At 62.1% G+C, this 57,671-nt stretch carries 48 protein-coding genes (2 of these 48 cut by a window edge); 17 read left to right on the forward strand and 31 right to left on the reverse strand.

What is annotated here, in order from left to right:
- The 4 genes in view from AC07VF_RS20420 to AC07VF_RS20435 are tightly spaced (at most 50 nt apart) and all read left to right on the forward strand, a layout consistent with a single transcriptional unit that may run on beyond the window.
- Positions 1-590 carry the final stretch of a phospholipase D-like domain-containing protein gene (locus tag AC07VF_RS20420; protein WP_495009903.1) on the forward strand. 1,375 nt of this gene lie to the left of the window's left edge, so the window shows 590 of its 1,965 coding nt (coding positions 1,376-1,965); its start codon lies beyond the left edge, outside the window; its stop codon occupies positions 588-590.
- 1 nt (position 591) lies between these two features.
- Positions 592-1,632, forward strand: coding sequence for an SEL1-like repeat protein (locus AC07VF_RS20425; RefSeq protein ID WP_495009904.1), 1,041 nt, complete (start codon positions 592-594; stop codon positions 1,630-1,632).
- A gap of 50 nt (positions 1,633-1,682) precedes the next feature.
- Positions 1,683-2,771, forward strand: a complete 1,089-nt coding sequence (locus AC07VF_RS20430) for an SEL1-like repeat protein (RefSeq protein WP_495009905.1) — start codon at positions 1,683-1,685, stop codon at positions 2,769-2,771.
- A 5-nt stretch (positions 2,772-2,776) separates the two neighbouring features.
- On the forward strand, positions 2,777-3,571 hold the full coding sequence (locus AC07VF_RS20435; RefSeq protein ID WP_495009906.1) for a hypothetical protein: 795 nt from the start codon (positions 2,777-2,779) through the stop codon (positions 3,569-3,571).
- A 260-nt stretch (positions 3,572-3,831) separates the two neighbouring features.
- Here the strand turns inward: AC07VF_RS20435 and AC07VF_RS20440 are convergent, their stop codons facing one another.
- Together AC07VF_RS20440 and AC07VF_RS20445 are read right to left on the reverse strand one after the other, a co-directional pair.
- Complete coding sequence (locus AC07VF_RS20440) at positions 3,832-5,304, reverse strand: MFS transporter (protein WP_192172664.1); 1,473 nt, start codon at positions 5,302-5,304, stop codon at positions 3,832-3,834.
- Between the two features lie 54 nt (positions 5,305-5,358).
- Positions 5,359-6,600, reverse strand: coding sequence for a glutamine synthetase family protein (locus AC07VF_RS20445; protein WP_495009935.1), 1,242 nt, complete (start codon positions 6,598-6,600; stop codon positions 5,359-5,361).
- 353 nt (positions 6,601-6,953) lie between these two features.
- Here AC07VF_RS20445 and vioA point away from each other — a divergent pair, with 353 nt between their 5' ends.
- A complete protein-coding gene (gene vioA, locus AC07VF_RS20450; protein ID WP_192172665.1) occupies positions 6,954-8,072 on the forward strand; it encodes a dTDP-4-amino-4,6-dideoxy-D-glucose aminotransferase VioA in 1,119 nt (372 codons plus the stop codon).
- A gap of 77 nt (positions 8,073-8,149) precedes the next feature.
- The gene (locus tag AC07VF_RS20455) at positions 8,150-11,665 is read left to right on the forward strand and encodes a glycosyltransferase (protein WP_495009907.1); all 3,516 of its coding nucleotides are present in this window, start codon (positions 8,150-8,152) and stop codon (positions 11,663-11,665) included.
- 80 nt (positions 11,666-11,745) lie between these two features.
- Here AC07VF_RS20455 and AC07VF_RS20460 read toward each other — a convergent pair whose 3' ends face one another.
- The 9 genes from AC07VF_RS20460 to AC07VF_RS20500 form a co-directional block, all read right to left on the reverse strand.
- Positions 11,746-12,765: a ketoacyl-ACP synthase III gene (locus tag AC07VF_RS20460; RefSeq protein WP_495009908.1), complete on the reverse strand. Its 1,020-nt coding sequence runs from the start codon at positions 12,763-12,765 to the stop codon at positions 11,746-11,748.
- 7 nt (positions 12,766-12,772) lie between these two features.
- Complete coding sequence (locus tag AC07VF_RS20465; RefSeq protein WP_495009909.1) at positions 12,773-13,414, reverse strand: acetyltransferase; 642 nt, start codon at positions 13,412-13,414, stop codon at positions 12,773-12,775.
- On the reverse strand, positions 13,411-14,172 hold the full coding sequence (locus tag AC07VF_RS20470) for an SDR family NAD(P)-dependent oxidoreductase (protein ID WP_346628730.1): 762 nt from the start codon (positions 14,170-14,172) through the stop codon (positions 13,411-13,413). Before AC07VF_RS20470 ends, AC07VF_RS20465 begins: the two co-directional genes overlap by 4 nt.
- A complete protein-coding gene (locus AC07VF_RS20475) occupies positions 14,173-15,276 on the reverse strand; it encodes a 3-oxoacyl-ACP synthase III family protein (RefSeq protein WP_495009910.1) in 1,104 nt (367 codons plus the stop codon). It abuts the gene before it with no gap.
- Positions 15,273-16,343 (reverse strand): aromatic ring-hydroxylating oxygenase subunit alpha, encoded by a 1,071-nt coding sequence (locus AC07VF_RS20480; RefSeq protein ID WP_495009911.1) that lies wholly within the window; start codon positions 16,341-16,343, stop codon positions 15,273-15,275. The genes AC07VF_RS20475 and AC07VF_RS20480 overlap by 4 nt, the downstream gene beginning before the upstream one ends.
- Positions 16,344-16,454: 111 nt before the next feature.
- Positions 16,455-16,682, reverse strand: a complete 228-nt coding sequence (locus AC07VF_RS20485) for an acyl carrier protein (RefSeq protein ID WP_237254702.1) — start codon at positions 16,680-16,682, stop codon at positions 16,455-16,457.
- Between the two features lie 356 nt (positions 16,683-17,038).
- Positions 17,039-17,749: a class I SAM-dependent methyltransferase gene (locus tag AC07VF_RS20490; protein WP_495009912.1), complete on the reverse strand. Its 711-nt coding sequence runs from the start codon at positions 17,747-17,749 to the stop codon at positions 17,039-17,041.
- Positions 17,750-17,877: 128 nt separating this feature from the next.
- Entirely contained in the window at positions 17,878-18,714 is an 837-nt protein-coding gene (locus tag AC07VF_RS20495) for a phytanoyl-CoA dioxygenase family protein (RefSeq protein ID WP_495009913.1), read from the reverse strand.
- Positions 18,715-18,722: 8 nt separating this feature from the next.
- Positions 18,723-19,301: a class I SAM-dependent methyltransferase gene (locus tag AC07VF_RS20500; RefSeq protein ID WP_192172673.1), complete on the reverse strand. Its 579-nt coding sequence runs from the start codon at positions 19,299-19,301 to the stop codon at positions 18,723-18,725.
- Positions 19,302-19,654: 353 nt separating this feature from the next.
- On the opposite strand from AC07VF_RS20500, the gene AC07VF_RS20505 reads away from it, so the two are divergent.
- On the forward strand, positions 19,655-23,209 hold the full coding sequence (locus tag AC07VF_RS20505; protein WP_495009914.1) for a glycosyltransferase family 2 protein: 3,555 nt from the start codon (positions 19,655-19,657) through the stop codon (positions 23,207-23,209).
- Positions 23,210-23,225: 16 nt separating this feature from the next.
- Here the strand turns inward: AC07VF_RS20505 and AC07VF_RS20510 are convergent, their stop codons facing one another.
- Complete coding sequence (locus AC07VF_RS20510; protein WP_495009915.1) at positions 23,226-24,251, reverse strand: AraC family transcriptional regulator; 1,026 nt, start codon at positions 24,249-24,251, stop codon at positions 23,226-23,228.
- A gap of 188 nt (positions 24,252-24,439) precedes the next feature.
- Here AC07VF_RS20510 and AC07VF_RS20515 point away from each other — a divergent pair, with 188 nt between their 5' ends.
- Positions 24,440-25,624: an acetyl-CoA C-acyltransferase family protein gene (locus tag AC07VF_RS20515; protein ID WP_495009916.1), complete on the forward strand. Its 1,185-nt coding sequence runs from the start codon at positions 24,440-24,442 to the stop codon at positions 25,622-25,624.
- Positions 25,625-25,636: 12 nt separating this feature from the next.
- Positions 25,637-26,488 carry a 3-hydroxybutyryl-CoA dehydrogenase gene (locus AC07VF_RS20520; protein WP_495009917.1) on the forward strand — a complete coding sequence of 284 codons (852 nt, stop codon included), beginning with the start codon at positions 25,637-25,639 and terminating at the stop codon, positions 26,486-26,488.
- 172 nt (positions 26,489-26,660) lie between these two features.
- Here AC07VF_RS20520 and AC07VF_RS20525 read toward each other — a convergent pair whose 3' ends face one another.
- The 6 genes from AC07VF_RS20525 to gabT all read right to left on the reverse strand — a co-directional run bounded on the left by AC07VF_RS20525 (position 26,661) and on the right by gabT (position 34,169).
- Positions 26,661-29,042: an efflux RND transporter permease subunit gene (locus AC07VF_RS20525; protein WP_495009918.1), complete on the reverse strand. Its 2,382-nt coding sequence runs from the start codon at positions 29,040-29,042 to the stop codon at positions 26,661-26,663.
- Between the two features lie 26 nt (positions 29,043-29,068).
- Entirely contained in the window at positions 29,069-30,181 is a 1,113-nt protein-coding gene (locus tag AC07VF_RS20530) for a WD40/YVTN/BNR-like repeat-containing protein (RefSeq protein ID WP_495009919.1), read from the reverse strand.
- Positions 30,182-30,477: 296 nt separating this feature from the next.
- Positions 30,478-31,437, reverse strand: a complete 960-nt coding sequence (locus tag AC07VF_RS20535; protein WP_495009920.1) for an omptin family outer membrane protease — start codon at positions 31,435-31,437, stop codon at positions 30,478-30,480.
- 174 nt (positions 31,438-31,611) lie between these two features.
- On the reverse strand, positions 31,612-32,100 hold the full coding sequence (locus tag AC07VF_RS20540; RefSeq protein ID WP_003174918.1) for an Lrp/AsnC family transcriptional regulator: 489 nt from the start codon (positions 32,098-32,100) through the stop codon (positions 31,612-31,614).
- Between the two features lie 44 nt (positions 32,101-32,144).
- The gene (locus tag AC07VF_RS20545) at positions 32,145-32,819 is read right to left on the reverse strand and encodes a tautomerase family protein (RefSeq protein WP_282371123.1); all 675 of its coding nucleotides are present in this window, start codon (positions 32,817-32,819) and stop codon (positions 32,145-32,147) included.
- A 51-nt stretch (positions 32,820-32,870) separates the two neighbouring features.
- The gene (gabT, locus tag AC07VF_RS20550; protein WP_495009921.1) at positions 32,871-34,169 is read right to left on the reverse strand and encodes a 4-aminobutyrate--2-oxoglutarate transaminase; all 1,299 of its coding nucleotides are present in this window, start codon (positions 34,167-34,169) and stop codon (positions 32,871-32,873) included.
- Between the two features lie 214 nt (positions 34,170-34,383).
- Here gabT and AC07VF_RS20555 point away from each other — a divergent pair, with 214 nt between their 5' ends.
- From AC07VF_RS20555 to AC07VF_RS20565, 3 genes are all read left to right on the forward strand, one after another.
- Positions 34,384-35,310, forward strand: coding sequence for a 2-hydroxyacid dehydrogenase (locus tag AC07VF_RS20555; RefSeq protein WP_495009922.1), 927 nt, complete (start codon positions 34,384-34,386; stop codon positions 35,308-35,310).
- A 528-nt stretch (positions 35,311-35,838) separates the two neighbouring features.
- On the forward strand, positions 35,839-37,035 hold the full coding sequence (locus AC07VF_RS20560; protein ID WP_495009923.1) for a colicin E3/pyocin S6 family cytotoxin: 1,197 nt from the start codon (positions 35,839-35,841) through the stop codon (positions 37,033-37,035).
- 7 nt (positions 37,036-37,042) lie between these two features.
- Positions 37,043-37,282 (forward strand): pyocin S6 family toxin immunity protein, encoded by a 240-nt coding sequence (locus AC07VF_RS20565; protein ID WP_423574919.1) that lies wholly within the window; start codon positions 37,043-37,045, stop codon positions 37,280-37,282.
- 339 nt (positions 37,283-37,621) lie between these two features.
- Here the strand turns inward: AC07VF_RS20565 and AC07VF_RS20570 are convergent, their stop codons facing one another.
- The 12 genes from AC07VF_RS20570 to AC07VF_RS20625 form a co-directional block, all read right to left on the reverse strand.
- The gene (locus AC07VF_RS20570; RefSeq protein WP_495009924.1) at positions 37,622-38,704 is read right to left on the reverse strand and encodes a tartrate dehydrogenase; all 1,083 of its coding nucleotides are present in this window, start codon (positions 38,702-38,704) and stop codon (positions 37,622-37,624) included.
- 20 nt (positions 38,705-38,724) lie between these two features.
- Positions 38,725-40,185, reverse strand: a complete 1,461-nt coding sequence (locus AC07VF_RS20575) for an NAD-dependent succinate-semialdehyde dehydrogenase (protein WP_495009925.1) — start codon at positions 40,183-40,185, stop codon at positions 38,725-38,727.
- Positions 40,186-40,302: 117 nt separating this feature from the next.
- Positions 40,303-41,460 carry an acetylornithine deacetylase gene (gene argE, locus AC07VF_RS20580; protein WP_495009926.1) on the reverse strand — a complete coding sequence of 386 codons (1,158 nt, stop codon included), beginning with the start codon at positions 41,458-41,460 and terminating at the stop codon, positions 40,303-40,305.
- Complete coding sequence (locus AC07VF_RS20585; RefSeq protein WP_495009927.1) at positions 41,457-42,611, reverse strand: NAD(P)/FAD-dependent oxidoreductase; 1,155 nt, start codon at positions 42,609-42,611, stop codon at positions 41,457-41,459. Before AC07VF_RS20585 ends, argE begins: the two co-directional genes overlap by 4 nt.
- A complete protein-coding gene (locus tag AC07VF_RS20590; protein WP_495009928.1) occupies positions 42,608-43,999 on the reverse strand; it encodes an FAD/NAD(P)-dependent oxidoreductase in 1,392 nt (463 codons plus the stop codon). The genes AC07VF_RS20585 and AC07VF_RS20590 overlap by 4 nt, the downstream gene beginning before the upstream one ends.
- Positions 43,981-44,289: a (2Fe-2S)-binding protein gene (locus AC07VF_RS20595; protein ID WP_192172689.1), complete on the reverse strand. Its 309-nt coding sequence runs from the start codon at positions 44,287-44,289 to the stop codon at positions 43,981-43,983. The genes AC07VF_RS20590 and AC07VF_RS20595 overlap by 19 nt, the downstream gene beginning before the upstream one ends.
- On the reverse strand, positions 44,286-46,127 hold the full coding sequence (locus AC07VF_RS20600) for an ABC transporter ATP-binding protein (RefSeq protein WP_495009929.1): 1,842 nt from the start codon (positions 46,125-46,127) through the stop codon (positions 44,286-44,288). Before AC07VF_RS20600 ends, AC07VF_RS20595 begins: the two co-directional genes overlap by 4 nt.
- Before the next feature lies 1 nt (position 46,128).
- Complete coding sequence (locus AC07VF_RS20605; protein ID WP_495009930.1) at positions 46,129-47,004, reverse strand: ABC transporter permease; 876 nt, start codon at positions 47,002-47,004, stop codon at positions 46,129-46,131.
- Positions 47,001-47,957 (reverse strand): ABC transporter permease, encoded by a 957-nt coding sequence (locus tag AC07VF_RS20610; protein WP_172612910.1) that lies wholly within the window; start codon positions 47,955-47,957, stop codon positions 47,001-47,003. Before AC07VF_RS20610 ends, AC07VF_RS20605 begins: the two co-directional genes overlap by 4 nt.
- Positions 47,958-47,969: 12 nt before the next feature.
- The gene (locus AC07VF_RS20615) at positions 47,970-49,607 is read right to left on the reverse strand and encodes an ABC transporter substrate-binding protein (RefSeq protein WP_495009931.1); all 1,638 of its coding nucleotides are present in this window, start codon (positions 49,605-49,607) and stop codon (positions 47,970-47,972) included.
- Between the two features lie 108 nt (positions 49,608-49,715).
- Entirely contained in the window at positions 49,716-50,990 is a 1,275-nt protein-coding gene (locus AC07VF_RS20620) for an NAD(P)/FAD-dependent oxidoreductase (protein WP_346630520.1), read from the reverse strand.
- Between the two features lie 58 nt (positions 50,991-51,048).
- Positions 51,049-51,717 (reverse strand): haloacid dehalogenase type II, encoded by a 669-nt coding sequence (locus AC07VF_RS20625; protein WP_074887989.1) that lies wholly within the window; start codon positions 51,715-51,717, stop codon positions 51,049-51,051.
- 535 nt (positions 51,718-52,252) lie between these two features.
- On the opposite strand from AC07VF_RS20625, the gene AC07VF_RS20630 reads away from it, so the two are divergent.
- From AC07VF_RS20630 to AC07VF_RS20645, 4 genes are all read left to right on the forward strand, one after another.
- Positions 52,253-52,981: an AraC family transcriptional regulator gene (locus tag AC07VF_RS20630; RefSeq protein ID WP_495009932.1), complete on the forward strand. Its 729-nt coding sequence runs from the start codon at positions 52,253-52,255 to the stop codon at positions 52,979-52,981.
- Between the two features lie 77 nt (positions 52,982-53,058).
- Positions 53,059-54,015, forward strand: coding sequence for a DMT family transporter (locus tag AC07VF_RS20635; RefSeq protein WP_495009933.1), 957 nt, complete (start codon positions 53,059-53,061; stop codon positions 54,013-54,015).
- 255 nt (positions 54,016-54,270) lie between these two features.
- On the forward strand, positions 54,271-55,122 hold the full coding sequence (locus AC07VF_RS20640; protein ID WP_495009934.1) for a GNAT family N-acetyltransferase: 852 nt from the start codon (positions 54,271-54,273) through the stop codon (positions 55,120-55,122).
- 21 nt (positions 55,123-55,143) lie between these two features.
- A complete protein-coding gene (locus AC07VF_RS20645) occupies positions 55,144-55,857 on the forward strand; it encodes a cupin domain-containing protein (RefSeq protein ID WP_192172696.1) in 714 nt (237 codons plus the stop codon).
- Between the two features lie 530 nt (positions 55,858-56,387).
- On the opposite strand, the gene AC07VF_RS20650 is transcribed toward AC07VF_RS20645, so the two are convergent.
- On the reverse strand, positions 56,388-57,272 hold the full coding sequence (locus AC07VF_RS20650) for a LysR family transcriptional regulator (protein ID WP_495010092.1): 885 nt from the start codon (positions 57,270-57,272) through the stop codon (positions 56,388-56,390).
- Positions 57,273-57,367: 95 nt separating this feature from the next.
- On the opposite strand from AC07VF_RS20650, the gene AC07VF_RS20655 reads away from it, so the two are divergent.
- Positions 57,368-57,671, forward strand: the 5' portion of a protein-coding gene (locus AC07VF_RS20655) for a DSD1 family PLP-dependent enzyme (RefSeq protein ID WP_495010091.1). The gene runs 833 nt beyond the window's last position; only the first 304 of its 1,137 coding nucleotides appear in the window; the start codon lies at positions 57,368-57,370; its stop codon lies beyond the right edge, outside the window.

The following is a 57,671-nucleotide window of genomic DNA, read 5'->3' on the forward strand; positions in this document are numbered from 1 at the left end:
CGCTGCGCGAGGAGCACTTTGCTGCGTTACGCAAATTGACGGCCTATTACGACCGGGCGGACGCAATGGGCAGGCTTGATGGACCCATCGAACGGTTGGAAATCGAACGGGATGAACTGGTCAGGCAATACAAAGAGCTGGCGGGGAAAATTCACCAGGAGAGAAAAGCGCCTATTACTCCGACAGAAGTCCCGGGATTGAAAGTCCATATCTGCACACTCGTCGCCCCCGACTCCCCGCCTGATAACTGGCTGGAAGTGTATATCCATAGCAAGCTGATGATTGTTGATGACGTGTTTACCACGCTGGGCTCGGCGAATATCAATGAGCGGAGTATGAGCTCGGACAGCGAGTTGAATATATGCGTCGAGGATCCGGCGGTGGCGCGGCCGTTGAGGAGGCAGTTGTGGGGGTTGCATACGGGGAAGGAGGATGTAGGGGATATCAGTGAAGCGTTTAAAGCGTGGGGTGAGAGAATCAGAGCAAATAAGTTAGCGCATGGGCAAGAGCAGGGTGCTACCAACCAAAAACCGGTATGTTCCCTAGTTGAATTTTTACGAACCAGCCCTAGCCGTAAGAACATAGATTGAAATGAACATCAAACTTTACGGACTACTGGTACTGGCGCTTTCCGCAAACGGTTGCGACATGAGGGACGAACCTGTGACATATTTTATTCCTGAAAAGGCTGACTACGATGTTGCGTTCAAACGTCTAGAATTTACTTGCGTGCATGAATCTGACGCATTACCGGGATTGCATCCAGACGCGCAAACTCTATATCGCTACGCGCTGCATTTAACCCAGGTAAAGGGACCGAAAGTTTTCAACCTCGCCGCACGATTCTACCGAATTGCTGCCGCGCATGGTCACTATCGTGCCGCGAACAATCTCCAAGCATTGCTATCACAAGGAATGACGAATGCTTCGCATCCGGCACGCGAAACGATCAACCTAGCGGAGGAATTCATGGAGTTAAATATTCCTGGAGCTTACTACGACATGGGCCACTATCTAGAGCTAGGATACGGAGTCAGCCAAGACAGGTCAGCTGCGCGCTACCACTTTAGGCGCTCGGCCGACTTAGGAAATCCGGACGCGCAATACTATGTCGCCGAGCAACTTTTTCAGCTTAAAGGAGGGGGAAAAGTTGCATCTCAAATGCGCAAGTGTGCAATGGAACAAGGCCACCTTAAAGCCGCAGGAGAATATGGTGCTTTGAAGCAAAATCAGGGAGATTTTCCGGAGGCACTGCGTGCTTATCAACTAGCAGTTAAATCGGGTGACTCCTTAACCGCAATGACGCTCAAAAACGCATTCAACGGCGTAGAGCCTGAAAACAGACTTCACTATCTCGCACTCAATAAAGACACCGAGCGGTCCAGGCGGTATCGACTGATCGAAGCCTTTTTAGACAGATACGAACACCTCGGCGCCAAAGTCCCCGACATCGATCAGATCGCACCCCTCCCCCCAGCCAAACTTCCCGATTGGGACGAAACATTCGAATGGAAGCGCAAGCGCGACGCAGCCGTGACTCCGTCGCCACCCAGCAAAGAACTGATCGCGCGGATGTGTGAGGAGAAGCAACTCGATCCAGCCACAGGCTGGCCGTTGAGTGGGTTGAGGTAATACACCTCGCTGATGAGCAATAAAAGCAAATAGTAAATACAAGGACTGATATGAACTACCTCGGATCAGCAGGGTTGCTAATAGCGCTATCTCTGAGCGGCTGCGACACCAAAGTCGAAGAATCAAAAAGCTTCGTCCCTGACTTCACCGATTACAATGCTGTGTCCAGAAACCCGAAGTTTGAGTGCGTGCAGGAGCCGGACAGGCTACAACACATCAGTCCTCACGAGGATGCCTTTTACCAGTTTGGACGGCACCTCTCCCAAGTGAGAGGTCCGAAGGATTTCGATCAAATTGCACGTTACTATCGAATTGCCGCTGCCTATGGTGATTATCGTGCAGCGAGGGGCTTGCAAGCCTTGCTAACACAGGGCAAGACCACTGCTGAGAGGCCAGCCGAAGAAGCTATAGGTCTGGTGAAGCACCTATTAGCCCATGGCAACCCCAAGGGCTATTACGATATGGGGCTTTATCTTGAGTCCGGATATGGAGTGCAACAGGACAGTTCGGCTGCGCGCTACTACATCAGACGCGCGGCTGACTTGGGCAATCCGGAAGCGCAATTCCTGACAGCACAATCACTACTTCAATCGTCTAAAAACAGCTTTGTTGCATTATCCATGCTGCGCTGCGCTATGGCACAAGGCAGTGTTGATGCCGCAAATCAGTACTTTGAGATCAGCTCCAACAAAGGGGATTTTGAACAAGCGCTGCTCGCCCTTCGTACCGCCACTAAATTTAGAGACGTCGAAAGCGCATCTGCTTTAGCGAGCACTGATTACGGCAGCGGACTTGAGAGGGACTCCAGGATGTTTAATCCGGACGAACGTGTTGAGGGAGATCGGCGATACAAACTTATTGCACGCTTTCTAACCAGGTACAAAAATCTTGATCCCCAAGTGCTGGACATCGACGAAATCGTTCCACTTCCCCCAACAAAACTTCCCGTCTGGGACGAGACATTTCAATGGAAGCGTGCTCGTGATGCAGCCATTACGCCGTTAGCGCCAAGTAAGTTAACGATTAATGAAATGAGCAGACGAAAAGATCTCAGTCCAACAACCGGATTGCGGTTGAGCCCGTTAAGACTGAAGCTCAAGCCTATCAGAAAGAAATTGCAATGGCGTAGCTGGGATTAAAATTCATGACTAAACGATCGAACAAACTCTTGTGCTTCGTGCTTGCGTCAATCTCAGTGATGAGCTTTCTTGCGATAAGCCAATTCGGTAACCAACCATTTATTATTAAATCACCCGGCGCTGCTTCGTACGTCTTTAACTGGAATCCGCTTCTCGATCTAGACTATGCAAGCGCGGAGTGGGTTTTCGAATCTATCAGCGAGCAAGCGGTGTCGGGAGTGATTAGGGACGCCATCCGGGATCAAGAAATCTGGATAAGGACGCCTGAAGCCACGGTTGACGATAAATACTTCTCCTGTACCCCTATCAGCCTGAAGAAACCAAGCAAATTCGCACTGGCCGCGTTCGACGAAGCGGAAAAGCCCGCTTCCGGGCCTATGGCCAGATTTAACTATGTTGAGGCGGCTCGAGAAGGTTATTGGCGAGCCGCTGCGCGCCTGGTGACTTTGAATCTTGACGAAGGCTACCCTCTCTACGCCGTCACGCTGGTGGCCTGGCTCCTACAAAACAAGGTTCCAGCGGGACATAACCTACTGGCGGATATTTTAGTCACACATTCTGAGGGACCGGATTTTGATCCGGCGGGTCTTGGAACGTCACTCAGGTGGCGGGCCGCTCTCAATGGCGATCCGGATGCTTTGTCGAAAATGGCAGACCTGCTGACGCGTGAAGGCGAGCCGCAGTTTGCCAAAACGCTGCGTGACTGCGCCGAACGTAACAGGCAAACATTCGGGGAATACGAGGATAGCCCTTGGGATTCATTCCTGCAGTGGCTGCTGGAGGCCGGATCTACCCCGTAGAGTTTTGCCGGATGATGCACCGCATTCTTGAGCAAGCGCACCGCAGGTTCAGCGCGCGACTGATCGGCAGTTGAATGGAGATCAACTGTAGGAGCGACCGGGGTGGCGCTCCACCTTGCTCGCAAATGCGCCAGGCCAGGCGAAATCCATGTCACTTACATTGCGCCTTCGCGGGCAAGGTGGACCGCCACCCCGGTCGCTCCTACAGGTTTAGCGGTAAAGCAGATGCACTCGGCGGGGTCGGAATCAGCCAGGCCCCATCACAAAGGCCGATCCACCCCGACATCCCGACGCACTTCAACCGCCTCCTCCGGCCCAGCCGCATCAGGTTCAGCAGCCACTTCCTCATCCATAATCGCCACCGGACGCACAACGCCCTCACCCGACGCCACAACCCGCTCCACCATCTCTGGCTGCACTTCAGATTCAGCCGCCATATCCGGCGCCACATCCGACGAAACCTCAGGCTCAACGTCCTGCATCTGATCCTGCACGACCTGCTCATCAACCCGAGGGTCAAGGGCAACTACCAGCGGGGAGCTGGACATGCTGTCGGGCATCGCGATGTGGTGCAGCGGGGCGTCTTCGACCTGGTGCAGGTTGGTGACGGCTTTTGGACGAATACGCAGCACCAGCACCAGCGCCACGAAGCAGACGAAGGCGTAGAGCATGTTGCTGCCGAACATCTTCATCAGCACGCCGGACACCAGGGGGCCGACGCTGGCGCCGACGCCGTACGTCATCAGCAGCATAGCGGTCAGGGACACGCGGCGTTCGCCTTCGACGTGGTCGTTGGAGAAGGCCACGGCCAGCGGATACAGCGAAAACTGCAGCAGGGACGCCAGGAATCCCACCGCCAGCAACAGCTCCATCGGCACGCTGGGGAGAATCGCCAGCGGCAGCGAGGCCAGCACCAGCAAACCTGCCACGCCGCGAATCAGCCAGGCGCGGTCGTAGCGGTCTGACAGCTTGCCCAGCGGGCCTTGCACGATAAGGCCCGCGCCGATGCAGCTGGCCATGAACAGGCCGACATGCTCGGTCGACAGCCCCTGTTGCGCGGCATACAACGGCGCCAGACCGTAGAACGAGCCGATGATCATGCCGGCGCTCAACACGGTGGTCAGGGATTGCGGCACCCGGCGCATGAAGAACAGCGGCTCCAGCGGTGCCGGGTGCATCGGTGCCGGGTGAATGCTGCGGGTCATTGCCACGGGCACGAGGCAGAGGGCAAAACACATCGCCACGAGCATCAGCAGCTCAGGGCCCAGTTGCGGGTGGATGACCAGAATCAGCTGGCCGAGCACCAGCCCGAGGTACGACGCGATCATGTACAGGCTGAACACCGTGCCGCGCTGCTTGGGCGAGGCCTGCTCGTTGAGCCAGCTCTCGATGACCATGTACTGGCACATCATGCCCAGGCCGACAATCATCCGCAGGAAAATCCACGCCGGCAGGTAGTCGAACAGCCCGTGGCCCAGCACCGCCGCGCCGACGATCCCGGCGCAGGTCGCGTACGCGCGAATGTGCCCGATCCGGCCGATCAGCCGGTGGCCGATCTTGCCGCCCAGGGCCAGACCGACATAGTTCGCGGCCATCAACGCACCCACCCACAGGCCATCGACCTGATCGGCGGCCAGACGCAAGGCAAGGTAGGTGCTGAGCAGGCCCGAGCCGATCAACATCATCAGCGAGGCAAAATACAGCGCTCGAAAGGACTTCCAGATTTGGCGCATAGCTTTCCAAAAAACGGAAATCCCCGGCTTCAGAGGATTTCCGAACAGCGATTCTTAAGCCTGAGCGGCCAGAACGCGGCGCTCCCAGGGGGTGATTTCGTTGAAGAAGCTGGTCAGTTCCAGGGTCTTCGACGCGACGTAGCCTTCGATGAATTCGGCACCAAACAGTTCCTTGGCCAACGAGCTGCGAGTCAGACGTTCCAGGGCAGCGTGCAGGGTACATGGCAACGACAGATTATCGGGCACAACGAATTCGCCCTGGATCGGCGGCGACGGTTCCAGCGCGTGCTCGATACCATAAAGCCCCGCAGCCAGACTGGCCGCAATGGCCAGATACGGGTTGGCGTCGGCGCCGGGCAGACGGTTTTCGACCCGACGGGCGACCGGTGCGCTGGCCGGAATGCGCAGGCCCGCCGAACGATTGTCGTGGGACCAGCACGCGTTGTTCGGCGAGGCGAACGGATGGCACAGGCGCTGATAGGAGTTGACGTTGGGCGCAAACAACGCGGTGAAATCAGCCATCGCCGCCTGCTGCCCGCCGATGAAGTGATGGAACAGCTCAGTGGCCTCTCCCTGATCGTCGCTGAAGATGTTCTGGCCGGTGGCGGTCGCGACCACGCTCTGGTGAATGTGCATCGAACTGCCGGGGGTGTGCGCCAGCGGTTTGGCCATGCACACCACGATCAGGCCGTGCTTGAGCGCGACTTCCTTGAGCATGTGCTTGAACAGAAATGTCTGGTCGGCCAGCAGCAGCGGATCGCCGTGCAGCAGGTTGATCTCGAACTGGCTGACGCCCATCTCGTGCATAACCGTGTCGCGGGGCAGGCCCAGCGCCGCCATGCAGGCGTAGACCTCCTTGAAGAACGGCCGCAGGCCGTTGTTGGAACTGATGCTGAACGCCGATTGGCCGTCCTCGCGACGACCGTCCAGACCGACCGGCGGCTGGAAGGGCTGGCTCGGATCCGGGTTGGCGCCGAAGACGAAGAACTCAAGCTCGGTGGCCACCACCGGTGACCAGCCATGCCCGGCGTAGCGGGCGATCACCGATTTGAGCTGGCCGCGGGTGGACAGCGGCGACGGCTGGCCGTCGAGCTCGTCGGCGTCGCAGATTGCGAGTGCGCGAGGCTCGTCGCTCCACGGCAGACGGTGGATCTGCTGCGGGTCAGCGATCAAGGCCAGGTCGCCATCGTCGCTGCCATAGAATTTCGACGGCGGATAGCCGCCCATGATGCATTGCAGGAGCACGCCCCGCGCCAGCTGCAACCGACGGCCTTCGAGAAAGCCCTCCCCGGTCATCACCTTCCCTCGGGGCACGCCATTCAGATCCGGCGTGACGCATTCAATTTCATCAATGCCCATCAGTCGCTGCGCGAGTGAATGGTGGTCATCGCTACTCATGACTCAAATCCTTTTTATGGGGCAGGCCGCAGGGCGGCAAGGCGTACAAAATAAGCGTCAGGCGTTCGGAATATCAAGCGCATCTTTGCCGCACGGCGGGTTGGCCGGCTTCTTGCTTTTTCGGTGCCATAGCGCCGCAAACGCCATTTCGATGACGGCGAGCGTTCGACGACGCCAGCCATCACAGCGCGGGCGTTCCGCCGTGCGTCAACGCGCACAGACCGCAGCGCGTCAGAGAGCACAGGAAGCTTATGAGTAAAACGATCCCGGTCACCCAGCCTCTGCTGCCTCCGCTGGAAGAGTTCATGCCGTATCTGCAGCAGATATGGGACAGCAAGCGCCTGACCAACGCCGGGCCTTTCCATGAAAAGCTGGAGAAAGACCTGGCCGCGTACCTGGGCGTCGACCACTTGTGCCTGTTTTCCAACGGCACGCTGGCGCTGCTCACGGCGTTGCAGGCGTTGCGCGTGACCGGCGAAGTCATCACCACGCCCTACTCGTTCGTTGCCACCGCCCACTCGCTGCTGTGGAACGGGCTCAAACCGGTGTTTGTCGACATCGCGCCGGGCACCTTCAATCTCGACCCTGACCGCATCGAAGAGGCCATCACCCCGGCGACCACGGCCATCATGCCGGTGCATTGCTATGGCATGCCGTGTGACGTCGACCGCATCCAGCAAATCGCCGACCGCTATGGCCTGAAAGTGATCTACGACGCCGCCCACGCCTTCGGTGTGCAGCACCAGGGGCAGAGCCTGCTGCGCAACGGCGACCTGTCGGTGCTCAGTTTCCACGCCACCAAAGTCTTCAACACCTTCGAGGGCGGCGCGATTGTCTGCCCGGACGCTAAAACCAAAAAACGCATCGATTACCTGAAGAACTTCGGTTTCGCCGATGAAGTGACCGTCGTTGCCCCCGGCATCAACGGCAAGATGAGCGAGATCAACGCCGCGTTCGGCCTGTTGCAGCTCAACTACATCGATGGCGCGCTGGAACGCAGAAAGCAGATTGATTCGATGTACCGCGAAGCACTGACGCAAATACCGGGCATCGATTTGCTCTGGAGCCCCGGCGAGCACCACAACTATTCGTACTTCCCGGTGCTGGTGGGCGACGCCTTCCCCATCAGCCGAGACGCCTTGTTCGAGCGCTTTCGCGAGCAGGACATTCTGGTCCGGCGCTATTTCTACCCGTTGATCTCGTCGTTCCCGATGTACCGCAGCCTGGAATCCGCCAAACCGGACCGCCTGCAGGTGGCGAGCGACGTGTCGAATCGGGTTCTGTGCCTGCCGATCTTCGATAGCCTCACCCCGGATGAATTCGCCCGCATTATCGCGATCATGCAGACGGTGCTGGCCGAGCACCGCTGAGCCGCGCCCACATTCACATCGCCGGTCCGCCCCCATGAGCGTGAACCGGCGCCCGTCATCCGTCGCAAGGTAACCCGATGAGCGCTTCACGCCTAGTCAGCATCGTCATTCCCGCCTACAAGCCCACGTACTTCGAGTTGGCGCTGCGCAGTGCCTTCGCCCAGGATTACGATCAGCTGGAGATCGTGATCTGCGACGACTGTCGTGACGGCGGCATTCGCGCGCTGGTGGATCAACTGACCCCTGACAGCCCGTTTCCCGTTCGTTATTTCTACAACGAAGATTCGCTGGGCGAGGCGCTGAACGGCGCACGCGGGGTCAGGGAGGCGCGGGGCGAGTACATCAAGTTTCTCTACGACGACGACCTGCTGGAGCCCGAGTGTGTGAGCGCGCTGGTCGACGTGCTGCACGGTTACCCGGACATCACCCTGGCGGCGGCCACCCGTCGACTGATCAACGAGAAAGGCGACGTTCTGCGTGATAACGTCCTGACGTTTTTCCCGTTCCAGGAAGACGTGGTCATACACGGGCCGGAGCTGGTGGCGCTGCTCTCGGAGCTGCCGTTGACCTTCATGGGTGAACCCAGCTCGGTCATGTGCCGGCGCGACAGCGTGTTGGCGTATGGTCAGGACATCATGTCGCTCAAAGGTCTGCCTATTCACTGGCTTGGCGATATGAGCCTGTACGTCAAGCTGCTCCGAGAAGGCAATCTGGCCCTGCTCGGCCGACCGCTGTCGCGCTTCCGCATGACCGACACCCAGAGCAGCAGCATCGCCAGGGCCACGCCGCAGATCGCCAAAGAAGGTCACGCCAACTATTACCGCATCACCAAAGAGCTGGGATGGCTGCGCGAGCTGGCTGACAACGGCGACGTAAAGGTCGCCCCCCTGCGTGACCGGGAGAACTTCGCGCCCTTTAACCTGCGAGCCTGGTTTCTGCAGAAATCCTCGTCGGAGATCCGCCAGGACCAGATTCTGGAGTGGGCCTGGCAGCGACGCCCCGCCGGGCCGCAGAAGCCGCACATCGTGCAGTACTTCCAGCAGCACAATGGCGCGCCGACCTTTGCGGTCATCATTTGCGACCTTCACAATCGCCAGCAGGCGCTGATCAAGACCCTGGTCAGCGTCGAAGCCGCCACCCGCGGCTGGATGCCCCCGAGCGTATTCGTGCTCTACGACGGCAGCCGTGACACGCCCCAACCCGTGGCGGACAGTCCCGCCATTTATCTGCCGGTGACGGGGCACAACCCCGCGCCGCAGCTCAACCGGCTGATGGACGAACAGGGTTTCGACTGGTTCCTGATGCTCGACGCAGGCGCGACCGTGAGCGTGGCCGGATTGTTCAAGGCAGCGGTCAAGATCAGCGAAGGGCCGACTACCCGGGCCCTGTTCGCCGATGAAATCGCCCAGCCCCAGGACGACACGTCGGAAGTCATGCTGCGGCCGGACTTCAGCCTCGACTATCTGCTCAGTTGCCCCGCCGTCACCAGCAAGCACTGGATGTTCAACCGCTATTCGGTCATCGATGCCGGCCGATTCGACCCGCACTACCCTCAGGCCCTTGAGCTGGACCTGATCCTTCGCCTGATCGAGCACGATGGCATGGGCGGCCTCGAACACATTGCCGAGCCCCTAGTCACCTATCGCCCTGACGCACGCGAGTCGAACCCCGATGAAACGCGGACGCTGCAGCGCCACTTGCTCGCCCGGGGCTATGAAAACGGCCAAGTGATCGAGACGCGGCCCCGGCAGTACCAAATCAAGTACGGCCACGCGGGCCGGCCCAAGGTCTCGATCATCATCGCCACCCGGGATCAGATCCTGCTCCTGCAGCGATGCGTCGAGAGCATTCTGGAAAAAACCACGTACCCGAATTACGAGATCCTCATCGTCGACAACGACAGTCAGACGCCTGAGGCCGTTGACTGGCTGAACGGCGTCGCGGCCATGGGGCTGGAGCAGGTGCGCGTGCTGCGTCATCCCGGCGAATTCGACCGCTCTGCCCTCTACAACAGCGCCGCACGCCAGGCGACCGGCGAGTACTTGTTGCTGCTCGACAACAGTACCGCCGTGTTGCACGGCGACTGGCTCGACAACCTGCTCAATCATGCGCAGCGGCCGGAAGTCGGCATCGTCGGCGCAAAACTGCTGGCGCCGGACAACACCATCCGCCACGCAGGCCTGATCCTTGGCCTGCACGAGCCGGTCACCCCGGTGTTCCGCGGCCAGAGCGGCGCCAGCGAAGGCTACATGCAGCGGCTGACGGTGGATCAGAATTACAGCGCGGTCAGCGATGCGTGCCTGATGATCAGTCGGGCATTGTTTGATGCGGCGGACGGGCTGGACGAGGGCGCGCTGAACAATCGTCATCGCGACGTCGACCTGTGCCTGCGCGTGAAGGAATCCGGGCGGTTGATCGTCTGGACGCCCCACGTGGTGCTGCTTCACGAAGCGGCCCAGGCCGAAGCGCCGGATGAACACGCAAAGCACGCGTTGTACACCAAATGGCTGAAGTACATCACCCATGACCCTGCGTACAACGACAATTTTTCAGCCCGCGCCCAGGGCCTGCAGCTGGAAACCAACACCGCACTGACCTGGCGGCCGCTGAGCTGGCGCCCCGTGCCGATCGTGCTGTCCCACCTGAACGACCTCTGCCCGGCGAGCCAACGCCTGAACGGTGCGCTGGACACCCTCGCTGACGCGCTGCTGATCGAGCATGTGTCCGTGCCAGACGTCCTGACCCTCGGCGAGTTCACCCGCCTGCGCCCGGACGCGTTGATCCTCCAATGCCCCTTGAGCGACGCGTCCCTCGCCGACATCCGCACGATCAAGGCTCACAGCCAGGCGCTGCGAATCTGCGACATGGATCAATACCCGCCGTCAGCCGAACGGTTGCCGGGCGCGCCTTCAGCGCAACAGGTGCGTGCCGGTCTTGAGGCCAGCCTTGCGCTGATGGACAAGGTGGTGGTGTCCAGCACAGGTCTGGCCGACGAACTGAGCGCATTGCATCCGCACATTCACGTCATCGAAACCCGCTTGAGCGAACACTGGCGGCGAGTGCAGTGCCAGTCGCTGCCCCATGACAAGCCACGGGTCGGCTGGGTCGGCACGCAGGCTGAGGTGAACGATCTGGCGTTGATTGCGGACGTGATCAAGGCCTTCGCCGACCGGGTCGAGTGGATCATCATGGGCCCGTGCCCGCAGGCCCTGCGCCCTTATGTTCATGAATGGCGCAGCCCGGTGGAAGGTGTCTTGTACCCCGGCGTGCTGGCGTGTCTCGACCTGGACCTCGCCCTGATTCCAGCCGGCCACGATGTGTTCGGCGAACACAGAAGCTGCCGCCTGGCACTGGAATTCGGCGCCTGTGGCTATCCGGTCATCGCCACCGACGTGCAGGGCCTGCGCAACAATTTGCCGCTGACGCGGGTACACAACACGACTGCCGACTGGACCGACGCGATCGACCAGCACCTCAACGATCTGGACGAATCAAAACGACTCGGGCAGGCGTTGAAGCAGCGCGTGATGAGTGACTGGATTATGGATGAGGCGTATCTGCAGCGCTGGCGTCAGGTGTTGCTGGACCGCTGAATAAAAAAGGGCTCCTTCGTGGAGCCCTTTTTGCGTGCGGCTGAACAGTCACCTTACGCGCCGGAGGGTGACGCCTTCGCTCACCAGCGAATCACGCAGCCACCCCACGAATACCCCACGCCGAACCCCACCGCCGTGATCACGCTGCCGGGTTGCACCTGGCCTTTCTTCAGCGCCTCTTTCAGCGCGATCGGAATGCTGCACGACACCGTGTTGCCGCAGTGTTTGAATTCGGTGATGAATTTCTCCGGCGCCAGCTTCAGTCGACGACGCAGCGCTTCGAGCATGAACTGGTTGGCCTGGTGAAAGACGAACAGGTCGGAAGACTCGACCGTGAACTGCTCGTCGAACAGTGAGGCGAACAAGGCCGGGACCCGGGTCATGGAGAATTCGAAGATCGCCGGGCCGTTCATGTACAGGTCCGCGTCCGAACGGACATTGCCGCTGTCGTCTTCGTAATCGACGGGCATCTGTTCTGCATCGAACGGCCGGCGGGCAGCGCCCATGGGTACGATCAGGTTGTTCGCTCCGGCGCCGTCGCTGCCGTAGCGAAAACGATCGAGGCAAGGCCCCTCCTCGTCCGACGCTTTGATCAACGTGGCGGCCGCCGCATCGCCAAACAGCGTGCGCACGCTCTTGTCCCGGGGGTTGATGTAGCGGCTGTAGGTTTCGGCGGTGATCAGCAGCACGTTCTTGCACTGGCCGGATTCGATGAAGCCCTTGGCAATGCCCAGCCCGTAGATAAATCCCGAACAACCCTGATTGAAATCGAACGCGGCGCAGTGCTGGGACAGTTGCAGGCGATGCTGCAGGATGCAGGCGGTGGCCGGGAGCATGTGATCGGGGCTTTGGGTGCAGTAGATCAGGCAGTCGATCTGCTCTCGCGCCGTGGCGCTGTTGGCGAAAAGTTTTTCGCAGGCGCGAAACGCCAGGTCCGAGGCGGTCTCGTCGTCGGCAATGATGTGCCGCTGGCTGATCCCGGTCTTCTGGAAAATCTTGTCGACGTCCCACTCCGGAAACGCTTCGGCCAGCATCTGGTTGTCGAGCACGCCCTCGGGCAATTCGTATTCGATTTCGGCGATTCGAGCGTAGGTAGGCATGTCGTTCTTATCCTGAGATGCACTTGGCCGGCACACCGAAAACCACGCTGCCGGGTTTGACCGTCCGCAGCACCACGCTGCCGGCGCCGACCACAGCCCCTTTTCCGACGCGCACCTTGGGCAGCACGGAGGCGCGCGAACCGAGGAACACTTCGTCTTCCAGCACCGCGCCGCCGGTCAGATCACAGTGCCCGCTGAGGGTCGAGAACTGGCCGATGACGGTGTCATGGCCGACGGTGCACAGCGAGTTGATCGTGACGAAATCGCCAACGACCAGATCAACCGACAGCACCGAAAACGGACAGACCAGCACGCCCCGCCCGATCGTCACGTTCTCGCCAACGATGGCCGTCGGGTGAATCAGCGTGAAGAACGCCGCGCCCTTGGCCAGCAGCTTTTCCACCACGTATTTCTTGTCGGCGGGCTTGCCGATGGCGCAGAGCAGCAGCTCATCGTCGGCCGGTTCGTAGGCGTCGATGGTCGAGAGAATGTCGGCGTAATGATTGAAGCGATTGAGCGACAGGCTGCCGTCATCGATGAAGCCGCCGATGACGTAATCCGGGTTGTGCTCGACCCAGTCCTTGAGCCAGGAATGGACCTCCCGGCCCAGCCCGCCTGCGCCGACGATAATGAGTTTTTTGGTGTTCATTCGGCCAGGTAACCTCCATCGACAACCAGCGACGTACCCGTGACCCAGCGCGCGGCCGGTGACAGCAGATAATTGACGGCGTAGGCCACGTCCAGCGGATGACCGAGCCCCAGCGGATGTTTGCGTTCGATGGCGGCCATGGCGTCTTCGCCGACCAGGCCTTCGAGTTTCTCCGCCATTTCGGTTTTGATCACGCCGGGCGCAATGGCGTTGACGCGAATGCCTTCCCGCGCCAGCTCAAGGGCGGCGGCGCGAACCATGGATTCAACCGCGCCCTTGCTCGCGCAGTAACCGATCAACGCGGGTTGGGCGACCTGAGCCATGACCGACGACAGCATGACGATGCTCGACGGGTTGCGGCACACGCCTTTTTGCCTGAACGCCTTGATCAGGGAAAAACCGGACGTGACGTTGGTGGCGAAAATGGTTTCCCAGTGATCCAGGCCCATGGCCCGAATCGGCAGCGGCAATTGCACGCCTGCCGCATGCACCAGACCGTCGAATGGCGAGCCGTTGCGCGACAGGGCTTTCAGCCAGGCGGAGACGTCGCCGCCACCCAGAAAATCAAAGACTTCGACCGAATGCCCTTCGCCGTGCAACTGGCTCAGGGTTTCTTCCAGGCGTTGAGCGTCACGGGCCACGGCGACGATTCGTGCGCCCTGTCGGCTCAGCCAGATCGCCACTTCACGGCCGATCCCGGAAGACGCGCCGGTGACCAGGATGGACATGCCGTCCAGGGAAAAAGGATTGCTCTGCACTTACGCCTCGCTACTGTCTGTGCCGACCAGCGTCAGCGGGCTGATCCACGTGTTGTCGAGATCGACGATGCAGCCGGCCCACGAATAACCCACGCCGAAACCGGCGAGCAGGTGCTGGCCGTGCAGGGTCGAGCCGCTGTCGGCCGTGGCCGCATTCGCGCCAAGACTCAACGCCAAGGGAATCGACGCGCTGCTGGTGTTGCCGACGTTCTGCAGATTGAGCACGACCTTTTCCGCCGGCAACTTGGTCTTCTTCGACAGGTGCTCGAGCATGAAGCGGTTGGCCTGATGGAACACATATTTGTCGATGGAGCGTTGCTGTTCCTCGGCGTGCTTTTCCAGGGTGCGCACCAGCCCCGGCACGCGGGCCAGGGTGAAGGCAAAGATCTCGGTGCCGTTCATGTACAGGTCGAACGGGCCACGCACATCGTCTTCACTGGTGGAGCCATCGGCCCCCTTGCGGTCACGAAACCCGCCGCCGGGCACGATAAGGTTCTTCTCGCCACGGCCATCGGTGCCAAGCACGAAAGGCGCGCCGGCAACGGTGTCATCGTGGTCGAGCAACGTGGCGGAACCGGCATCGCCAAACAGCGCGGCCACCGAGCGATCGCCCGGCGCTACCAGTTTGCTGATGGTGTCGCCGACCAGCAGCAGCACGCGTCGGCTGCCGCCACCGGCGATCATCGCCGACGCCATCCACAGTCCATACACGTAACCCGAGCAGCCCATGTTCACATCGAGCGCGGCGGTGGTGACCGGCAAACCGAGGCGCCGTTGCAAGGTGCAGGCGGTGGCCGGGAGCACGTAGTCCGGGGTCTGGGTGATGAAGATCAGCGTGTCGATGGACGTTTTGTCGATGGCCAGATCCGCCAACAGACGCTCGGCCGCCTCGACACACAGGTCCGACGTGCATTCGTCCTGCACCACATGCCGGCGCTCGATGCCGGTGCTGGCCATGATCTTGGCGATGCTCTCGTCGCCGAAGCGCCCGGTCAGGTCCGCGACATCCGACACGCCCTTGGGCAGCGCACAGGCGATGCCCCTGATTTTGACGTTGGCAATGCTGCGCACTGCGTCATCGCTACTGCCAGTGACGCTACTCATACCCGTTCCTCGCCAACCGTTGTGACGGCACCGGCCTGTCGTGCCCACTCCGCGCAGGACGCCCGAAAATGCAGAAGCTTGGCTTCCAGCGAGCTGTGATAACGCGGGGCATTCCAGGACCAGGTGTCGCCAGGAATTCTTTTGCAGATGGTGTGATCTTCTTCGAACACGGCCCGGTTGTTCTCGGCCGTGGACGTCATGAACGTGGACACGATCTCGTCGTATCGCTCGGACGCGGCACGCAGCGGGTACAGCTGGCTGGTGAACCAGGTCCGGTCGGGTTGTGCAGAAGGAAAGAAATTCTGCATCGACCACGAATAGCCGTAGGTCGAGGACAGCATCGAAAACGGATACAGAAAGAGGCTCACGTACCCCGCGTAGGCATCCCTCGGGGTGAAAAAGCGCGACAGGCTTTCCAGCCGTCGGGCGACCTTTTCGTTCTCCACCGGGGCGTACCAGATGGAGTTCTCGCCGTAGAACACATTCTCGCCGGCGCCCAGTTTCAGGGTCGCCAAGGTGTCCCGGTGCACGAGGGGGATGTGGTACGGCTCGAGGGCGTTTTCCAGGGAAATCGGCCAGTCGGCTTCGAAGGCGTACCGATTGAAATCCGAGGGCTTGTTCAAATCCGGGGTGGTCTGCTCAAGCAGGGTGAAGATGTCCTGGCCCAACTGGTCAGGCAACGACGCCCGCGGTTCGATGGCAAAAAACACCAACTCGCCGCAAGTCGCCAGCTTGAAGAAATTCAGGCTGGCGCTGCCGATGTCACAACCGACGAAACGCTTGGCGTCAGGGATGCGCAGCTGACCGTCCGCGTAATTCCAGCCGTGGTAGGGGCAGAGAATCCGTTGATGGCCTGCGTCTTCGGTGAAAAACCGCGTCCCCCGGTGGGGGCAGCGGTTGTCGAAGGCGATCAGATTGCCCGCGTCGTTGAACACCACGACTTCGAAATCCAGCACATTGAAGCGCACAAAATCCTTGTCGTCGGCCACTTGGGACTTCAGGCAAAGCGGATGCCAGTAGGCTTTCACCAGGTCCGGCGCGATCCGTTGTGAGGCTGTGCACGTCATGAGTCTGTCCAGAAAACGGGGTCACGCGTGAGAGCGCTACAGCGAGGGCCGCGTGGCCGCCCTGATGTTGAAGCGCTTTCGGTAATGGAGCGCCTTATCCGGAAACCGGGTTCATTCCGAAACCAGCGTGATGACGTCCCGGACGGTTTCGCACTTGTTCAGGCGCGAAGCCGAAATGGTTTTCTCCAGGCGCTCGTCGACCAGGGCCATAAAGGTCACCAGGGCAATCGAATCCCAGTCCAGCGGCTGGTCGACCTTGAGGGTGCCCTCATCGGCTTCCATCGCTTCTTCGATCAACGCGACGACTTGCTCTTCCAGTGCCACTGCTTGCTCTACCATCTCTCGCCACTCCACGGACCATGATCGGACGCCTTCGCCGATGCGTAGCGGGACTGAAGCAAGTTCCGAACCAGAACCCGAAAAGCAGGCGCCAGGCCACGGATCATATGGGGTACAGGGGTTTCCGGGAAAGTTGGAAGAATCGAGGGGAGACAAAAAAACGGCGCGCTCGAGAGGCGATCAGGCCGTTGCATCTGGATTGACTGCAGCCAACGACGTGGGTCAGGCGTTCTGCGATCAATTATGGGAGCGAGCTTGCTCGCGAAAACGCCGGTACACCCAGTCAATCTCCAGCGGCGGAATGCTGTCTTTGCGGGCCACTATGGTGGCCCGCGCAGGATCAGCGCCCATCGTCATCACGCTGCAGTTCTTTCCTCACCGATCTTCGCGCCGCGCATGTGGAACACCAGCATCGTGCCTTCGATGTGATACAGCTCCAGACTGCTGGCCAGGTCTTCCAGGTAGCGGGTCAGCTCGGGAAACTGCGGATTACCGTAGTCATGCCAGACGATGCAGCTGCTGTCGCCACCGAGCATCTTCAGCGAGTTTTCGGTGTCACGCTTGACGTATTCGTACTCGTGGTTGGCATCGACAAAGATGAAATCGAACTTGCCCACATAGGGCGACGGATCAAAGGTCATGGAGTCTTGCAGGATCTGCCTGACCATGGCCTTTTTCGGCGACTGGTTGTACTTGCGGCTCGACAGCACGGCCTTTTCGGCGAGCAACTTGTCATCGCCCTGGAACACGACGCCGTCGGTATCCGGCAGGTCCAGCGTGTAAATCCGTGGCTCGCTGTCGCCGTTGTCCGGCAGATCTTCCAGCACCAATCGGGTGGTGCGCCCGTCGAAGGTGCCGAACTCGAACACGAAGTCCGGGTTGATGGCGCGGACCAGCTTGAGCAGCATCACCGATTCAAATGCCGTCAGGCTGCCGGCGCCGTCGGCGGGGGGCATGAAGAATTTGACCTCTTCTTCCCGGCCGTCCTCAATGCTCAGCACGCGGTAGGGCCGAATGTGCATCAGCGCTGAAGGCGCGTATGTGCGGGTCGCGAGACAGGTATCCATTTTCTCTCCTCAAATCGGTTGTCAGACGCAGGGGCGCATAATTGGGTCAAGCTGCGCCAGCGGGGTCAGTGTTCAGGGGGCGGTATCGACTGATACCTGCAACGCGCGGACAGGTCCGGCGTTTTGAATCATTCGGTTGAGTCAGTGGCGACACGTGCGGCGTCGGCCTTCAACTGCGCCAGTTCTCTTTCGTATTTAACGATCTTCAGAATGCGTGAATTGACGAAGTGACGCGTGATGTCTTTGGGCGAGAAAAATAGGTTGGTCTGCCATTCGCCGCAGATCAGTTCTTGCCCGGTGGGGTCGTCGGCAGGCTGGATAATCATGTCGGCCATGATGCGATCGACGCCCGAAACGTTCGGTCCTGACTCATGCCACAAGCGACTGTCCATTATCACGAAGTCGCCCGACGCAAGTTCGGGGGTGACCGTCGGCCACTGCACCTCGAAACTGGCGGGATTGATCTCACCGGCATCGCCCAGAGAACCCAACGCGTGTGAGCCCACATGAAACGTCATGCCGCCGTTGTCTTTGTTCACGGCGCTGATCGCCACAAAAACGCTGCACTTGTTGCTATTGCCTGCGTGATAACAACTGTCCTGGTGCAAAAACACTTTGTTCGCACTCAGCGCGTCCTTGATCACAAAGCGATGGTTATACAACGCGATGTGCTCGCCCATCAGCGGCTTCAGCGTATTAGCAAAAACCGGCTCGCGGTACAGGTGCGCGAGGCCTTCGGGCAGCTGTTCGTTGAGGGACACCGGGTTGGCACGATTGACGTCCCGGCCCTTCTTCAGCACCGCGCTGTAAAAGCTTTTCCACTCGTCTTGCCATGCTTCTACGACCGCCCGTGGCACGGCGTTGCGCACCACGAAGACGCCTGTCTTGCGGAACACGTCGACGTTGAACGTGCCCGACGAGAGCGCGGGAATCAGCGCCTCAAGGGACTTCACGGTGTCGTGCATGGCGGCGTTCATATGAAACGGAACGTCAGTTCGCTGTCTTTGGTTTCCTTGAACTTGTTACACCGGGCAAGGACGTTATAGCGAATCGGAAACAGCTCACGGTCCGGGGATTCGAGAATATCGATCTCGACGATATCGAAGTCGCGCAGCAGCGCATTCCAGCCATGTTCGGTAATGCGCCAGCAGTCCGGGCTCGGACCGTGTATGCGCCAGTTCAATGGGGCGGAAATCAGCAGATAACCCTCATGTTTGAGGATGCGGCGAATCTCCTTGATGGTGTCGAACGGGTTCAGCGTGTGCTCGATGACTTCCATGCAAACGACGCAGTCATAGGCGCTGTCGGCAATGAATTCGTTCTTGCGGGTGATATCGCCAACAAGGGTCGGCCCGTAAGTGTCGACGATGTCGAAGGTATCAACGGCGAACTGGGTGAAACTTTCCCGAACCAGCGAACGCTCCTGGGGCCCGACTTCCAACAACCGTCCGGTCTCTTCGTGGAGCAACTCGGCGGTCTTCTTGACGAAGTGCTGCAAGTGATCGCGGGCCAGCTGGAACGTGTCGTTATCGAATTTCGAAGGTGTTGCCATGGTATGTCCCGCTGTCTGCCTGGAGCAGTGATTGGAAGGTGATCGGCGTGAAGCACAGCCGCCTGTCTTTCGAGTATCGGCATGAATACGACGATCATTAATCTACTCAAGCACGCTTTCCAGCAGGCCTCAAGACGTATCTCACGAGCACCACTGGCCACCCTCGCGGGGCCATTAATTGGCCAGTAGATGCAGGTTTCACGGCAAAACCTGATGCCCATTCGTTGGCCGGGATATTGCTTCATCGGATGTTCATGCCCGAGGCGTCATTTTCATGACGGGTCGCTTGCGCACCCGTTTTGCTGTCAATGCGCCGATGTTCGAGGCACGTTTTTCAACTACCGGATACCCCCATGGATTCTCAACGACTGGTCAGTGTCGTCATCGCCGTCTGCCGTACCGATTTTTTTGAAACCGCGCTGAGCAGCGTGATCGGGCAGACCCACGATGCCATTGAAATCGTGATCTGCGACGACGCCACGGACGGTCTGGCAGAAACCGTAACGGACCTGTACCGGGCGTCGTGCCGCTGGCCGATTCGCTACCTGCGCAACGAATTTCCCGAGGGCGCAGACGCCTGTTTCAACCGCGCCGTTGCCGAAGCTTCCGGGCAGTACATCAAGTTCATGGCGGGTGACGCCGTGCTGGCGCCGGACTGCATTCAGCAGATGGTCGCGGCGCTGGAGGTCAATCCCCAGGCCTCACTGGTGGCTGCGCACCGCCAGTGGTTGAACGCCGAGGGCGAGGCGCTGCAAGAGAATCTGGCGACACGCTTTCGCGTCACCGAGCCCACGGTATTCAATGGGCCTGACATCGTCGGGCTGCTGGGGGAGTTCACCTGCAATTTCATCGGTGAGTTGAGCAGCGTGCTGTGTCGCCGCGATGACCTGCTGGCGTTGGGCGCCGATCTGTTTTCCCTCAACGGTGAATCCGTCGGCCCGCTGGGGCACTTGGCGCTGTACGCCAAGTTGCTGCACGACGCCGAGCTGATCCTGCTGCCGGCGACGCTGACGGGCACACGCATCGCGCCGCAACAGCTGACCGAACAAGGCATCGAAATTGTCGGCACGGACAGTGATCACCTGCCCCTGTTTCATCGGCTGATCCGAGAAGCCGGCTGGGCCAGCACGTCGCTGGACAACGGCTGGGTCAGCGCCCGCCCGTTGTCGGCAACCCAGGGGTTTACCGATTTCAACCTGCTGGCGCAGTTGTCCGCGCCGTTGCCGCAACGGCTGAACCCGCAGCAGGTCGAGGCCTGGCTCGGTCATCGCGTCCCGACGCCCGACCAGCAAACGCAGATCGACCAGCACCTGGCTGACGTCGGCGCGCCTTCGCTGTTGGTGGTGATCAAGGATGTCGGCAACGCCCCGGAGAAGATTCAGCGCAGCCTCGACAGCCTGGCCCTCCACGGCGCCCTGCACGCTGCCATGAACGTCGTGGTGTTGACCGACGCGACCGAGCTGCTGGCCACCTTGGTCGGCCCTAGGCTGACCACCCATACCATCGGCGCTATGAACGCTGCCGCGCTGCTGAATCAGGTGGTCGAAAACCACCGTTTCGACTGGCTGATCGTGATCGACGCCGGCACCCAATTCACGCCGTTTGGCCTCGCTGCCAGCGCGCTGAAGCTGCTCGAATCCCCTGACGCCCGCGCCGCCTTCGCCGACGAAATGCACCGGCGGCCTCGGGGTGGCTTGAGTTCAGCCATGCGCCCGGACTTCAACCTCGACTACCTGCTGAGCTACCCGCTGCTGACCGCAGGTCATTGGCTGTTCCGGCGGCAGACCCTGGTGGACCTCGGCGGCTTCGATGAGCGCTTCGCCGATGCCGCTGAATTCGACCTGATCTTGCGGTTGAATGAGCGTGAAGGCGCCGGGCAGATCGTTCACATCAGTGAGCCGCTGCTGGTCTGTGACCTGCCGGAAGCGGTGGATAATCCCGACGAAATCGCCACATTGCAGCGCCATCTGCAGGTGCGCGGTTATTCGCAGGCGAGCATCGAACACACCCTGCCCCGCCGCTACCACGTGCGCTACGGCCACACCGATCAACCCTTGGTGTCGATCATCGTCCCGACCAAGGATCAGCTGCCGTTTTTGCAGCGCTGCGTCGAGACCCTGCTGCACACCACGCGCTACCTGAATTACGAACTGCTCATCGTCGACAACAACAGCGAGACCCCCGAAGCCCTTGAATGGCTGGCGCGCATCGACGCCCTGGGCTCGGCGCAGGTGCGCGTGCTGCGTTACCCGCACCCGTTCAACTATTCGCGCATCAATAACGTCGCTGCGGCCCAGGCCAAGGGCGAGTACCTGGTGCTGCTGAACAACGACACCGCCATCGTCCATACGCGTTGGCTGGACGAATTGCTCAATCATGCGTTGCGCCCTGAAGTCGGCGTGGTCGGCGCCAAGCTGCTGTTCCCCAACGGGCGGATGCAGCATGCCGGCGTGCGCCTGGGCATGGACGGCCCCGCCGGTCACCAGCACATCGGTGAGCCCGGGCACATTCAGGGTTACATGCAGCGCGTGCAGGTGGATCAGGACTTGAGCGCGGTGACGGCGGCGTGCCTGATGGTTCGCCGCTCGATTTACGAGGAAGTCGGCGGGCTGGACGAAGAGGCCTTCGTCGTGTCCTACAACGACGTCGATCTGTGCATGAAAGTCGGCGCCCTCGGCTACCTGAATGTCTGGACACCCCACTCGGTCTTGATCCACGAGGGCAGCGTCAGCCAGACCCACGTCGACACCGCCACGCAGCAGGCCAAGCGCAAGCGCTTCGTCGGCGAGCAACTGGCGATGTACCGCAAATGGCTGCCGACCCTGGCGAACGACAGCGCCTTCAACCGCAATCTTTCGTTCGACCTGCAATCGGTCGAGCTCGAACTCAACATGCCGCTGGTCTGGCGGCCGATGGCCTGGCGCCGCGATCCGGTGGTGCTGGCCTACCCCGCCGGCCTCTGGGCCTCGCCCCATGAGCGGGTGATCGCGCCGTTCGAGACGCTGCAAGCCGCCGGTGTTGTGGACGGCATGCTCAGCAGCCAAGCGCTGTCGATTCCTCAGGAGGGTCGCTTCAAGCCTAACGTCGTGGTGTTTCAGGCCCGGCTCGACGCCGACCACCTGCAAACCATCGCCCGCGCCCAGCTGTTGCCGGATGCCTTCGTGGTGCTCGACATCAATGACCTTCATCTGGGTTCCCGGACGCCAGGCGAAGACCCGTTCGCCTTCGATGCCGAGTGCGTTGACCTGCTGCAGAAGAGCCTGCACCAGGCCCATCGCGTGATCGCTTCGACCCAAGTGCTCGCCGATATCGCTCGCGAATTTCACGCGGACGTGCGGCTGCTACCTTCGCGCCTGTCGCCTCAGGTCTGGGGCAACCTCGTCTCGCGCCGTGGCGTGGGTGGCAAGCCGAGGGTCGGTCTGGTCAGTGATCGCTGGCAGCCACAGGATCTGCACATGATCCTCGCCGTGGTCGAGGCCCTGGCAGAAGAGGTGGAGTGGATCGTGATGGGCGATGACCAGGGCGTGCTGCGCAGTCATGCCCATGAATTCCACGACCGGCCGCCCGCCGAGCAATACGCCACAGCCGTCGCCGACCTGAACCTCGATCTGGCCCTGCTCCCCGCCGTGGATAACCTGTTCGGCGCCTGCAAGAACAACATCACCCTGCTGCAACTGGGCGCCTGCGGTGTGCCGGTGATCTGCAGCGAGGTTCGCGCCTACGCCGGCGACTTGCCGGTGACGCGTGTGCCAAACACGCTGGAGGCCTGGGTCAACCTGATTCGTGCCCACACGATGGATCTGGCCAGCGCGGCGCTGCTGGGCGACGACTTGCGCGAGCAGGTGCTTCGCGACTGGATGTTCGACGACGCGGCTGTTCAGGCCTGGCGCGAGGCGTGGCTGCCCTGAGGCCAGTGGCGCCTCATCAGTCCGCTGTAATGAGTCGGGTGGTTTGCTTAGTGCGGTAGCCGCCCGGACTTTCCCCCGTCCATTTCTTGAACGCCCGGTGAAACGCGCTGGGCTCCTGAAATCCCACCAAGGACGCGATCTCCACCACGCTCAGCTCGGTGTCGCGCAGCTTCTGTTGGGCGATGCCGCGGCGAACGTCATCCTTGATCCCTTGAAACGCGCAGCCCTCGCGCTCCAGCCGACGGCGGAAGGTGGTGGCACTGAGTTTCAGTTCATCGGCCATTTCCAGCAGCGTCGGCCAGTGGCCGTAATGGCTGTTGCGCAGGCGCTGATAGACCTGTGCCGCCAGCCCGCGCTGGTTGCGGTAGCGAATGACCAGCCACTGCGGCGCAGTGCGCAAAAACGACTTGAGCGACGGCAACGACTGCACCACCGGCAGACGCAGGTAGTGGCTGGAGAACTCGATTTCGGTGCGTTGCTCGCCAAAACTCAGGTTGAACCCCCACAGCAGTGAGTCGTCGCTGAGACGCTGACGGCGCTGGCGAAACTGTGCGCGGTCGATGCTGATGCGGCGCCCGCCGAGCCAGCACAACAGGCTGATCATCAACAGCAAGAACGTTTCCTCACCGAAGCGCTGCCGGACCGGGTCGTCCGTGGTGGTGTCCACCGCGAGCACGGCGCGCGCGCCGCGAACAATGAGGCTGCCGCGAAAGTCGCGCAGGAACAGGCCGAAATTGCTCAGGCACTGGCGCAGGGCCTTTTCCAGAGTGGGTTCCTGAATCAGCCCCCGGCAAATCAGGGCGAAGCTGCCCAGGGGCATGCCGTGGGAGTCGAGGCCGAAAAACTCGTCGCCCAGTTCCTTGATCTGAATCAGCCACAACGCCGCAAACGCGCTGGCCGAGACCCGCGCCGTGGGGTCGTCGAGCAGCGCCATGTCGATCTCCGCCGCCTCAAGAACCGACTGCAAACGCAGCGGCTGGTCGCGCAGCGCGTGGACGATCAACTGGACGAAGTAGATCGACACTGAATCCTTTTCCCGCATGACCGCCTTTCCCTTTTTGAATGGTGCACCACGGATCAGGCGCTGATGGTAAAGAACGCCAGCCCATCTGGACAGTTTCGGCATAGGCCCGCCCCGAACGCCGATCTAGACTTGCCCGCAGTCAGCACCGGCTGAAACACCGTTTCGCGGTGCCGCCCCCATAATTCCAATACGTGTCAGGAGTCCCCATGAGCACACCCGAAGTTTTCGTCGTCAGCGCACTGCGTACCGCCATCGGTGGATTCGGCGGTTCCCTCAAGGACGTCTCGCCCATCGAACTGGGCACCCAGGTCAGCCGCGCCGCATTGGCCAAATCCGGTATCGCACCGGAGCACATCGGCCATGTGGTCATGGGCCACGTGATCCCTACCGAAGTACGCGACGCCTATCTCTCCCGCGTCATCGCCCTGGAAGCCGGCCTGACCAAAGAAACCCCCGCCATGAACGTCAATCGCCTGTGCGGCTCCGGCCTGCAGGCCATCGTGTCGGCGGCGCAGTCGCTGATGCTCGGCGACACCCAGGCCGTGCTGGCCGGTGGCGCCGAATCCATGAGCCGTGGCGCGTACATCATGCCCCAGGCCCGCTGGGGTGCGCGCATGGGCAACGTGCAGGCGTATGACTACATGCTCGGCGCGTTGCACGACCCGTTCGCCAATATTCACATGGGCATCACCGCCGAGAACATCGCCGAGCATTACGGCATCACCCGTGCCGATCAGGACGCCCTGGCGCTGACCAGCCAGCAGCGCGCCGCCCACGCCATCGCCGAGGGCCGTTTCGAGGGTCAGATCGTGCCCATCGAGATCGCCACGCGCAAAGGCACCGTGACCTTCGCCCAGGACGAACATGTGCGTGGCGACGTGACGGCCGAGCGACTGGAGAAGATGAAGACCGCGTTCAAGAAGGACGGCACCGTCACCGCCGGCAACGCGTCCGGCCTCAACGACGGCGCGGCGGCGCTGGTCATGGCCAATGGCGACATGGTCCGCGCGCACGGCCTCAAGCCGATGGCGCGTCTGGTGGCGTATGCCCATGCCGGGGTTGATCCGGCGATGATGGGGTTGGGGCCGATTCCGGCCAGCCGCAAAGTACTGGAGCGCGCCGGCCTGACCGTGGCGGATCTGGACGTGATTGAATCCAACGAAGCGTTCGCCGCCCAGGCCTGCGCCGTTGCCCGTGAGCTAGGCTTTGATCCGGCCAAGGTCAACCCGAATGGCTCGGGCATCTCCCTCGGCCACCCGGTGGGCGCGACGGGGGCGATCATCGCCACCAAAGCGATCCACGAGCTGCACCGGATTCAGGGCCGCTACGCGCTGGTGACCATGTGCATCGGCGGCGGTCAGGGCATCGCCGTCATTTTCGAACGCGTGTAAGGAGGCTTGTCGATGAGCATGCAACACATCGCCGTGATCGGCGCCGGCACTATGGGCAACGGCATCGCGCAGGTCTGCGCGGTGGCCGGCTTCGACGTGACCCTGCTGGATATTTCCGACACGGCACTGGAGCGCGGCATGGCGACCGTGCGCAAGAACCTCGAACGGCAGGTGACCAAGCAGACGGTCGCGGCCGATGTCGCCGAAGCGGCCCTGCGGCGCATCAGCCTCACCACGGACTACGGCCAGTTGAATGGCGCCCAACTGGTGATCGAAGCGGCCACCGAGAACCTGGAACTGAAGCTGCGCCTGCTCAAGCAGATCGCCAGCCATGTCGACCGGGAGTGTGTGATAGCGTCGAACACCTCGTCGCTGTCCATCACGCAACTGGCGGCCAGCGTCGAACACCCGGAGCGGTTCATCGGCCTGCACTTCTTCAACCCGGTACCGATGATGAACCTGATCGAGGTCATTCGCGGTTTGCAGACGGCGGACACCACCCACATCGCGGCGATCAAGCTGGCCGAGCGGTTGAACAAGACTGCGATCACCGCTGGCAACCGCCCGGGGTTTGTGGTCAACCGGATTCTGGTGCCGATGATCAACGAGGCGATTCTGGTGTTGCAGGAAGGTCTGGCCACTGCTCAGGACATCGACGACGGCATGCGTCTGGGCTGCAACCAGCCCATCGGCCCGCTGGCGCTGGCTGACCTGATCGGGCTGGACACCCTGCTGGCGATCGTCGAAGCGTTCAACGAAGGCTTCAACGACAGCAAATACCGCCCCGCGCCGCTGCTCAAGGAAATGGTCGCGGCCGGGTATCTGGGACGCAAGACCGGGCGTGGTTTTTTTGTTTATAACTGAATGAATCCGGATGTGGGACAGCGTGTTTCTGGTAGGACTGGCTTTAGCCGGGAAAGCGTCGGTGGTCACACCGCTAAATTGATGGCGGTCAATCCGGCCTCTTCCCGGCTGAAGCCGGTCCTACATAACGCGTTCGCCAGCAAACGCGCTCCGACGACCTAAATGTCGCCACTCAATGTGAAAACAGCGAATTCCCGACCTTGCCCGCCATCTTCTCCGGTTTGATCAGGAACCGCGCCAGCGCTGGCAACAGCCACAGGGCGCCGAACATGTTCCACAGCAGCATGAAGGTCAGCATCAGGCCCATGTCGGCCTGGAACTTGATGGCCGAGAATATCCAGGTGCACACCCCGATCGCCAGACAAAGGCCAGTGAACAACACCGCTTTGCCCGTGGACTTCAGCGTCTGGTAATACGCTTCCTGCAACGGCAGTCCCGCCCGCAGGAAACTCTCCAGTCGGCTGTAGATGTAAATCCCGTAATCGACCCCGATCCCCACCCCGAGCGCCACCACCGGCAGCGTTGCGACTTTCACGCCGATGCCCATGAACGCCATCAGCGCGTTACCCAGCACCGACGTCAGCACCAGCGGCAGGACGATGCACAGCGTCGCCGCCCATGAACGGAAGGTGATCATGCACATCACCGCCACGCACACGTACACCAGAATCAGAATGGTCAGCTCGGCCTGCTTGATGACTTCGTTGGTGGCCGCCTCGATCCCGGCGTTACCCGCCGCCAGCAGAAACTCCAGGCCGTCCTTGTTGTTCTGCTGCGCGAACTCCTGCACCGCATGCACGGCGCGATCCAGGGTTTCGGCCTTGTGGTCGTTGAGGAAAATCAGCAACGGCGCCAGGGAACAGGTGTTGTTGTACAAACCGTCAGCGCGGGAAATCGAGCTGTTGAGCACGTCCTTGTTGCGCGACAGCGACTCCCATTTCAGGTTGCCCTCGTTCATCCCCTTGATGACCTGCTTGGACACAGTCACCAGGGAAATCGCCGACTGCACCCCCGGCGTATTCTCCATTTTCCACGACAGCTCGTTCATCGCCGACAGCGTCTGGTACGCCGAACACCCCTCGGGCGGCGTCTTGACCATCACCACCAGCACGTCGGAGCTTGTGGAGTAATTGTTGATGATGAAACTGTTGTCCTGGTTGTAGCGCGAGTCCGGCCGCAGTTCCGGCGCGCCTTGATCGAGGTCGCCGATCTTCAGGTTATGGCCGTACCAGAGGCCGCCCACCAGCGCGACCAGCGCCAACGTCACTGACACGCGGGCGACTTTTGGTGCGGCGAAGTTCGACAGCAGACGCCAGAATGGATGCTCGCGCACGGCATCCTCTTTACTGCGCACCACGGCTTTTTTGCTGATGCCAACGTAGGAAATCGCCACCGGCAGGAGGATCAGGTTGGTGAACACGATCACCGCCACGCCAATGGACGCCCCGATGGCCAGCTCGCGGATCACGCCAATGTCGATGATCAGCAACGTGATAAAGCCGACGGCGTCGGCAAGAATCGCGATCATCCCCGGCAGGAACAACTGGCGGAACGTACGGCGTGCAGCGGTGAGCGCGCTGTCGGCATCACTGGATTGCAGGGCGATGCCGTTAATCTTCTGCACGCCGTGGGAGATACCGATGGCGAAGATCAGAAACGGCACCAGCATCGAGTAGGGATCAAGGCCAAAACCCACCACATGCATCAGGCCCAGCTGCCAGATCACGGCGATCAACGTGGTGCTCAACACGGCGATGGTGCTGCGGGCGCAGCGGGTGAACCACATCAGCAGGACCAGTGTGATCAGGAAGGCGATGCCAAAGAACATCACCACCATGATCAGGCCGTCGATCAGGTCGCCGACCTTCTTGGCAAAACCGACGATGTGAATCTCGACATTGGGGTTCTGCGCTTCGTACTTGTCGCGAATCTTCTCTTCAAGCTGGTGGGAGAACTGACGGTAATCCAGCGGCAGCAGCTTGCTCTGGTCGTTGGGGTCCGGGTAGAACTCCTGCAACGGCACATCGACGATGCTCGACTTGAAGTTGTTGGAGACCAGGCGCCCAACCTGTCCGGACTTGAGAACGTTATTGCGCAGCTTGTCGAGGCTCTGTTGCGAGCCGTCGTAGCTCTGCGGAATCACCTCGCCGCCGGCGAAGCCCTCCTCCGTCACTTCGGTCCAGCGCACGCTGGGGCTCCACAACGACTTGAGCCCGGAGCGGTCGACGCCGGAAATGTAGAACACCTCGTCGTTGATCTGCCGCAGCGTCTCCATGTACTCCTTGGAAAAGATGTCGCCCTGCTTGGCCTCCACCGAAATGCGCACGGTGTTGCCTAGGTTCGCCAGGTCGTTGCGGTGCTCCATCATGTTCTGAACGAACGGATGGCCGAGAGGAATCATTTTTTCGAAGCTGGTGGACGGGCGAACCAGAGTCGCTTGCCAGAACAGAAAGATGCTGACCAGCAGGCAGATGCCGATCACCGTCTTGCGGTTGTTGAAAATCAACTGCTCCAGGCGCGTCGGCTTGTCGTGGTGTTGTTGAAGGTTGCTCATGGAAACGTGTCCTCGCCTGCTTGTTCTTATTGTTGAGCGCTGTCAGCGCCCGTCGGCGAGGTGACGCGAACGCCGCCCTGTCCCACCAGAACCAGATTGCCTTTGTCGTCCTCGGCTACGCCGGATAACGAAAGCCGGTCGGGGCGATTGGCAACCGTGAAGCTTTCGCCATCGTCCGTGCTGCGCATGACGCTGCCGCCGTTGCCGACCAGCACGATAGAGTTGTCCGGCATCAGTGAGGCGTTGGCGATGCTGAACTCCAGCGGGCCGCGCTCACCCTGTAGCGGGACGGGCTCCCAGGTGGTGCCAAAATCGGTCGAACGAAACAGATTGCCGCGCAGGCCGTAAACCAGCAGCGTGTTGGATTCCGCCGTGCCTACCGCGCCGAACAACGAGCCCTGATAGGGGCCTTCGAGCTTTTCCCAGGTCTGGCCGTCGTCCGGGGAGCGGAACATGCTGCCCTGTTCCCCGACCACGAACAGACCGGCGTCCTTCACGTACGCAATGCCGTTGAGGTGAAACTGGTCTTCGTTGTCCAGCCGGTCGCCGATGTCTTCCCAGTGCTGGCCGCCATCGGTGGTTTCCAGCACCGCCCCGTAGGCACCCACGGCAATCCCGGTGGTCAGGTCCTTGAACCAGACATCCAGCAACGGCGCTTCGCGTTTGAGGTCTTCGAACTGTTTGGTCCAGGTGGCGCCGGCATCGCTGCTGGCGAGGATCTGCGCATCGTGGCCTACCGCCCAGCCGTGTTGCTCATCGACGAAATACACCGCCGTGAGCATCTGGCGCGTCGGCACTTTGGCCTGGGTCCAGGTTTTGCCCTGGTCATCGGAATAGAGAATGTGGCCGCGATCCCCCACCGCCACCATGCGCTTGCCGGCATGGGTTACGTCCAGCAGCAGGCTGCGGGAGGCTTTCGCGGACTCGAGGGCGTAGACGGCGGAATCGCCAGCGTTCGCGGGGGCGTCACCGGGTGCGGCGGCGGACGTGCTGTCAGCAGCCAAGGCAGCGCCACAGAAGAGGGGAGAGATAAATAGCGACAGAGCAGCGTGGAGAGGCAGGCTCTTGAAAAGCGTCCGGGCGCTGAAATGGCCCCGAATGACCGCAAACCGAGTGCGCCGAATGACGGGCTCACGCATGAAGCTACCCCTTTCTTTATTTTTATTGGGTGCTTCAGAAGGCCGTTTAACCGCGCAGACGCTCTAGCCTGCACGCGACGTGGCCGTACCGAAGCGACCCCATCCTAGTCAGCTTTGGAAACGTATGACAATCGACATGACGTTATCTTTTGTTAAGCAGCGGGGCGCTGATTGGCGTGTTATCACTGGGAGTGATTGAGCGAATTCACCGTGTGTAGCGTCGCTGGGCCGTGGAGCTCCCATTCAGGCGTCAACCGTGCCGGGCCGCTCGGCACCAGCACGGCTGTCGGCTTGGCTCAGAAAGCGTAAGTGAGCGCCAGCGTGGACATCGTCGTCCTGGCAGACTGACTGCCCGCGTCACCTGCGATACGGAAGCGATCGCCGCTGTGGGTGTCCTTGATCAGCGTGTTGCCTTTCGCCTCGGCGTACACCTGATGATCCACACCCGCCCTCACCGAAAGCTGCGGACTCACGCGGTAACTGAGCGCAACCGCCAGACTTTGCATGCGGCCGTCGTTCCCGTAGTCACCGTCGTAGGTAACGCCGGTGACATGATGTCGATCGTGATCCCGCGCCCGAACCCACTGGCTGTATTTGAACCTGCCTTCCAGCGTCCAGTTGCGGAAATGGTAGAGACCGACCAGCCCCACATAAGGCGTGTCGTAGGTCTGCTGATAGGAAATGCCTTTCTCCCCCGCCGGAAATTCTCCGGACTCGTCGCGGAACCCTTCGTCCGACGAATAGGTGTAGCGCCCGCCTTTCGCCGACCAACCAAACTGGTTGCGCTGATAACCGAGCATCACGCCCAGTGCCACATCCTCACGCTTGAGCGCCCACGCGGTGGCGGCGAAATCGGCCTGCCAGGCTTTGCTGACCTGAGTGTCCGGATGATCGGAATAGTGGCTCCAGTCGCCGCGATCCTCCTCCAGCCAGTCGTAATCCTTCAGATGCCCATCGCCCTTCGCCACCCGCGTCCAGCCGTTCAGATCAAGGGACAACCAGTTTATCGGCTGGTACTTCACGCCCAGATGCAGTGTCGGCACCTGCTTCATGCTCCAGTTCAACTGGCTGATCTTCTGCCCGCTTTCAACGTCGTACACCTTTTCTCGCGCCTGCCCATTCAACAGCCCGACACCCAGACTCACCCCAACCGCCCCCAGCTGGAACTGCTCCTCGCGGGTTGTCTGCGCCTCGGCCAACGCCTCGGCGTTAAACGCAGCCAGCCCTACCCATATCAGCGTATTCCTGCCCTTCATCACCCACTCCGCACTCTTCTTATTGAGATTTTTGCCCAGCGCCGCACGCCGCTGGACAAGGAGCGAAAGGATGAAGCGCCGCGAAGGAAATCTCTGCCGGGCGGTTCTGAAGGAACTGCGTGAAAGCTAAACGTTGGCGTTGAGAAATTGCCTACAAAGCCGTCGAAGGTCTGTTCAGTGACGCAACAATTTGCGCAATGGCACCCCATCCTTGAGCACCGGCGACTTGATGACGATGTAGCTGAAGTACTTGGAGATCCCGATGTTTTTGTCGAGCAGGCTTTCCACCACCTCCTGATAGTGCTGGATGCTGCGGGTCATGAAGCGCACCAGGTAGTCGTAGCCGCCGCTGATCAGGTGGCATTCCAGCACTTCGTCCACTAAGCGGATGTTGGATTCGAACTTGGCGAAGTCTTCGCGCTTGTGGTCGCTGAGGGTGATTTCGGTGAAAACGGTGACCGAATCGGTAATCTTGGCCAGGTTCAGATGCGCTTTGTAGCTAGAGATATAACCGGCCGACTCCAGCCGTTTGACCCGCTGCAGGCAGGGGCTGGCAGAGAGGCCGACGGCATCGGCGAGGCTGACATTGGTCATGCGGCCGTCCTTTTGCAGTTCGACCAGGATGCTGATGTCGATCCGATCCAGTTTTACGAGCCCTTCCATCACGTACCTCTTGACTGCCGTTGTAAGACAATCTTCTAGCAAAATCAGCGCCGTAAAGACAGCTGATGCTGCGCCACCAAGTCGGCCATGCTGTTGATGCAGTACTCCGCCGCGCAGGGCGAAGGCTGACGCGCCCGGTGGCGGCCGATCAGGCAGCGGTCCAGCGCGGCGAAGGGCTCGACCGACGGTCGCGTTACGTGCAGGACCGGTTGCACCTGATCGCCCTGATCCGTGAGCCATTGCGGACCTTCGGCCAGGGAAATGAAATCTTCCGGTGCAATTCCCAGTCGCTCGCACAGCACGCCGCGATCCTCTGCATCGCGGTCGCCGCGTACCAGCAGTCGATAGAACTTGCGCAGGTAGAGCATCGCCCCCGGCGCGTCTTCGAACAGCGACCAGTTGCCCGCTGAACGGGCAAAGCTCATGCCCTCCTCCCAACTGGCGTGCAGGCCCCACTTTTCCGCCAGTTGACGATGGGCGAAGCACAACAGGCCACTGAAACCCAGCTCGGCGAAGCGCGGATACAGGCTCGCAACCACCGCGCTGAATTCGGCCAGCACATCATCTCTGGCCGGCTGCCCGCCGCGGCTGTCGAGCAGCGGTTGCAGCGCGGCCCAGACACCCGAATCGCGATCCACCAGCACTTCATCGCAATCGATCAGTAACGCTCGGTACTCTGTCAGTCCAAATCCTGTCAGCCCCAAATCTGTCAGCCCCATGTGGATCGAACCTCCCGGATGCATCTGGCCCGTTACGGGCAAGGCGCTGCTTCAATTCGAGTTCAAGACCCGTGCCAAGGCGAAGTCGAGGATCTGCACGGCTTCGTCGACCTGGGCTTCTGTCGTCACCAGCGGCGCGAGGAAGCGCAGCACGTTGCGGTAAACGCCGCATTTGATGACCAGCAAACCACCGGCACGGGCTTCGTCGATCACCCGTGAATTGAGATCGGCGTCCGGGGTGCGCGCGGCGTCATCCTTGATCAGCTCGATCGCCAGCATGAAACCGGTGCCGCGCACGTCGCCGATGCGCGGGTAACGCGCCTGCAAACCGATCAGGCCCCGACGCAGGCGCTCGCCCAAAAGCTGGCTGCGCGCGAGCAGTTGTTCTTCCTCAAATGCATCGATCACCGCCAGTGCCGCTGCGCACGCCAGAGCGTTGCCGCCATAGGTGCCGCCGAGGCCGCCGGGCAGCGGCGCGTCCATGATGTGCGCCTTGCCGACCACGCCCGATAACGGCAGGCCACCGGCGAGGCTCTTGGCGACAGTCACCAGATCAGGCTGGATGCCGGCGTGCTGGTAGCCGAACCAGGTGCCGGTGCGGCCGAAACCGGTCTGGATCTCATCGAGGATCAGCACGATGCCGTGCTTGTCGGCCAAGGCGCGCAGGGCCTGGAGAAACTCCGGCGGCGCGGTGAGGAAACCGCCATCGCCCTGCACGGGTTCGATCAGAATTGCAGCCACGCGGTCCGGTGCCACTTGGGTGGCGAGCAATTCGTTCAGCGCGGTGATTGCGTCAACGCTGCTAACGCCGCGATACGCGTTCGGGTACGGCGTATGGAACACTTCCGGCGCAAACGGCCCGAAGTTCTGCTTGTAGGGTTGGCTCATGCCGGTGAGCGTGGTGCCGAGCAAGGTGCGTCCATGGAAGCCGCCGCGAAAGGCGATGACCGCTGAACGGTTGGTATGGGCACGGGCGATCTTCACCGCGTTTTCCACCGCTTCGGCGCCGGAGGTGAAGAACGCGGCCTTGTAGGCTTCCTGCCCGCCGATCATTTCGCAGAGGCGCTGGGCCAGGTCGAGGTAAGGCGTGTAGGCCGCCACCTGGAAGCAGGCGTGGGAGACTTTTTGCAGTTGAGCCTGCACGGCCGCGACCACTTTCGGGTGGTTGTGGCCGATGTTGAGCACGCCGATGCCGCCGACGAAATCCAGGTAGCGCTTGCCATCCACGTCCCACAATTCGGTGCCCTGGGCGCGGTCGATCACCAGCGGGTGCGCGGTCACCAGGCCACGGGGCACAAATTGCTCGCGCTGACGGAGCAAAAGAGGGGTTTCGTCGACTTTGCTGTTCATGGCATTTCCCATCGTGAGTCCGGCAACCTGGAGGCGGTTGCGATGCTGTTCAGGTTACGGCGTGCGGGCAACGCACTTAGCCGAACTTGGCCCGTGAGAAATTCGGATCAACTGTTTTGGCCCCGCCTTTCAACAGATCCTGCGCCGGGCTTGGGGGATGATGTGGGCTGGCTCCCTACACTTCCCTCCAACGTCCTTTCAGCAGGAAACGCCCATGGCCTTGCTCTACAAAGCCGACCCCGCGCGCGCGCCACACTGGCAGACGCTGTTCGCCGAACACGCACCGGACATCGAATGGCGCGCCTGGCCGGACATCGGCAATCCCGAAGAAGTCGAGTACCTGGCCGCCTGGCAGGCGCCGGATGATCTGACGCAGTTGCTGCCCAATCTGAAGGTGCTGTTTGCGCTGTCGGCCGGGGTCGATCAGCTGGATCTGTCGCGGTTGCCGGCGGACCTGCCCGTAGTGCGGCTGCTGGATCCGGGCATTACGCGAGGCATGTGCGAATACGCGACGTGGGCGGTGTTGAGTCTGCACCGGGACATGCTGCGGTACCGCGAGCAGCAGGCGGCGCGGCGTTGGCAGGCGCATCTGTTGCAGCCGGCAGAAAATCGGCGCGTGGGGGTGATGGGGTTGGGCACCCAGGCGCAGCAGATTCTGGCGACGCTGGCGCCGGTCGGGTTTGCCTTGTCGGGCTGGGCGCGCAGTGTTCATGAGATTGAGGGGGTGGACTGTTTTGCGGGTCAGGCGCAGTTGTCGGCGTTTTTGGGGCAGTGCGATATTTTGCTGTGTGTGTTGCCGTTGACGGAGCAGACGGAGGGGATTCTGGACCGGAATCTGTTTGCGTTGCTGCCGCGGGGTGCGGGGCTGGTGAATATGGGGCGCGGCGGGCATCTGGTGGAGGGGGATTTGCTGGAGGCGCTGGAAAGTGGGCAGTTGGGCGGCGCTATTCTGGATGTGTTGCAGGTGGAGCCGGCGGGGTCTGATCATCCGTTTTGGGGGCACCCGCAGGTGGTGTTGACGCCGCACGTAGCGGCGATGACGCAGCCGGCGAGTGCGTTTGGGGTGTTGCTGGAGAATATTCGGCGGTTTGAGCGGGGGGAGCGGATGGTGGGGCAGATAGATCGAAATCGCGGTTATTGAGATCCAGATCAAGATCAAAAGCGTCGGCCTAACGGCCTCGGGTTTCGCCTTCGGCGAGTTACTTGGAAAAGTCGAAAGTCGCACCATCCCCAAGTAACCAAGGGTGCTTGCTCCTGGTTGGGTTCCTCCTCCGTCGGAATACCCTCACTTCGACGACGCTCCGTGGGCACGCGCCGAACGGACATCCATGTCCGCAACGGCGCTCTCGCCGCATCCATGCGGCTCGACCCACTGCGCGTCGTCTGCGTTCGGCCTGCACCCAAGTCGCGATTTGTGGTGTCTGGACTGTTTATGTATGAGGATCAAAAGCAGATCAAGGGCTTCCCGGCTGAAGCCGGTCCTACGGGGATCGCCGCCCCTCCCACTGACACCCCGCATGCTTTTTTAGTGGGACCGGCTTTAGCCGGGAAGACGCCAGTCCAGTCGCCAACAAGTATGCGACTTGCAATACAACGCCCTCTCTGCTGAGCCAGTCCCACTGAAATCTAAAGCCTTTCCGTCCGGCAACATCCCGGAACCCCCACGCCGTTGACCACTCGTCGACCCGACCGCATCCTCCGCCGCCTCAAATTGGCAGGCATCAACAAGGTCATGTTCAAGGACGACAAAAAAGATCCCTTTGGGGACGACTCGATTTTCAAAGGGCTTCCCAACGGGGGCGCGTCATGGACACCGTGGAATCCGCCTCCCGAACCCGTGCGGGTGCCCACTCCGATGCCAGAGCGCTGGCCGGCCCAGAAGGAGCGCACGGACAAGGTCTTCTCCAAATCCTGCACCGGGGAATGGTGCAGTACTGACGCCGGCACTGAGGTAGAGCCCGCCTCCAACTTCGGCGCGATCATGATGGCGGGCGCCATGATGCTGCCCTCCGCCTCCAACGCCATTGCCGCCGCACTCGGCGCAGACATGGGACTGGGCCGGATGGCCGGTGGCGGCATCATGCAGCGCAGCCACACCTGGCTGCTTCGCGGAGCCGGCGGCCCGGCGAGTCTGTTCATCGTCGGCATGCTCCCGGCGAAGATGGGCGACGGCACGCTCTACACCGACGACGAATTGCGCAACCTGACCCAGGCGACAACGCGGGTGCGTTTCCAGTTGCGCCGTGATGCAGAAGGCGAGTTGCAGATCTACGGCATCCATTCCAAAGCATCCGGCGACGACTCGGTCCGCACCGTGCAAGCCCGCTGGAACGCCGACAAAAGTGCGATGGAAGCCCATCTCAACGGCATCACCATCCTCATGACGCCCCGCCTGGGCCGACACGGGAGACTGGAACCGCTGGTCTACCCTGAAAACAGCGATGCCCGATTAGGCACCATCCTCGTCCACCCGATCCCGGAAGACTCCGATAGCCAACTCGAAGGCCTCCCCGGCGACGACATCACCGCTGAAGACTGCATCTTGGTCTTCCCCGCTGATTCGGGGCTGAGGTCGATGTACGTGGTGTATGCGCGGCCGTTTAATGGGGATCATGGGTATCATCCGCCTCCGCTGGACCTCCCAGGCTTTCCAGACGCCAAGAAAGCAGACAGTAAAACAATGGTCCAGGGTGGTGGAGCGAAGCGACGACGCTGGAAAGATCCCAAAGGCCGAATATTTGAGTGGGATAGTCAGCACGGGACTGTCGAAATGTATGACAAACAAGGCAAGCACTTGGGGGAGTTTGATCCTCAGAGCGGCGAGCGAACCAAGCCGGCCAAGCCCGGCCGTAAAATTGAAAAGTGAGAGTTCTATGTTCCTCTATATATTTGGATTTTTGCTCGACAGCACCGAAGACGACTCGCTGAAATTTGAAATGAAGATAGATCCGTCGTTGAATGACGAAATCGTAGCGCGGCTCGGCCATGCAAGCCTAAACGCGATGGCGGAAGGTGACTGGCCGCTGACAAACGAGCAGGTCACAATGCTGTCTTCAATCATGGGACGCCAACTTCCGACCGATCTGAAGCTCCTGATAGGCGTCGTAGCGTGAGCACAGCACGGGGCCAACCACCCTCTGGATAACTTAATGAGGCGTTCCAACCAAAGCATTCGCGAGCAAGCTCGCTCTCACAGGGACGGTGTCCGGGCATGAAATTTTGATCGTTCCCACGCTCTGCGTGGTAATGCAGCCCCGGACGCTCTGCGTCCCTGTGGGACCGGCTTTAGCCGGGAAGGCGTCGGCGGCCATACCGGAAAAATGATATTGCACACACCGGCCTCTTCCCGGCTGAAGCCGGTCCTACTATTGGAGCGCGTACCCTTACGCCTTCCCGGCTAAAGCCGGTCCCACATACGTCAAAAGCCAGTCCCACTGAAACACCGCCATCCCCTAAATCAACCTCCCGGCAATCGCCGCCCCGACGTCTTGCGTCGAGCCCTTCCCTCCCAGGTCCGGGGTGATCGGGCCTTCGGCAATCACCTGTTCAATCGCCTGCAAGATCCCGTCGTGGGCCGCGCGGTAGCGTTCGTCGCCGTTGCCGAGGAAATCCAGCATCAGCGCGCCGGACCAGATCATCGCGATGGGGTTGGCGATGTTCTGTCCGTAGATATCCGGCGCGGAGCCATGCACTGGTTCGAACAACGAGGGGAAGCGCCGTTCCGGGTCGAGGTTTGCCGAGGGGGCGATGCCGATGGTGCCCGCGCACGCCGGGCCGAGGTCCGACAGGATGTCGCCGAACAAATTGGACGCTACCACCACGTCAAACCGGTCCGGCTGCAGCACGAACCGTGCGCACAGAATGTCGATGTGCTGTTTGTCCCAGCTGACCTCAGGGTAATTCGCCGCCATCAACGCCGTGCGTTCGTCCCAGTACGGCATGCTGATGGAGATGCCGTTGGATTTGGTCGCGGCCGTCAGGCGTTTGCGCGGGCGGGTCTGGGCGAGTTCGAAGGCGAACTTGAGGATGCGGTCGACACCACGGCGGGTGAACACCGATTCCTGCAGCACGAATTCGTGTTCGGTGCCTTCGAACATCTTGCCGCCCACCGAGGAATATTCGCCCTCGGTATTTTCACGGATCACCACGAAATCGATGTCGCCCGGCTTGCGTCCGGCCAGCGGACAGGGCACGCCGGGGAACAGGCGCACCGGGCGGATGTTCACGTATTGGTCGAAGTCCCGGCGAAACTTGAGCAGCGACCCCCACAGGGAAATGTGGTCCGGCACCTTGTCGGGCCAGCCCGCGGCGCCGAAGTAGATCGCGTCATAGCCCTTGAGCCGCTCGAACCAGTCATCGGGCATCATCTGCCCGTGCTGGAGGTAGTAGTCGCAGTGGGCCCAGTCGAGCACATCAATGCTCAGGTTCAGTTGCCATTTTTTCGCCGCCTGTTCCAGTACCCGCAGTCCTTCCGGCAGGACTTCCTTGCCGATGCCGTCGCCCGCAATCGCGGCGATTCTGAATGCCTTGCTCATGGTGCGCCCCTTGCAATGAATCAGTTCAAGCCGCCGATGTGGAAGGCTTTGACTTCAAGGTACTCGTCCAGGCCGTACTTGCTGCCTTCACGGCCGAGGCCCGATTGTTTGATGCCGCCGAAGGGCGCGACTTCCATCGAGATGATCCCGGTGTTGAGGCCGACCATGCCGAACTCCAGCGCTTCGCCGAAACGCCACGAGCGCTTCAGGTCCTGGGTGAAATAGTAGGCGCCCAAACCGAACGGCGTGGCGTTGGCCAACGCCAATGCCTCGGCCTCATCAGTAAAGCGCATCAACGGCGCCACCGGGCCGAAGGTTTCCTCGTTGGCCAGCAACATGCCGGCGTGGGCGTCAGCCAGCACGGTGGGTTGCACGAACGGGCTGTCGAGGGATGGAATCCCGCCGCAGAGCAGTTTCGCGCCCTGGCTCAGGGCATCGTCGATGTGCCGGGCCACTTTGCTCACCGCCGCCGGGTTGATCAGCGGGCCGATAGTCACGCCCTCTTCCAGGCCGTTGCCGACCTTGAGTTTGCCCACCTCCTCCACCAGCCGCGCAGCGAAACGGTCGTAGATGCCCGCCTGCACCAGAATGCGGTTGGCGCACACGCAGGTTTGTCCGGCGTTGCGAAATTTGCTGATCATCACCCCGGCCACGGCCTGTTCCAGGTCCGCGTCGTCGAACACCACAAACGGCGCGTTGCCACCCAGTTCCAGGCTCAGGCGCTTGATGTGTTCGGCGCTCTGGCGCATCAGCAGGCGGCCGACGGCGGTGGAGCCGGTGAAAGAAATCTTGCGCACCGCCGGGTTGCCGGTGAGTTCTTCGCCGATGCCCGCGGGCATCCCGGTGATGACGTTGAACACACCGGCCGGAATACCTACGCGTTCGGCCAGCACTGCCAGGGCGAGGGCCGACAGCGGCGTGAGGTCCGACGGTTTGACGATGATCGGGCAGCCGGCGGCCAGGGCCGGCGCGCATTTGCGGGTGATCATCGCGTTGGGGAAATTCCACGGGGTGATCGCGGCGCAGACGCCCACGGGTTGCTTGAGGGTCAGCAGGCGGCGGTCGCCAGTGGGTGCCGGCATGGTTTCGCCGTAGACCCGGCGCGCTTCTTCAGCGAACCATTTGACGAAGCCGGCACCGTAGCGGATCTCGCCCTTGGCCTCGTTCAGCGGCTTGCCCTGCTCGCAGGTCATGATCAGCGCGAGGTCATCGAGGTGGTCGATCATCGCCTGAAACCAGCGCTCCAGCAGCCCCGCGCGTTCTGCCGCCGGGCGCGCGCGCCAGGCAGGCCAAGCACGTTCGGCGGCTTCGATGGCGCGCCGGGTGTCGACCGCGTCCATGGCCGGGACCTGCGCCAGCAGTTCGCCGCTGGCGGGATCGCGGACGTCCAGGGTGGCGCCACTGTCAGCAGCGATCCACTCGCCGTTGACGTAGGCGCGTTCAGCCAGCAGGCCGGGGTCTTGCAAGCGATTCTTGAGCATGGTCGAGTCCTGATCCGAGACAGATTCCAGTCTAGGGATCTGGCTCGAACGAGGATGCCGAAAGCGTCTTCAAACCAGCGCGCCGTGCTGAAATTCACGTCAGGACGGCAGGCTCTGCTACGCCTTCAACGAGCCCAGCAGCCCTTGCAAAAAGCGCTCGCCGGCGTCCATCTGGCTGACCTCGATAAACTCGTCCGGCTTGTGCGCCTGCTCGATGGAACCTGGGCCGCACACCACCACCGGCACGTCCAAACGCTGCTTGAACAGACCGCCTTCGGTGCCGAACGAAACTTTGGTCATGCCGGTGTCCGGCGCAGCGAACTGCTTGAGAAAGCTCACCGCTTCGACCGTCGGATGGGTGTCGAGACCGGGGTAGACGTTGATGGTTTCGATTTCGATGGCCGCGGCGCTGGAGAGCTTCTGCGCCTCGCGCACGATCACTTCGGCACGCTCGCGCATCTGCTCGATGAACTGATCCAGATTGTCCGCCGGCAGGTTGCGCACCTCGAAATCCAGGGTGCACAGGTTCGGCACGATGTTCAGCGCCTTGCCGCCGCTGATCTGGCCGACGTGCACGGTGCTGTAAGGCACGTCGTAGTCGGTGTCCTGAGCGCCGTGTTGTTGCAGATGCTGCTGGCTCTCCCGCAGGGAGGTGATGAAGTCGCAGGCCACGTGAATGGCGTTGACCGAGCGCGGCGCAAGGGACGAATGCGCTTCCTGACCCCGGCAATAGGTCCGGTAGGAGCCCTTGCCCTTATGGCCCAGCACGAACTGCATGTTGGTCGGCTCGCCGATCACGCACAGAAACGGCCGCACCGGCGCCAGGTGCAGCACGTCGAGCAAGCGCCGCACGCCGACGCAACCGATCTCCTCGTCATGGGACAAGGCCAGTTGCAGCGGGCGGTTAACGTTGTGCTCTGCCGCGTCGAGCATGGCGTCGATGGCCAGGGCGATGAAGCCCTTCATGTCGCAGCTGCCACGGCCATAGATGCGCCCGTCCTGCACGGTGGCGGCGAAGGCCGGAAAGGTCCACGCCTGCCCCGCCGCCGGCACCACGTCGGTATGCCCGGACAGCAACACGCCGGGCTGGTTTTTAGGACCGGTGCTGGCAAACAGGTTGGCCTTCTTGCCACTCTCGTCCTTGACGATCAGCGACTCGATGCCCTTGGTCAGCAGCAGGTCGCGGACGTAGTCGATCAGGGCCATGTTGGACTCCGACGACACGGTTTCGAAGGCCATTAGCCGTTTCAGAATGTCGAGAACGCGGGGTTTCATGAGGCGTGGCTCCGTTGCACGGCGGGATGGGCAAAACGCGTGATGGAGAATGCCTCGATCGGGGTCGTGGTGCGACCGGTATCGAGCAGTTCGGCCATCACGTCACCGACGCCGGGGCCGAGCTGGAAGCCGTGGCCGCAAAAGCCGAAGGCGTAGAACAGGCCGTCGACGGTGCCGCTGGGGCCCATGATCGGCAGCGAGTCCGGCAGGTAGCCTTCAATGCCGCTCCACACGCGGATGATGTTCAAATTGCCCACGCCCGGCAGCAGCCGGCGCATCTGCTCGGCCTGATTGAGGATGCTGCGCGGCTCGACAGCGGCGCGGCGGTTGAGCATGTCCGGTTTGCTACGAAAGCCGCCGCCGATGACGATGTTGCCCCGAGGGATCTGACGGAAGTAGATCACCTCTTCGGCGATCTTGGTGTACACGCCGATCACCGTCGGCAAGGCGTAGGGCACCGGTTCCGTGACCGCCATCTGCGGGCCGTGGGTGTCCAGCGGCACCGGCTCGCCAAACTGCGCCGAGAGCTTCTGGCCCCAAGCGCCGGCGGTGATCAATAGCTGCGCGGCGTGGTACTGACGGCCGTCGGTGGTGGTGACGTGAAAGTCTCCGCCGACCTTCTCGACCTCGGCCACTTCCGTGCGCTCTTCAATCTGCGCCCCCAGACGCCTAGCGGCACGGGCAAAGGCCGGCGCGGCGAGGCGCGGGTTGGCGTGGCCGTCGTGGGGGGCGTACGAGCCTCCTTTGACGTCCGCGCCGAGAAAGCCAAAACGCTGATGCAGCTCGGCGCCCCGGAAGATTTTCAGGTCCAGCTGCTCGGCCTCCGGGGCGGCGGCATAGGCCTCCAGCTCGGCGATTTCGTCTTCGCGATAACACACGCGCATGTGCCCGCTGGGGATGAATTCGAGGTCGTCGTCGATCAGTTCCGGCAGGCGTTTCCACAGCGCGTACGAGCGGTTGGCCAGCGCCAGTTGCCCGAGGAATCGCCCTTGCCGGCGCACGTTGCCGAAGTTGACGCCGCTGGCGTACTGGCCGATCTGGTCGCGCTCCAGCAGGATCACCGACTGCCCGCGCTGACGCAGAAAGAACGCCGTCGCTGAGCCCATCACGCCGCCACCGACGATCACCACATCTGCTTTTTGCACGCTCATGGCGACACCTCCTCAATGAGCATCGACAAGGGTTTGACCGGCGCCTGCCCGCGCTGGCGACCGACTTCCTGCACCTGCACGCCGGCTTCCGCGGCGATCACTTCAGCCCCCGCCTGGGAGCAATAACGGCCCTGGCAGCGACCCATGCCGACCCGGCTGAATGCCTTGGCTCGGTTGACCTCACAGGCGCCCTTCTCGTTGACCGTGCGGCGCAATTCGCCGGCCGTGATCATCTCGCAGCGGCAGACGATGGCGCTGTCGGGCAAGGCCTTGGCCTGTTCAGCAGGCCAGGGAAACGCTTCGGCCAGGCCCAGACGAAACTGGTCCATCACCGCCAGCGCCTGTTGCTGTTCATCGCGCAGCCCGGCATTGAACGGCTGCTTGAGGTCTTCCAGCAGCGCCAACGCCACTCGCCGCCCGGCGTGCTCGGCAGCATCGGCACCGCGAATTTTCGCCCCGTCGCCCGCGGCATAGACGCCGTTCACCGAGGTCCGACCGGCCTCGTCCGTCGCCAGCCACCATTGGCTGGAGGCTTCATCGAAGGCCATGGCGCAACCGGCCAGATCACCCAGCTGGGTTTCCGGACGCAAGTGATACCCCAGCGCCACGGCATCGGCCTGCACGGTCACGGCCTTGCCGCTGCCCGTCGTAAAACGCACGCCTGCCACGCCATTGGCGGCATCGCCCAGCACCTCTAACGGCTTGACGCCGAGATGCACCGGTACTTTGGCTTGATACAACTGCGCCAGCAGTTTCGTACCGGTCCACAGCAAACCCGGCCGCGCCAACAGTTTGGGCAGGGCTTTGAGGCGCAGGCTGAAGGGCGAGGTATCGAGGACCGCGGCCACAGTCGCGCCGGCTTTGACGTACTGACTGGCGACCAGATACAGCAACGGCCCGCTGCCCATGAACACCACACGATGACCAATGGAAACCGCCTGATTCTTCAACGCGATCTGCGCCCCGCCCAGGCTGTAGGTGCCCGCCAGTTGCCAGCCTTCGATGGGCATCAAGCGGTCGGTGGCGCCGGTGCAGAGGATCAGCGCGTCATAGTCCAGCGTGGTGTGGCGGCCCTGATTGGCGCAGCACAGCTGCCCCGGCGTGAGGTTCCACACGAGGGTATCCGGGCGGTAATCGATGGCGCTACGGATGCGGTCGAAGGTCTGGTGCAGGTCCTTGGCCTTGTCGGCTTCGCTGCCATACAAGGTGGAGTAATCGCGGGTGAATCCGTCCGGCTGGCGGCGGTAGATCTGCCCGCCGTCGCGGCGGTTTTCGTCCACCAGAATCGGTTTGATGCCGGCCGCCAGCAGGGTTTCGGCGCAGCGCACGCCGGCCGGTCCCGCGCCGACGATGACGACGCGATGGGTGCTCAGCTGTGCAGTGGCCATGTCGCCTCCGGTTGTGTGGTGACGATGTCCAGCCCGTCGCGGACTTCGTTGGAGCAGGCGCGCAGGCGTTCGCCGCCACGGGTCCAGACCCAGCAATCCTGGCACGCGCCCATCAGGCAGAAACCGGCGCGGCGGCCGCTGTCGAATTCCGACTGGCGCAGCGCGGTGCCCTGGGTCAGCAACGCCACCATCAGCGTGTCGCCCTGCAATGCGTCGACCGGCGCGCCATCCACGGTCAGCTTGACCGTCGGCCGGCCCTGTTCGGCCAGCCTCACAAAACGCCCTTTCATGCATACGCTCCAAAGCTTGTGGGGGTGACGCCGCGCTGGGTCGCCAGCAGATCGGCGGCGTCGCGGTGGCACAGAATTTCACTGCCGTTGTCCAGCGTGCGGCGGTTGGGCGCGGTGCGGTTGCACAGGCCGTCGATGCGCATCGGGCAGCGATTGAGGAAGGTGCACAGCTCCGGCAGGTTGGCCCGCTCGCCGATCGGCGGCAGCTCGCCGCTGGTGGCGCCGCAGGTTTCCAGCCAGCCTTGACGCAGTTCCGGCACCGAATGGATCAACAGGTCGGTGTACGGGTGGTACGGCGCTTCGGCAAAGGATTCGCGGCGGCCGGCGTGGACTTTGTGGCCGCTGTACATCACCACGATGTCATCGCACAGCGCACGCACGGTAGAAATGTCGTGGCTGATGAACAGGTAGGACACGCCCAGTTGCTGGCGCAGGTCGCGGAGCAGTTCGAGGATCGCCGCGCCGACCACGGTGTCAAGGGCCGAGGTCACTTCATCACAGAGAATCAGGTCGGGCTTGGCCGCCAGCGCCCGGGCCAGATTGACCCGCTGTTTCTGCCCGCCCGACAGCTCATTGGGACGGCGATCAGCCATTTCCCGCGGCAGGCGCACCAGATCGAGCAGCTCGCCGATGCGCGCCTGCAGCGCTGCGCCCTTGAGGCCGAAATACATTTTCAACGGACGGCTGAGGATGGTCGCCACGCTGTGCATCGGGTTGAGCGCGGTGTCGGCGTTCTGGAAGACCATCTGGATGCGCCGAAACTGCTCCGGCGTGCGCTCGGACAGGCTGCCGCCCAACGGCTGGCCGTCGAAGGTCAGGCCGCCGAGTGCCGGAGTCAAGAGCCCCGCCACGACCCGCGCCAGGGTTGATTTGCCCGAGCCCGATTCGCCGATCACGCCGATGGCCTGGCCACGTCGTACGGTCAGGTCGATGTCTTCCAGCACGCGAATCGCCGGCATGCCGTGCAGGTTTTTGTTGCCGTAGCCGGCTGTCAGGCCGGTGATGGTCAGCAGTGGCCCTTCTTCCGCGATGCCACAGGGCGGACGAATGCGCGTGTCGGGCCGCGCAGCCGCCAGCAGGCTGCGGGTGTAATCGTGGGCCGGTGCCTTGAGCAGCGGCGCAGTGGCGCTTTGTTCGAGAATCTGCCCGCCGTTGAGCACGACAATCTGGTCGGCCATTTGCGCCACCACGGCCAGGTCGTGGGACACGTAGACCGCCGTCGCGCCGCGTTCCCGCACCACCCGCTTGAACGCCCGCAACACATCGATCTGGGTGGTGACGTCCAGCGCGGTGGTCGGCTCGTCGAGCACCACCAGCAGCGGGTCGCTGATCAGCGCCATGGCGGCCATCACCCGTTGCAGTTGCCCGCCGGAAACCTGGTGCGGGTAGCGGCGGCCAATGCGTTCCGGGTTTGGCAGGGCCAGGTCGCGGAACAGGCCGATGGCCTTGGCTTCCAGTTCGGCGCGGGTGCCGAGGCCGTGGATTAACGGCCCTTCCACCACTTGGTCGAGGAGTTTTTTCGCCGGATTAAAGGCAGCAGCCGCGCTCTGGGCAATGTACGAGACGCGATTGCCGCGCAGGCCCTGCAACTCTTTTTCGCTGAGGGCGAGCATGTCGTGTTCGCCGACCTGCACCACGCCACCGGACAATCGGCAGCCCCGTCGCGCATAACCGAGCAAGGCCAGGGCAATGGTGGTTTTGCCGGAGCCGGACTCGCCGATCAGCGCCAGCACTTCGCCCTTCTCCAGGGCAAAACTCACGCCCTTGACGATCTCCACTTCGCTGCCCGGATCACCGGCCACCACGCGCAAGTCTTCGACGCGAATCAACTGGGTCATATCAATGGCCTCCCGAGCGGCGACCGCGTCGCGATGACAGGTAGTCGATCAGCAGATTGACGCCGATGGTCAGCGTGCCGATGGCCAGCGCCGGAATGATGATCGCCATCGCGCCCTGATTGAGGCCGCCGATGTTTTCCCGCACCAGCGAGCCAAGGTCGGCGTCCGGCGGCTGCACGCCGAGGCCCAGAAAACTCATGCCGCTGAGCAACAGCACGATGTAGCCGAAACGCAGGCCCAGGTCGGTGAGCACCGGGTTGAGCATATTCGGCAGGATTTCCCGGCACGCCACGTACAGTTTGCCTTCGCCCCGGGTGCGCGCCACTTGCACGTACTCCAGCGCTTCGATATTGACCGCCATGCTGCGGGCCACCCGGAACGAACCGGGGATGTAACTGATGACCGCCGTGCAGATCAGCAGCGTGACCGACGAGCCAAAGGCCGAGACCATGATCAGCGCGAGCATTTTGCTGGGGATCGAAATGAAGGCGTCCATGATCCGGCTGATGATTTCGTCCAGCCATTTCGGCGAAACCACTGACAGCAGCGCGCAGCCGGTCCCGAAGAAGCTGGCCAACAGCGCCGCCACCAGCGACAGACCGACGGTGAAGCGCGCGCCCACCAGCACCCGGCTGAGCATGTCGCGGCCCAGGTAATCGGTGCCGCAGGGATGCGCCAGGCTGAAGCCTTCGAAAATGTTGTCAGAGATCACTTCCCCGACCGGGTGCGGCGCCAGCCACGGGCCGAACAGCGCCACCAGCAGCCAGATCACGCAGACGGCAGCACCGACCAGTCCCAGCCAGGACGGGTTACCGGAGACCTTGGCCAGTGCCAGGGCTGAGGACGCAGGCCTGGATTTCGCAATGAGCGGGTTCATTGGTTTCTCAGCCTCGGGTTGGAGAGGATGGCGCAGAGGTCGGCAAGCAACACCAACGCCAGATAGGCCGCGCAGAACAGCATGGTGCAGGCTTGCACCAGGGCCATGTCGCGGTTGGTCACGGCATCCACCATCAGGCTGGCGATGCCGGGGTAGTTGAAGATGGTCTCGACGATCACCACCCCGCCGAGCAGGTACGACAGGCTCAGGGCGATGGCGTTGGCTATCGGCCCGATGGCGTTGGGCAACGCGTGGCGCAGGACAATGCGGATCGGGCTGACGCCTTTGAGGCGGGCCATTTCCACGTACGGGCTGTCGAGCTGGTCGATGACGGCGGCGCGGGTCATCCGCGCCATCTGCGCCACGATCACGCAGCACAGTGTCATCACCGGCAGCGCGTAGGTGCGCAAAAACTGCAGCGGCGACGTGATGTCGGTGGCATAGGACAGCGCCGACAGCCAACCGAGGTTGACCGCGAAAATAAGCACCGCCAGGGTTGCCACCAGAAACTCCGGCACTGCGACCATGGCCAGGGTAATGAAACTCAGGCAACTGTCGATGCGCCCGCCCCGACCCATGGCCGAACCGATGCCGAGGATCAGCGCCAGCGGCACCGACACCAGCGCCGTGGCGGCCGCCAGCATCAGCGTGTTCGGCACCCGCCCGGCCATCAATTCACCCACCGGCATCGCGTTGGACACCGACTGGCCCATGTCGCCGGTGAGCAGGCTCATCAACCAGTGCAGATAGCGCAACACGCCGGGTTGATCGAGCCCCAGTTTCAGGCGCAGTGCCGCCACCTGTTCAGGGGTGGCGAACTGACCGAGGGATTGCTGCGCCGCGTCGCCCGGCAGCACGGCCGTGATCGCGAACACGACCATGGACACGATCAACAGGGTCACGACCCCGGCACCTAAGCGCCGGCAGATCAACCACAGCGTATGGCTATTCATCGCACTGCCTCCTCAAGCGTCCAGCCACACCTGCTCGGCGAACATGTAGCCCATGAAGCCGCCCAACGGGTTCGAGTCGTAGCCCTTGATGCGCTGGTCGACACCGTCGATGTTGCTGATGAACACCGGCACGCCGATGCCGCAGTGATCGTGGACCAGGGTCTGCATGTCGCCGTACATCTTGGCGCGCTTGGCGTCGTCGGTTTCGCCCCGGGCCAGCATCAGCAACTGGTCGAACTGATCGTTCTGCCAACCGGACTCGTTCCACGGCGCCTTGGACTGGAAGAACTGCGAGAACATCACGTCGGCATTCGGTCGCGGATTGATGTTGCCGAAGCTCAACGGGTGCTTCATCCAGTGATTGGACCAATAGCCGTCGCTCGGCAGGCGGTTCACGTCCAGCTTGAGGCCGGCCTGTTTTGCCGATTGCTGCAACAGCACGGCGATGTCCACGGAACCGGTCGCGGCAGGCGACGCCATGACCGGCATGGTGATGCTTTCCATGCCGGCTTTCTTCAGCAGGAACTTGGCTTTTTCCGGGTCGTAGACCGTCTGCGGCAAGTCGGTGTTGAAGTAGCGCGACCCCGGCGCAATCGGGTGATCGTTGCCGACCACGGCGAAGCCACGGAACACGGCGGATTTGACCTGTTCGCGGTCCAGCAGCAGTTTCATGGCCTGGGTGAATTCCGGGCTTTTGCCGGGGAGCTGGTCCTGGCGAATGATCAAGTCAGTGTAGTTGCCCGACGGTGCATCGACGACGCGGTGTTTGGGGCTGGCGGCGATGCGCGTGGTGGAGCGCGGGTTGACCTCGTTGATCATGTGCACGTCGCCGGACAGCAGCGCGTTGACCCGCGACGGCTCGTCGGCAATGGCGATGAATTCGATCTCGTCGAGGTACGGCAGGCCCGGTTTCCAGTAGTTCTTGTTGCGCACGGCCACCGAACGTACACCCGGCTTGAACTCGCCGACGGTGAACGGCCCGGTGCCGATGCCTTTGTTGAAATCGGTGGTGCCCTCGGGAACGATCAGCAGGTGCGACACGGCGAGGATCGACGGCAGTTCGGCGTTCGGCGCGCTGAGGCGGATCTGCACTTCGTTCGGGCCGGTGGCCTTGATCTCGGCGAACTGCTCCATCAGCGGCATGACTTTGGAGCCGGTGATCGGGTCCTTGTGGCGGCTGAGGGAGAACACCACGTCGGCGGCACCGAGGCTCTTGCCGTTGTGGAAGGTCACGTCCTTGCGCAGGGTGATGGTCCACAGGGTGGCGTCGACGTTGTCGATGTGCTCGGCCAGTTCCAGCTGCGGCACCAGGTGCTTATCGAAACGGGTCAGGCCGTTGTAAAACATGTAGTGACGGGCATAGTCGGTGGACAGCGCGCCCTTGGCCGGGTCGAGGGTGTCGGCGGTGGAACTGGACATACCGGCGACGCGAATCTTGCCGCCCGGCTTGCCTTTGCCGCCGGCGGTGGCTTCTTCGGCAAACAGTTTGCCGGCGCTGCCGAACAGGCTGCCCGCCCCCGCTGCGGCGACGCCGGCAAGGCCGAGCATCTGCAAGGCGTTGCGCCGCGACATGCCGCGATTGAGGCCTTCGAATACCCGCAGGCTGTCTGGGCCGGAGATAAGCTCGGGGGTGTCTTTGTGGTCAGTCATATCAAGGCTACCTGTCGATGATCGGGATATTCGAGTGCTCACGGATGTCCGGAGCGTCCTGGAAACGCAGACGACGGTGACGCTACAACGGGCGACTCAGCGCAGGCGTCAGTGCAGATAGTCCTGCAAGCGGTAATACGCGCCCACGAACGGCAGAAACCACGGCTTGCCAAAGTGCCCGGGGATTGCCGGCCATTCCAGTTCACGCCAGGGATTGGCCGCCGCGTTGCCGGCCATGACCTCGGCCATGACCTGGCCCATGTGCACGGACATCTGCACGCCATGGCCGCTGTAGCCCATGGAATGGAACACGCCGCCGTGCTGGCCGGCGCGGGGCAGGCGGTCGGACGTCATGTCCACCAGACCGCCCCAGCAGTAGTCGATTTTCACGTTGGCCAATTGCGGGAACATGTTCAGCATCGCCGCCTGCAGCACCTTGCCGCTCTTGGCGTCAGACACGCCGTCGGACATGGCAAACCGCGCACGGCCGCCAAACAGCAGGCGGTTGTCCGGGGTCAGGCGGAAGTAGTTGCCGATCTGACGGCTGGTCACGTACGCCCGGTGCTGCGGCAATAACTCGTCGATCAGCGCCTGGGGCAAGACTTCCGTGGCGATGACAAAACTGCCCACCGGCACGATCCGCCGGCGGTACCAGCCGAGGTCGCCGTGCTGGCAAGCGCCGGTCGCCAGCAGCACTTGGCCTGCGTGCAGCGAGCCCTTGGCGGTGTTGACCTGATAACCGCCGGCCTGGGGCTTCCAGTCCTTGACCGGGGTGTGTTGATAAATCATTGCGCCACGCCGCGCCGACGCTTCTGCCAGGCCAACACCAAAGCGGCCGACGTGCATTTGCACGCCATTGCGCTGCAACAAGCCACCGTGAAACTGCGACGAGTTGACTTCGGCACGGGTCTGCTCGGCATTCAGCAGCTCGACGTCGGCGTCCACCTCCTGGCGAATCAGCTCGCAGGTGCGGGCCAGGCCTTCGTAATGCAGGGGTTTGGCCGCCAGCTTGAGCTTGCCGTTGCGCAGCAGATCGCAGGCGATCCCTTCCTGCTCGACCAGCGACACCACGGTCTGCACCGCGCTTTCATAGGCCTGGTAATAGGCGCGCGCCCTGGCCGCACCGAGACTGGCGTGCAGACCGGCGTAATCCTGCGCCACGCCGGTGTTGCACTGCCCGCCGTTGCGCCCCGAGGCTTCGCCGATGACCCGACCGGCGTCCAGCACGACCACGCTGGCACCCTTGAGGGCCAAGGCTCGCGCCGCTGACAGGCCGGTGAATCCACCGCCGATCACGGCCACGTCGACCTGCCCGGGCAAGCCGCCGAGTTGGGCACCGGTGAAGGCCGGTGCGGTGTCGAGCCAATAGGATTCACTGCCCATCTTTAACCCCTTATTGCTAAAACGGCGGCGCTGAAACGGCGTGGAGACGGCGTTTGAGTTACAGACCCACCAGCGCCGGCAGTCCGCCGATGTCGGTGATCTGCTGGTACTCGAAGTACGCATTCGCCGGGACTTCATGACCACGGGCCACGAACGCCTTGTGCTTGATCTTCATGTCGTGGGCCGACATCAGGTCGTAACGGAAACTTGAAGACACATGCAAGATGTCTTCCGGGCCGCAGCCGAGGTTGTCGAGCATGAACTCGAACGCGGCCAGACGCGGCTTGTAGGCCTGGGCCTGTTCGGCGGTGAAGACTTTGTGAAACGGCGCGCCGAGCTTGTCGACGTTGGACATGATCTGGCTGTCGCTGGCGTTGGAGAAGATCACCAGGGGAATCTTGTCGGCGATCTTCGACAGGCCGGCCGGCACGTCGGCGTGGGGGCCCCAGGTCGGCACGGCGTCGTAATACAGTTGGCCTTCATCACGGTACTCGACGCCCCAGCGTTTGCAGGTCCGGGCCAGGGCGGTCTTGAGAATGACGTCGTACGGCTGCCAGTCGCCCATGACCTGATCAAGGCGATAGGCCGAAAAGTCTTTGACGAACTGGTCCATCTGTTCAGGCTTGACGCGGTCAGCAAACAGCTCGCGGGTCATGGTGCCCATGTGAAAGTTGGTGAGCGTGCCGTAGCAGTCGAACGTAATGAATTTGGGACGAAGAAAGCTCATTGAGTGCGGTCCTGAAGTCAGTTGAGTGTGGCAAGCGTTCGTGCCCTGGCGGCGCGTCGGCCTCGTTGCAGCACAGCTTCATTACATCACTGTGAAATCAGCATATGCCGTCTAAAACGACCCGTGCTCAATACAAACCACCGTTTTGGTGGCTGGGCTCAGCAGAGTTTGCGGTGCGCGCCAGCCTTGGGCAGGGCCTGTGTTTGTGCGCTTTTAGGGGGCTTTTGAAGGCGTTCGGGCGGGCAAAGGCTTAAGAATGGGCGTCGGGGCGGCAGATAATGTGGCGTGGCACGCGCGGGGTTAACCGATTCTGCGGTGAGGGCAGATTCTGCTTTCGCCCCCCCTGGATCACGGCTGACTGACCCGGGCTCAGTCACTGCGGTGCAGCCATTCTGTGTCAGCGTGCAAGACATCGGGCAGGCGCAACGGCCTGTTTGCCAAGTGGTAGAATCCCGCGCCCCGCACCGCATCCGTAAGGTGCACGGGCACGGCGAATGCTCGCCCCTGAATGACCCGCCTGGCGGGATGGTGCGCTATGTTTGTAAACCTTAAAGTCCGCAGCTACGACAGGGAAAACCCCAATCACCAGCACGACCACACTCAGTTGGTACTGCCGATCCGCGGGCGAATGGAAATCAACGTGGACGGTCGTGAAGGGGCTATCGATCAGTCATTGGCAGCCGTGGTGATGCCCGGCTCGGCGCACTCCCAGCTCACCCACGTTGACAGCCGGTTTCTAATCCTGGACTGCGCCGCGACTACGCTGGAGGCCTTGCACATCGCGCCGCTGGCCAAGCGTGTGTACGTGCCGGTTTCCCCCGCCACCCGGCGGCTGATCGAGTTCGCCGAGCTGATCGGCAATGAGCAACTGGCCTTGAGCGCTTCACAGCTCGGCCCGCTGCTGCTGTCCTCCCTGTTGTCGGACGCCGTCGGATCGCCGTCGCCCATGGCTCAACTGATGGGCCGTCTGCGAGCCACGCCCGGTGACCACTGGAGCAACGAGGTCATGGCGCACGCGGCAGGCATGAGCATCAGTCAACTGCACCAGCGATTCCGGCAAATGTTCGGACAAAGCCCGCAAACCTTCCTCACTGATCTGCGCATTCAGGAAGCTCAGCGATGGCTGCGTGGCACATCGTTGTCGATCGCCGAGATTGCCTTGCGTGCAGGCTTCTCCGATCAGGCCTCCCTCACCCGGGCCATGCAGCGTGTCAGCGCCACGACACCCGCGGCGTACCGCAAGGCGCACAAACAGCCTGGGTAAAAAATTCGACCGGTACGGACAATACGCCCCGATTCCATTGCCCCAGACTTGTGGCTTTACGGTTTGGAGCGGATGAAATGCTGGCTGATCGAGCACTGCTAAAAGGCATCGGCTACGGGGTGTGTGCGGGGCTGTGCTGGGGGGTTATTTTTCTGGGCCCGCAGCTGACGCCGGGCTTGAGCGGCCTGCAGTTCGCCGTCATCCGATTCCTCTGCTACGGCGCCATCTCCGCAGCGCTGTTGATGCCCCGGTGGCGCCGGGTCTGTGCGCAACTCGGTATGGCTGACTGGAAATCACTGTTCTGGCTGAGCCTGATCGGCAACCTCCTCTACTACTCGCTGGTGGGCACCGGTGTGCAATGGGTCGGCATCGCCACGACATCCCTGATTGTCGGACTGATTCCGGTCATCGTGACGCTGGCAGGCCGTCATGACGCCAACGCCGTCCTCTTGCGCAAGCTGATTCCTTCGCTGTGTTGCGCGGTCGGGGGCGTCGTACTGATCAGCTGGCACGCCCTGTTCAAAGGCGACAGGCCGGATACATTGACCAACGTTGGCGGGATTTTGTGTGCGCTGGGCGCACTGGTGACCTGGAGTTGGTACGCCGTGAGCAACGCTCGGCGACTGGTTCAAGTCACCGAGGTTTCGTCCCATGACTGGGCGCTCCTGACCGGGGTGATGACCGGCGCGCAGTCCCTGCTGTTGGCAGTGCCTGTCCTGGGGTTTCAGGCCTGTACGTACAGCGCCGCGGACTGGCTGCATGTTTTGGGAGTGGCCGGGGGCGTCGCCTTGCTGTCCTCGGTGGTGGGTGGCGCGTGCTGGAATCAGGCGAGCAGGCTGCTGCCGCTGGCGCTCAGTGGGCAAGTGCTGGTGATCGAGACATTGGCGGCGCTGGTGTTCGGCTTTATATGGGAGCACCGACTCCCTGACAACTTTGAGTGGGCGGCCATTGTGCTGCTGGTGACCGGCGTCGTCTGGTGCCTGAATTGTCACCGTGCCCCGCGCCGTGAGGCGAATGCGTCGGTGGGTGCATGAACGGTGCCCATCCGGCAAAAGTCTGTCTACCGCCCGCTGCAACTGCTTGAAAAAAGCGCTCGGTGCCGTGTTATTCAGCATCAATGTCCCGTGGCATTTGCTGCCGCCCTCGCCCCGGATTTAAGTACGAAGTAGGGTCCCGTCCCCCGGGGCGCGACGAATCTGCCGAATATCCCGAGCCCTCTTGTCAGCCCTCACATCAGGTGGGATACAGGCGTTCAGTCCCACTTGAATAACGCATAACGGAGCCTCGCCATGTCCGCCCTGCCGCACCCTTCTTATAGCTATCGCCCCATGACCGTGGCCGACCTGACCGCCGCCCATGACTTGTCAGTGCAACTGAAATGGCCCCATCGCCTGGACGACTGGGCGATGCTGCACCGGGTCAGCGACGGCTTCGTGGTGATGGACGGCGGCCGCCTGATCGGCAGCGCCTTTGTCTGCCCCCAAGGTGATTTCGCGACCATCGGCCTGGTGATCGTCAGCAACGATTACCAGGGCCAGGGCATTGGCCGCCGCTTGATGGAGAGGGCCCTCGCCGCGTGCGAGCCGCGTACGCCGATTCTTAACGCCACCGTCGCTGGCAAGCCGTTGTATGCCAGCCAGGGTTTCGTAGAATTCGGCCGGGTGCAGCAGCATCAGGGGCAGGCCATTGTGCCGGCGCTGGTGGAGCTGGCTGACGGTGAAACCTGCCGCGCCCTCACTGCCGACGATCACGCCGCCCTCCTCGACCTCGCCAAAGCCGCCAGCGGCCTGGACCGCCGCGACGTGCTGCGCGACCTGCAAGTGGAGCACGCGGTGGGCATTGAGCGTGACGGTCAGCTGCGCGGTTTCGCCCTGCTGCGGCCATTCGGGCGCGGGCGCTGCATCGGGCCGGTGGTGGCAGAGAACAGCAATCAGGCCAAACACTTGATCGGTGTTTTGCTTGCGCAGGTGCCAGACACTTTTGTGCGCATCGACATCCCCGTGGCCTGCGGCCTGAGCGACTGGCTGGAAACGGCGGGCCTGAAGAACATCGACACCGTGGTGCAGATGGCCCGAGGCACGCCGCCCGAGGCCAGCCAGGGCGTGCAACCTTTTGCGCTGATCACCCAGGCGATCGGCTGACTTTTTTACGGAGCATCAACCATGTCATCTCCCGGTATTTTGTTGTTGGCGCGCGCTGATGGCAGCGGTGTTTCCACCTCTTTCAACTCGGCGCCGTTGAGCGCCTTTGATCCCTTTGCCGAAGCGCGACAGGTGGCGTGGCGCGGCGATGACGGGGTGTCGGCCGGGCTTGTGCGGTTCACCGGCGACGCGTTGATCGAGGACTTTCCCTACAGCGAGACGCTGGTGGTGCACGCCGGCCATATGGTGCTGAGCAGCGCGGAGCAGACGCTGGAGTTGGGCGTCGGTGACAGTGCGGTGATTGGCCGTGGCAGTCGCGTGGCGTTGCATGCCAGCACTGGCAGCGAGTGGGCGTTTTGTGCGGTGGATGTGGCGGATACCCCTGCGCGACCCGGTTTGACGCTGTTGCCGGCGCATACGTGGCTGGAGCCGTCTGCGACGCTGGAGCCGCCGATTTTGATCGGGCCTGCGCCGCAGTGTCGGGCGTTGAGTCTGTTCGAGGATGAGGTGACGGCGTTGAAGGTGGGGATCTGGGATTCGACGCCGTATCAGCGCCATGGTCGTGCGCATCGGTTGCATGAGTTGATGCATCTGTTGGAGGGGAGCGTGACGCTGGCCGATGATGAGGGCGGTGAGGTGACGGTTAATCCGGGGGATACGGTGTTTGTGGTGAAGGGGGCGTTTTGTGCGTGGACCAGTACGGTGTATGTGCGCAAGGTCTATGCGGTGAAGTGATTTTTTTTAATCAAGATCAAGATCAAGATCAAGATCAAGGGCGTCTGCCTGGGGGCAGACTGTTTCGCCTTCGGCGAGTTACTTGGAAAAGCACCCCAAGTAACCAAGGGTGCTTGCTCCTGGTTAGGTCCCTCCTCCGTCGGGATACCCTCACTCCGACGACGCTCCGTGGGCCCGCGCCGAACGGACATCCATGTCCGCAACGGCGCTCTCGCCGCATCCATGCGGCTCGGCCCACTGCGCGTCGTCTGCGTTCGGCCTGCACCCAAGTCGCGATTGGCGGTGTCTGGGCTTTTTGCGCACGAAGATCAAAAGCGCGCTTACGCTTAGTAGGACCGGCTTTAGCCGGGAAGCCTTTGATCTTGATCGTTCCCACGCTCTGCGTGGGAATGCATTCCCTGACGCTCCGCGTCACCGGTCTCACTGATGCAACGCGCGCTGTTAGTGGGACCGGCTTTAGCCGGGAAGAGGCCAGTCGCAGCGCCGACGTTGTTGCGGTGTAACGCCTGCTTGCCGATCGAACTCGCCGTTCACACCTTCAACGCATCTTCCAGAAACGCCACCAACGCTTGCACCCTCGGGCTGCGCAGTTTGCGGGAGGGTACGAGGAGGTTGACGGGGGCGCTGTCGAAGTTCCAGTCGGCGAGGACGCGGATGAGGTTGCCGCTGGCGATGGCGTCGCTGACGTCCCATTGCGAGCGCAACACCAGGCCCAGGCCTTGTTCGGCCCAGCGGCGGGCGACGCTGCCGTCGTTGGTCAGCAGGGCCGGTTCGACGCGCAGGGTTTTGCGGGCGGGGCCTTTGCGCAGGTGCCAGAGGGTGACGTCTTCGTCGTTCTCGCGGATGCAGATACAGCGGTGGGCGCTGAGTTGGTCCGGGGACGTCGGCTCACCGTGTTCGTGCAGATAGGCCGGGCTTGCGCACAGCCAGCGTTCGTTGGGTGAAAGTTGCCGCGCGGTCCAGAGGCTGTCGTTGAGGTGGCCGATGTGGATCACGGCGTCGCTGTCGTGGCGATCCGGCCAAGGTGTTTCGCGCAGGTCCAGGTGCAGGCACAGCTGCGGATGCAGCCGGATGAAACGCGCCAGCAGCGGTGCCAGTCGCTGTCGTCCGAAACCGAACGGCGCCGCCAGTCGCAGGGTGCCGACCAGTCTTTCGTCCTTTTGCCGGAAGGATTCGGGCAGCGCTTCGAGCTGTTCGAGCAATAGCGCGCTTTCCCGGGAGAAGCGTTCGCCATCGGCCGTCAGGCTCAGGCGGCGGGCGTCGCGGTTGGCCAGGGTCAGGCCCAGCAGGGTCTCCAGTTTACGCAGGCGCATGGACAGCGCCGGCGGCGAAACATTGAGCGCTCTGGCCGCCGCACTCAGGGACTCGGCACAGCTCAGGGCGACCGCCAGGCGCAGGTCTTCGATGGAGATCATTAACTTTTACTTAATGATTGATGAGGCTGGATTGAACCACACCTTAACGACAGCTGAGTAGAGTGCAGCCTGTCCCTCGCCACCCGAGTTCCGTCATGTCTACGCCGATCGCTTCTCTCGACACGCCCGCCGCGCTGGTGGACGTCCCGCGCATGCAGCGCAACATCCAGCGCATGCAGCAGCGCATGAACAGCCTCGGCGTGCGGTTGCGTCCCCACGTCAAGACCAGCAAATGCCTGCCGGTGATTCAGGCGCAGATCGCGGCCGGCGCCAGCGGTGTGACGGTCTCGACGCTGAAAGAAGCCGAGCACTGTTTCAACCAGGGCATCAGCGACGTGTTGTATGCGGTCGCCATCGCGCCCGGCAAATTGGCCCAGGCACTGGCGCTGCGGCGGGCCG

This window comes from Pseudomonas sp. GW821-FHT02H06 (assembly GCF_059421525.1).

Excerpts from the sequence above, each read along its gene's own strand:
- AC07VF_RS20425 (WP_495009904.1), top strand. The coding sequence starts at position 592 with ATGAACATCAAACTTTACGGACTACTGGTACTGGCGCTTTCCGCAAAC.
- AC07VF_RS20430 (WP_495009905.1), top strand. The coding sequence starts at position 1,683 with ATGAACTACCTCGGATCAGCAGGGTTGCTAATAGCGCTATCTCTGAGC.
- AC07VF_RS20435 (WP_495009906.1), top strand. The coding sequence starts at position 2,777 with ATGACTAAACGATCGAACAAACTCTTGTGCTTCGTGCTTGCGTCAATC.
- AC07VF_RS20440 (WP_192172664.1), bottom strand. The coding sequence starts at position 5,304 with ATGCGCCAAATCTGGAAGTCCTTTCGAGCGCTGTATTTTGCCTCGCTG.
- AC07VF_RS20445 (WP_495009935.1), bottom strand. The coding sequence starts at position 6,600 with ATGACCGGGGAGGGCTTTCTCGAAGGCCGTCGGTTGCAGCTGGCGCGG.
- vioA (WP_192172665.1), top strand. The coding sequence starts at position 6,954 with ATGAGTAAAACGATCCCGGTCACCCAGCCTCTGCTGCCTCCGCTGGAA.
- AC07VF_RS20455 (WP_495009907.1), top strand. The coding sequence starts at position 8,150 with ATGAGCGCTTCACGCCTAGTCAGCATCGTCATTCCCGCCTACAAGCCC.
- AC07VF_RS20460 (WP_495009908.1), bottom strand. The coding sequence starts at position 12,765 with ATGCCTACCTACGCTCGAATCGCCGAAATCGAATACGAATTGCCCGAG.
- AC07VF_RS20465 (WP_495009909.1), bottom strand. The coding sequence starts at position 13,414 with ATGAACACCAAAAAACTCATTATCGTCGGCGCAGGCGGGCTGGGCCGG.
- AC07VF_RS20475 (WP_495009910.1), bottom strand. The coding sequence starts at position 15,276 with ATGAGTAGCGTCACTGGCAGTAGCGATGACGCAGTGCGCAGCATTGCC.
- AC07VF_RS20480 (WP_495009911.1), bottom strand. The coding sequence starts at position 16,343 with ATGACGTGCACAGCCTCACAACGGATCGCGCCGGACCTGGTGAAAGCC.
- AC07VF_RS20485 (WP_237254702.1), bottom strand. The coding sequence starts at position 16,682 with ATGGTAGAGCAAGCAGTGGCACTGGAAGAGCAAGTCGTCGCGTTGATC.
- AC07VF_RS20490 (WP_495009912.1), bottom strand. The coding sequence starts at position 17,749 with ATGGATACCTGTCTCGCGACCCGCACATACGCGCCTTCAGCGCTGATG.
- AC07VF_RS20495 (WP_495009913.1), bottom strand. The coding sequence starts at position 18,714 with ATGCACGACACCGTGAAGTCCCTTGAGGCGCTGATTCCCGCGCTCTCG.
- AC07VF_RS20500 (WP_192172673.1), bottom strand. The coding sequence starts at position 19,301 with ATGGCAACACCTTCGAAATTCGATAACGACACGTTCCAGCTGGCCCGC.
- AC07VF_RS20505 (WP_495009914.1), top strand. The coding sequence starts at position 19,655 with ATGGATTCTCAACGACTGGTCAGTGTCGTCATCGCCGTCTGCCGTACC.
- AC07VF_RS20510 (WP_495009915.1), bottom strand. The coding sequence starts at position 24,251 with ATGCGGGAAAAGGATTCAGTGTCGATCTACTTCGTCCAGTTGATCGTC.
- AC07VF_RS20515 (WP_495009916.1), top strand. The coding sequence starts at position 24,440 with ATGAGCACACCCGAAGTTTTCGTCGTCAGCGCACTGCGTACCGCCATC.
- AC07VF_RS20520 (WP_495009917.1), top strand. The coding sequence starts at position 25,637 with ATGAGCATGCAACACATCGCCGTGATCGGCGCCGGCACTATGGGCAAC.
- AC07VF_RS20525 (WP_495009918.1), bottom strand. The coding sequence starts at position 29,042 with ATGAGCAACCTTCAACAACACCACGACAAGCCGACGCGCCTGGAGCAG.
- AC07VF_RS20530 (WP_495009919.1), bottom strand. The coding sequence starts at position 30,181 with ATGCGTGAGCCCGTCATTCGGCGCACTCGGTTTGCGGTCATTCGGGGC.
- AC07VF_RS20535 (WP_495009920.1), bottom strand. The coding sequence starts at position 31,437 with ATGAAGGGCAGGAATACGCTGATATGGGTAGGGCTGGCTGCGTTTAAC.
- AC07VF_RS20540 (WP_003174918.1), bottom strand. The coding sequence starts at position 32,100 with ATGGAAGGGCTCGTAAAACTGGATCGGATCGACATCAGCATCCTGGTC.
- AC07VF_RS20545 (WP_282371123.1), bottom strand. The coding sequence starts at position 32,819 with ATGGGGCTGACAGATTTGGGGCTGACAGGATTTGGACTGACAGAGTAC.
- gabT (WP_495009921.1), bottom strand. The coding sequence starts at position 34,169 with ATGAACAGCAAAGTCGACGAAACCCCTCTTTTGCTCCGTCAGCGCGAG.
- AC07VF_RS20555 (WP_495009922.1), top strand. The coding sequence starts at position 34,384 with ATGGCCTTGCTCTACAAAGCCGACCCCGCGCGCGCGCCACACTGGCAG.
- AC07VF_RS20565 (WP_423574919.1), top strand. The coding sequence starts at position 37,043 with ATGTTCCTCTATATATTTGGATTTTTGCTCGACAGCACCGAAGACGAC.
- AC07VF_RS20570 (WP_495009924.1), bottom strand. The coding sequence starts at position 38,704 with ATGAGCAAGGCATTCAGAATCGCCGCGATTGCGGGCGACGGCATCGGC.
- AC07VF_RS20575 (WP_495009925.1), bottom strand. The coding sequence starts at position 40,185 with ATGCTCAAGAATCGCTTGCAAGACCCCGGCCTGCTGGCTGAACGCGCC.
- argE (WP_495009926.1), bottom strand. The coding sequence starts at position 41,460 with ATGAAACCCCGCGTTCTCGACATTCTGAAACGGCTAATGGCCTTCGAA.
- AC07VF_RS20585 (WP_495009927.1), bottom strand. The coding sequence starts at position 42,611 with ATGAGCGTGCAAAAAGCAGATGTGGTGATCGTCGGTGGCGGCGTGATG.
- AC07VF_RS20590 (WP_495009928.1), bottom strand. The coding sequence starts at position 43,999 with ATGGCCACTGCACAGCTGAGCACCCATCGCGTCGTCATCGTCGGCGCG.
- AC07VF_RS20595 (WP_192172689.1), bottom strand. The coding sequence starts at position 44,289 with ATGAAAGGGCGTTTTGTGAGGCTGGCCGAACAGGGCCGGCCGACGGTC.
- AC07VF_RS20600 (WP_495009929.1), bottom strand. The coding sequence starts at position 46,127 with ATGACCCAGTTGATTCGCGTCGAAGACTTGCGCGTGGTGGCCGGTGAT.
- AC07VF_RS20605 (WP_495009930.1), bottom strand. The coding sequence starts at position 47,004 with ATGAACCCGCTCATTGCGAAATCCAGGCCTGCGTCCTCAGCCCTGGCA.
- AC07VF_RS20610 (WP_172612910.1), bottom strand. The coding sequence starts at position 47,957 with ATGAATAGCCATACGCTGTGGTTGATCTGCCGGCGCTTAGGTGCCGGG.
- AC07VF_RS20615 (WP_495009931.1), bottom strand. The coding sequence starts at position 49,607 with ATGACTGACCACAAAGACACCCCCGAGCTTATCTCCGGCCCAGACAGC.
- AC07VF_RS20620 (WP_346630520.1), bottom strand. The coding sequence starts at position 50,990 with ATGGGCAGTGAATCCTATTGGCTCGACACCGCACCGGCCTTCACCGGT.
- AC07VF_RS20625 (WP_074887989.1), bottom strand. The coding sequence starts at position 51,717 with ATGAGCTTTCTTCGTCCCAAATTCATTACGTTCGACTGCTACGGCACG.
- AC07VF_RS20630 (WP_495009932.1), top strand. The coding sequence starts at position 52,253 with ATGTTTGTAAACCTTAAAGTCCGCAGCTACGACAGGGAAAACCCCAAT.
- AC07VF_RS20635 (WP_495009933.1), top strand. The coding sequence starts at position 53,059 with ATGCTGGCTGATCGAGCACTGCTAAAAGGCATCGGCTACGGGGTGTGT.
- AC07VF_RS20640 (WP_495009934.1), top strand. The coding sequence starts at position 54,271 with ATGTCCGCCCTGCCGCACCCTTCTTATAGCTATCGCCCCATGACCGTG.
- AC07VF_RS20645 (WP_192172696.1), top strand. The coding sequence starts at position 55,144 with ATGTCATCTCCCGGTATTTTGTTGTTGGCGCGCGCTGATGGCAGCGGT.
- AC07VF_RS20650 (WP_495010092.1), bottom strand. The coding sequence starts at position 57,272 with ATGATCTCCATCGAAGACCTGCGCCTGGCGGTCGCCCTGAGCTGTGCC.